This window comes from Streptomyces sp. NPDC005266 (genome assembly GCF_040607655.1).
In the GTDB taxonomy this organism is placed as follows: Bacteria; Actinomycetota; Actinomycetes; order Streptomycetales; family Streptomycetaceae; genus Streptomyces.
Genome location: NZ_JBEXHC010000014.1, coordinates 130,876 through 176,227 on the forward strand (window position 1 = coordinate 130,876; position 45,352 = coordinate 176,227).

At 71.3% G+C, this 45,352-nt stretch carries 40 protein-coding genes, 1 tRNA gene and 1 pseudogene; 18 read left to right on the forward strand and 24 right to left on the reverse strand.

What is annotated here, in order from left to right; genetic code table 11:
* The 3 genes from ABZU99_RS23645 to pdhA (ABZU99_RS23655) all read right to left on the reverse strand — a co-directional run.
* Positions 1–1,421: dihydrolipoamide acetyltransferase family protein (locus ABZU99_RS23645; RefSeq protein ID WP_356227975.1), on the reverse strand; the 1,421-nt coding region annotated here is incomplete at its 3' end.
* A 23-nt stretch (positions 1,422–1,444) separates the two neighbouring features.
* Positions 1,445–2,425 (reverse strand): alpha-ketoacid dehydrogenase subunit beta, encoded by a 981-nt coding sequence (locus ABZU99_RS23650; RefSeq protein ID WP_355942636.1) that lies wholly within the window; start codon positions 2,423–2,425, stop codon positions 1,445–1,447.
* A gap of 1 nt (position 2,426) precedes the next feature.
* Positions 2,427–3,593, reverse strand: a complete 1,167-nt coding sequence (pdhA, locus tag ABZU99_RS23655) for a pyruvate dehydrogenase (acetyl-transferring) E1 component subunit alpha (RefSeq protein ID WP_355942639.1) — start codon at positions 3,591–3,593, stop codon at positions 2,427–2,429.
* 323 nt (positions 3,594–3,916) lie between these two features.
* Between pdhA (ABZU99_RS23655) and ABZU99_RS23660 the strand changes: the two genes are divergently transcribed.
* Positions 3,917–4,576 (forward strand): response regulator transcription factor, encoded by a 660-nt coding sequence (locus ABZU99_RS23660; RefSeq protein ID WP_356045988.1) that lies wholly within the window; start codon positions 3,917–3,919, stop codon positions 4,574–4,576.
* A gap of 74 nt (positions 4,577–4,650) precedes the next feature.
* Entirely contained in the window at positions 4,651–5,688 is a 1,038-nt protein-coding gene (locus ABZU99_RS23665; protein ID WP_355942645.1) for a phosphotransferase, read from the forward strand.
* A 41-nt stretch (positions 5,689–5,729) separates the two neighbouring features.
* Here ABZU99_RS23665 and ABZU99_RS23670 read toward each other — a convergent pair whose 3' ends face one another.
* On the reverse strand, positions 5,730–7,325 hold the full coding sequence (locus ABZU99_RS23670) for a protein kinase (protein ID WP_356045990.1): 1,596 nt from the start codon (positions 7,323–7,325) through the stop codon (positions 5,730–5,732).
* A gap of 307 nt (positions 7,326–7,632) precedes the next feature.
* Between ABZU99_RS23670 and ABZU99_RS23675 the strand changes: the two genes are divergently transcribed.
* Complete coding sequence (locus ABZU99_RS23675; RefSeq protein ID WP_355942651.1) at positions 7,633–9,276, forward strand: protein kinase; 1,644 nt, start codon at positions 7,633–7,635, stop codon at positions 9,274–9,276.
* Positions 9,277–9,307: 31 nt separating this feature from the next.
* On the opposite strand, the gene ABZU99_RS23680 is transcribed toward ABZU99_RS23675, so the two are convergent.
* The 10 genes from ABZU99_RS23680 to pdhA (ABZU99_RS23725) all read right to left on the reverse strand — a co-directional run bounded on the left by ABZU99_RS23680 (position 9,308) and on the right by pdhA (ABZU99_RS23725) (position 20,101).
* Positions 9,308–10,198, reverse strand: coding sequence for an NAD(P)-dependent oxidoreductase (locus tag ABZU99_RS23680; RefSeq protein WP_356045993.1), 891 nt, complete (start codon positions 10,196–10,198; stop codon positions 9,308–9,310).
* Between the two features lie 330 nt (positions 10,199–10,528).
* Complete coding sequence (locus ABZU99_RS23685) at positions 10,529–11,092, reverse strand: bacterial proteasome activator family protein (RefSeq protein WP_355942657.1); 564 nt, start codon at positions 11,090–11,092, stop codon at positions 10,529–10,531.
* A gap of 64 nt (positions 11,093–11,156) precedes the next feature.
* Positions 11,157–11,600, reverse strand: a complete 444-nt coding sequence (locus ABZU99_RS23690; protein ID WP_356045995.1) for a hypothetical protein — start codon at positions 11,598–11,600, stop codon at positions 11,157–11,159.
* 119 nt (positions 11,601–11,719) lie between these two features.
* A complete protein-coding gene (locus tag ABZU99_RS23695; protein ID WP_355942661.1) occupies positions 11,720–12,697 on the reverse strand; it encodes an NAD(P)H-quinone oxidoreductase in 978 nt (325 codons plus the stop codon).
* Between the two features lie 10 nt (positions 12,698–12,707).
* Entirely contained in the window at positions 12,708–13,763 is a 1,056-nt protein-coding gene (locus ABZU99_RS23700) for a potassium channel family protein (RefSeq protein WP_355942663.1), read from the reverse strand.
* Positions 13,760–15,526 carry a molybdopterin molybdotransferase MoeA gene (locus ABZU99_RS23705; RefSeq protein WP_356045997.1) on the reverse strand — a complete coding sequence of 589 codons (1,767 nt, stop codon included), beginning with the start codon at positions 15,524–15,526 and terminating at the stop codon, positions 13,760–13,762. Before ABZU99_RS23705 ends, ABZU99_RS23700 begins: the two co-directional genes overlap by 4 nt.
* Positions 15,523–16,374, reverse strand: coding sequence for an NTP transferase domain-containing protein (locus ABZU99_RS23710; protein ID WP_355942667.1), 852 nt, complete (start codon positions 16,372–16,374; stop codon positions 15,523–15,525). Before ABZU99_RS23710 ends, ABZU99_RS23705 begins: the two co-directional genes overlap by 4 nt.
* A 142-nt stretch (positions 16,375–16,516) precedes the next feature.
* Positions 16,517–17,869, reverse strand: a complete 1,353-nt coding sequence (locus tag ABZU99_RS23715; RefSeq protein WP_356045999.1) for a dihydrolipoamide acetyltransferase family protein — start codon at positions 17,867–17,869, stop codon at positions 16,517–16,519.
* Positions 17,869–18,930, reverse strand: coding sequence for an alpha-ketoacid dehydrogenase subunit beta (locus ABZU99_RS23720; protein WP_355942674.1), 1,062 nt, complete (start codon positions 18,928–18,930; stop codon positions 17,869–17,871). Before ABZU99_RS23720 ends, ABZU99_RS23715 begins: the two co-directional genes overlap by 1 nt.
* Before the next feature lie 16 nt (positions 18,931–18,946).
* Complete coding sequence (gene pdhA / locus ABZU99_RS23725; RefSeq protein ID WP_356046002.1) at positions 18,947–20,101, reverse strand: pyruvate dehydrogenase (acetyl-transferring) E1 component subunit alpha; 1,155 nt, start codon at positions 20,099–20,101, stop codon at positions 18,947–18,949.
* A 183-nt stretch (positions 20,102–20,284) separates the two neighbouring features.
* Between pdhA (ABZU99_RS23725) and ABZU99_RS23730 the strand changes: the two genes are divergently transcribed.
* Positions 20,285–20,773 (forward strand): Lrp/AsnC family transcriptional regulator, encoded by a 489-nt coding sequence (locus tag ABZU99_RS23730; RefSeq protein ID WP_355942679.1) that lies wholly within the window; start codon positions 20,285–20,287, stop codon positions 20,771–20,773.
* A 273-nt stretch (positions 20,774–21,046) separates the two neighbouring features.
* On the opposite strand, the gene ABZU99_RS23735 is transcribed toward ABZU99_RS23730, so the two are convergent.
* Positions 21,047–21,652: a TetR/AcrR family transcriptional regulator gene (locus ABZU99_RS23735; protein WP_355942681.1), complete on the reverse strand. Its 606-nt coding sequence runs from the start codon at positions 21,650–21,652 to the stop codon at positions 21,047–21,049.
* A gap of 2 nt (positions 21,653–21,654) precedes the next feature.
* Entirely contained in the window at positions 21,655–23,199 is a 1,545-nt protein-coding gene (locus tag ABZU99_RS23740) for a 3-hydroxyacyl-CoA dehydrogenase (RefSeq protein ID WP_356046005.1), read from the reverse strand.
* Between the two features lie 130 nt (positions 23,200–23,329).
* On the opposite strand from ABZU99_RS23740, the gene paaN reads away from it, so the two are divergent.
* A complete protein-coding gene (paaN, locus tag ABZU99_RS23745; protein WP_356046007.1) occupies positions 23,330–25,054 on the forward strand; it encodes a phenylacetic acid degradation protein PaaN in 1,725 nt (574 codons plus the stop codon).
* Between the two features lie 21 nt (positions 25,055–25,075).
* Here paaN and ABZU99_RS23750 read toward each other — a convergent pair whose 3' ends face one another.
* The 3 genes from ABZU99_RS23750 to ABZU99_RS23760 are packed head-to-tail and all read right to left on the reverse strand — an operon-like array spanning position 25,076 to position 27,772.
* Positions 25,076–25,840 (reverse strand): TrmH family RNA methyltransferase, encoded by a 765-nt coding sequence (locus ABZU99_RS23750; protein ID WP_356046009.1) that lies wholly within the window; start codon positions 25,838–25,840, stop codon positions 25,076–25,078.
* Between the two features lie 4 nt (positions 25,841–25,844).
* Complete coding sequence (locus ABZU99_RS23755) at positions 25,845–27,104, reverse strand: HTTM domain-containing protein (RefSeq protein WP_356046011.1); 1,260 nt, start codon at positions 27,102–27,104, stop codon at positions 25,845–25,847.
* On the reverse strand, positions 27,101–27,772 hold the full coding sequence (locus tag ABZU99_RS23760) for a DUF5819 family protein (protein WP_355942692.1): 672 nt from the start codon (positions 27,770–27,772) through the stop codon (positions 27,101–27,103). The genes ABZU99_RS23755 and ABZU99_RS23760 overlap by 4 nt, the downstream gene beginning before the upstream one ends.
* Positions 27,773–27,997: 225 nt before the next feature.
* Here ABZU99_RS23760 and paaA point away from each other — a divergent pair, with 225 nt between their 5' ends.
* The 6 genes and pseudogenes from paaA to ABZU99_RS23790 form a co-directional block, all read left to right on the forward strand.
* The gene (gene paaA / locus ABZU99_RS23765; RefSeq protein WP_356046013.1) at positions 27,998–28,948 is read left to right on the forward strand and encodes a 1,2-phenylacetyl-CoA epoxidase subunit PaaA; all 951 of its coding nucleotides are present in this window, start codon (positions 27,998–28,000) and stop codon (positions 28,946–28,948) included.
* Positions 28,945–29,241 carry a 1,2-phenylacetyl-CoA epoxidase subunit PaaB gene (gene paaB / locus ABZU99_RS23770; RefSeq protein ID WP_355942698.1) on the forward strand — a complete coding sequence of 99 codons (297 nt, stop codon included), beginning with the start codon at positions 28,945–28,947 and terminating at the stop codon, positions 29,239–29,241. The genes paaA and paaB overlap by 4 nt, the downstream gene beginning before the upstream one ends.
* On the forward strand, positions 29,238–29,939 hold the full coding sequence (gene paaC / locus ABZU99_RS23775) for a 1,2-phenylacetyl-CoA epoxidase subunit PaaC (RefSeq protein WP_355942701.1): 702 nt from the start codon (positions 29,238–29,240) through the stop codon (positions 29,937–29,939). Before paaB ends, paaC begins: the two co-directional genes overlap by 4 nt.
* Complete coding sequence (gene paaD, locus ABZU99_RS23780) at positions 29,933–30,454, forward strand: 1,2-phenylacetyl-CoA epoxidase subunit PaaD (RefSeq protein WP_356046016.1); 522 nt, start codon at positions 29,933–29,935, stop codon at positions 30,452–30,454. The genes paaC and paaD overlap by 7 nt, the downstream gene beginning before the upstream one ends.
* Positions 30,454–31,563, forward strand: coding sequence for a 2Fe-2S iron-sulfur cluster-binding protein (locus tag ABZU99_RS23785; protein WP_356046018.1), 1,110 nt, complete (start codon positions 30,454–30,456; stop codon positions 31,561–31,563). Before paaD ends, ABZU99_RS23785 begins: the two co-directional genes overlap by 1 nt.
* Positions 31,564–31,756: 193 nt before the next feature.
* A pseudogene (locus ABZU99_RS23790) lies at positions 31,757–32,116 on the forward strand (acyl-CoA dehydrogenase family protein); the annotation flags it as partial.
* Between the two features lie 34 nt (positions 32,117–32,150).
* On the opposite strand, the gene ABZU99_RS23795 reads toward ABZU99_RS23790, so the two are convergent.
* The 4 genes from ABZU99_RS23795 to ABZU99_RS23810 form a co-directional block, all read right to left on the reverse strand.
* Positions 32,151–32,501: a rhodanese-like domain-containing protein gene (locus tag ABZU99_RS23795; protein ID WP_356046020.1), complete on the reverse strand. Its 351-nt coding sequence runs from the start codon at positions 32,499–32,501 to the stop codon at positions 32,151–32,153.
* Between the two features lie 41 nt (positions 32,502–32,542).
* Positions 32,543–33,346, reverse strand: coding sequence for a hypothetical protein (locus tag ABZU99_RS23800; protein WP_356046045.1), 804 nt, complete (start codon positions 33,344–33,346; stop codon positions 32,543–32,545).
* Between the two features lie 189 nt (positions 33,347–33,535).
* Entirely contained in the window at positions 33,536–35,020 is a 1,485-nt protein-coding gene (locus ABZU99_RS23805) for a DUF2252 domain-containing protein (RefSeq protein ID WP_356046022.1), read from the reverse strand.
* Positions 35,021–35,185: 165 nt separating this feature from the next.
* A complete protein-coding gene (locus ABZU99_RS23810; protein WP_355942716.1) occupies positions 35,186–35,566 on the reverse strand; it encodes a helix-turn-helix domain-containing protein in 381 nt (126 codons plus the stop codon).
* Between the two features lie 119 nt (positions 35,567–35,685).
* On the opposite strand from ABZU99_RS23810, the gene ABZU99_RS23815 reads away from it, so the two are divergent.
* Complete coding sequence (locus ABZU99_RS23815; protein WP_355942719.1) at positions 35,686–36,339, forward strand: NAD(P)H-dependent oxidoreductase; 654 nt, start codon at positions 35,686–35,688, stop codon at positions 36,337–36,339.
* A 186-nt stretch (positions 36,340–36,525) separates the two neighbouring features.
* Here ABZU99_RS23815 and ABZU99_RS23820 read toward each other — a convergent pair.
* Positions 36,526–36,612 (reverse strand) — tRNA-Leu (locus ABZU99_RS23820).
* Between the two features lie 320 nt (positions 36,613–36,932).
* On the opposite strand from ABZU99_RS23820, the gene ABZU99_RS23825 reads away from it, so the two are divergent.
* The 6 genes from ABZU99_RS23825 (at position 36,933) to pknB (ending at position 45,059) form a co-directional block, all read left to right on the forward strand.
* Positions 36,933–37,775: a DUF3662 and FHA domain-containing protein gene (locus ABZU99_RS23825; RefSeq protein ID WP_355942722.1), complete on the forward strand. Its 843-nt coding sequence runs from the start codon at positions 36,933–36,935 to the stop codon at positions 37,773–37,775.
* 10 nt (positions 37,776–37,785) lie between these two features.
* The gene (locus ABZU99_RS23830) at positions 37,786–38,310 is read left to right on the forward strand and encodes an FHA domain-containing protein (RefSeq protein ID WP_356046025.1); all 525 of its coding nucleotides are present in this window, start codon (positions 37,786–37,788) and stop codon (positions 38,308–38,310) included.
* A gap of 75 nt (positions 38,311–38,385) precedes the next feature.
* Positions 38,386–39,972, forward strand: a complete 1,587-nt coding sequence (locus tag ABZU99_RS23835) for a protein phosphatase 2C domain-containing protein (RefSeq protein WP_356046047.1) — start codon at positions 38,386–38,388, stop codon at positions 39,970–39,972.
* 22 nt (positions 39,973–39,994) lie between these two features.
* Positions 39,995–41,407 (forward strand): FtsW/RodA/SpoVE family cell cycle protein, encoded by a 1,413-nt coding sequence (locus ABZU99_RS23840; protein ID WP_355942731.1) that lies wholly within the window; start codon positions 39,995–39,997, stop codon positions 41,405–41,407.
* Positions 41,404–42,876: a penicillin-binding protein 2 gene (locus tag ABZU99_RS23845; protein WP_356046027.1), complete on the forward strand. Its 1,473-nt coding sequence runs from the start codon at positions 41,404–41,406 to the stop codon at positions 42,874–42,876. The genes ABZU99_RS23840 and ABZU99_RS23845 overlap by 4 nt, the downstream gene beginning before the upstream one ends.
* A 167-nt stretch (positions 42,877–43,043) precedes the next feature.
* Complete coding sequence (pknB, locus tag ABZU99_RS23850) at positions 43,044–45,059, forward strand: Stk1 family PASTA domain-containing Ser/Thr kinase (RefSeq protein ID WP_355942737.1); 2,016 nt, start codon at positions 43,044–43,046, stop codon at positions 45,057–45,059.
* Positions 45,060–45,352 lie beyond the last annotated feature (293 nt).

The following is a 45,352-nucleotide window of genomic DNA, read 5'->3' on the forward strand; positions in this document are numbered from 1 at the left end:
GCGACGTCCGCGAGCACCTTGGACCCCAACTCGCCGTCGACCAGCCGGTGGTCGAAGGAGAGCGCCAGGGTGGTCACCTGACGCGGCTTGACCTCGCCCTTGTGGACCCACGGCTGGAGCTTGACGGCGCCGAGGGCGAGGATCGCGGACTCCCCGGGGTTGAGGATCGGGGTGCCTGTGTCGACGCCGAAGACGCCGACGTTGGTGATGGTCACCGTGCCGCCGGACATCGCCGCCGGGCTGGTCTTGCCCTCACGGGCGGTGGAGACCAGCTCGCCCAGGGCGGCGGCCAGTTCCGGCAGGGTCTTGGCGTCCGCGTCCTTGATGTTCGGGACGATCAGACCGCGCGGGGTTGCCGCCGCGATCCCCAGGTTGACGTAGTCCTTGTAGACGATCTCCTGGTTGTCCTCGTCCCAGGTCGCGTTGATGTCCGGGTTGCGCTTGATGGCCACCAGCAGCGCCTTGGCGACCAGCAGCAGCGGGTTCACCCGCAGCCCGGCCATGTCCGGGTCCTGCTTGAGGTCGGCGACCAGCTTCATGGTCCGCGTGATGTCGACCGTCACGAACTCGGTCACATGCGGGGCCGTGAAGGCACTGCCGACCATCGCCTGCGCGGTGGCCTTCCGGACGCCCTTGACGGGCACCCGGCGCTCCCGGGCGGCGGACGGGGCCGTGGGGGCCACGGGGGCCGCGGTGGGTGCCTCGGCCACCGGCGCGACGGCCTCGGCCGCCGCGTGCACGTCCTCGCGGGTGATGATCCCGTCCGGGCCGCTCGGGGCGACCGTCTCCAGATCCACGCCCAGATCCTTGGCGAGCTTGCGGACCGGGGGCTTGGCCAGCGGGCGGGCGGCCCGAGCCTGACCGGCGTGGCCGTTCAGCTCGGGGCCGGGCTCCGGTCGCGCCGGGGCGGGCTCCGGTCGCGCCGGGGCGGGCTCCGGTCGCGCCGGGGCGGGCTCCGGTCGCGCGGACTCGGCGGCCGGGGCGGCGGCCTCGGGGGGCTGCCCGCCCGGGACCGGCTTGCGCGGGCGGCGCTTGGTGGAGGAGGGCGCCGCGCCGTAGCCGACCAGGTTGGCCTGGCGGCCCTCCTGCTGCTTGGCGGGCTCGAGCCCGGCGACGGGCCCGGCGGCGGCCTCGGGGGCGGGCGCGGGCGCCTCGCCCGCGCCCGGCTGGGTGTCCACCGAGATGATCACGGTGCCCACGTCCACGGTCTCGCCCTCGCCGAAGCGCAGCTCGTGCACCACCCCGTTGAACGGGATGGGCAGCTCGACGGCGGCCTTGGCGGTCTCGACCTCGCACACCACCTGGCCGTCGGTCACGGTGTCACCCGGCGCCACGAACCACTTGAGGATCTCGGCCTCGGTCAGTCCCTCGCCCACGTCGGGCATCTTGAACTCACGGAAGCGCTGCTCGACTGCGGTCATCGTCACGATCTCCTCAAAGCCCTTCAGTACGCCAACGCACGGTCTACGGCGTCGAGCACCCGGTCAAGCCCCGGAAGGTACTCATCCTCCAGCCGCGACGGCGGATACGGCGCGTGAAAGCCGCCGACCCGCAACACCGGAGCCTCAAGGTGATAGAAGCACCTCTCGGTGATGCGTGCGGCGATCTCCGCTCCAGTGCCCAGAAAGACCGGCGCCTCGTGCACGACGACCAGCCGGCCCGTCCGCTCGACGGACCGCTGCACGGTGTCGAAGTCGATCGGCGACATCGACCGCAGATCCACGACCTCGATCGACTTGCCCTCTTCCTCGGCCGCCGCGGCGGCGTCCAGACAGACCTTCACCATCGGGCCGTAGGCGGCCAGCGTGAGGTCCGTCCCCGGCCGCGCCACCCGGGCGGCGTGCAGGGGGCCCGGGATCGCCGAGGTGTCGACCTCGGACTTGTCGTGGTAACGGCGCTTGGGCTCGAAGTAGATGACCGGGTCGTCGCTGCCGATGGCCTGCTGGAGCATCCAGTAGGCGTCGGAGGCGTTGGACGGCGAGATCACCTTCAGGCCCGCCACATGGGCGAACAGCGCCTCGGGCGACTCGCTGTGGTGCTCGACCGCGCCGATGCCGCCGCCGTACGGGATACGGATGACGACCGGCATCTTGACCTTGCCCAGCGAGCGTGCGTGCATCTTGGCGAGCTGGGTGACGATCTGGTCGTAGGCGGGGAAGACGAAACCGTCGAACTGGATCTCCACCACCGGGCGGTAGCCGCGCAGCGCCAGCCCGATCGCGGTGCCGACAATGCCGGACTCGGCGAGCGGGGTGTCGATGACCCGGTCCTCGCCGAAGTCCTTCTGCAGCCCGTCGGTGACCCGGAAGACGCCTCCGAGCTTGCCGACGTCCTCGCCCATGATGAGGACCTTGGGGTCGTTCTCGAGCGCCGTGCGCAGCGACGCGTTGATCGCCTTGGAGAGCGACATCTTCTCGGCGGCCATGTCAGATGCCTTCCTCGGAGACGAACGAAGCCTGGTAGGCGGCGAACTGAGCCCGCTCCTCGTCGACGAGCGCGTGCCCGTCGGCGTAGGTGTGCTCGAACATCGCCATGTCGTCGGGGTCGGGCATGGCGCGTACCGCCTCCCGCACCCGCTTGGCGAGCGCGTCGCTCTCCTCCTCCAGGCCGGCGAAGTACGCGTCGTCGGCCAGTCCCTCGTTGGTCAGCAGGGTGCGCAGCCGCAGGATCGGGTCCTTGGTCTCCCACAGCTCGCGCTCCTCGGACGACCGGTAGCGGGTGGGGTCGTCGGAGGTGGTGTGGGCGCCCATCCGGTAGGTGAACGCCTCGATGAGCATGGGGCCCTGGCCGGTGCGCGCCCGCTCCAGTGCCGCCTTGGTGACCGCGAGGCAGGCGAGCACGTCATTGCCGTCGACCCGCACGCCCGGGAAGCCGAAGCCCTGGGCCCGCTGGTAGAGCGGCACCCGGGTCTGGCGCTCGGTGGGCTCGGAAATGGCCCACTGGTTGTTCTGGCAGAAGAAGACCACCGGGGCGTTGTAGACCGCGGAGAAGGTGAAGGATTCGGCGACATCGCCCTGGCTGGAGGCGCCGTCCCCGAAGTAGGCCAGCACCGCGGCGTCCGCGCCGTCCTTGGCGATGCCCATCGCGTAGCCGGTCGCGTGCAGCGTCTGCGAGCCGATGACGATGGTGTAGAGGTGGAAGTTGTTGCTGTTGGGATCCCAGCCGCCGTGGTTCACCCCGCGGAACATCCCCAGCAGATTGGTCGGGTCCACCCCCCGGCACCAGGCCACACCGTGCTCGCGGTAGGTGGGGAAGACGTAGTCGGAGTCATGGAGCGCCCGGCCGGAGCCGATCTGTGCCGCCTCCTGGCCCAGCAGCGAGGCCCACAGGCCCAGCTCGCCCTGGCGCTGCAGGGTGGTCGCCTCGGCGTCGAACCGCCGTGTCAGCACCATGTCCCGGTACAGGCCACGCAGCTCGTCGGGGGTCAGGTCGATGGAGTAGTCGGGGTGCTCGACCCGCTCGCCCTCGGGGGTCAGCAGTTGTACGAGCTCGGGGCGATCCGCCGACTGCTTCTTGGCGTTCCGCGCGCTCGTGGTGCGCTTGGCTCCGCTGCTGCGGCGCGGCTTGCGCGCGGCAGTGCTCTCCACGGTCACGTGTGCTCCTCCGTCTGTCCGGCCCCCGGGATCCGCCGGCGGCCAGTTGCGGCTCGCCCGTACGACACCGGCGCACGGGGTGGGTGCGCCGAAGCCCGACCGGGCGTGACAGGTTTCCCGGCGGCTGGCCCTGCAAAAGGCACGTTACCCAGTGCGTCGCATCTCTGCGAAACCCCACTTGACCTGCAATTTTGCTTGGATTTCCAAGTAAATCGCGCTGATGGGGATACATCCACTGGTCACAGCCCCGCAGGCCGCCGGACAAGCGCACGTTATCCCGCGGGACAAAGGCACGGGAAGACGTCGTGTGTGAGACTGGATCCGTGCGGGAAGAAGGAAAAATCAGGATTTTCCTGCTCGACGACCATGAAGTCGTACGACGCGGCGTGCGCGACCTGCTGGCCGGCGAGCCGGACATGGAGGTGGTCGGCGAGGCGGGCACCGCGGCCGAGGCGCTGGCCCGGATCACCGCCACCCGCCCCGATGTCGCCGTGCTCGACATCCGGCTGCCCGACCGCAGCGGCGTCGAGGTCTGCCGGGAGATCCGCTCGCGCGACGAGAACATCCACTGCATGATGCTGACCTCCTTCGCCGACGACGAGGCGCTCTTCGACGCGATCATGGCAGGCGCCTCCGGTTATGTCCTCAAGGACATCCGCGGCAGCGAACTGCTGGCCGCCGTGCGGGACGTGGCCGCCGGCCGGTCACTGCTCGACCAGGCGGCCACCGCCCGGGTGCTGGAGCGGCTGCGCGGTGGCGCGACCGCCAAGCCCGACGACCGGCTGGCCGCCCTCACCGAGCAGGAGCGGCGGATCCTGCTGCTGATCGGGGAGGGGCTGACCAACCGGGCGATCGGCGAGCGGCTGCATCTCGCCGAGAAGACGATCAAGAACTATGTCTCCAGCCTCCTCTCCAAGCTGGGTATGGAGCGCCGCTCGCAGGCCGCGGCCTATGTCGCCCGGATGCAGGCCGAGAAGCACTGAGCGCATAGCACCGACCCACCCCCCGCGTCACACCGCGCCCGGCCGGTGATCCCCGGTGATCTAACATCTGGCAAGTGCCGCGCTCACATGTCCACCTCGCCGAGGCCGCTCCCGACGGGGAAACCCTGAGCGCCCTGCTCCGCCGCTACGACAGCGCCGGTGAGGCGGTGTCCTGCGAGCCGCTCACCCAGGGGCTGCTCAACCGCGGCTACCACCTCGCCACCACCCGCGGCCGGTTCTTCCTCAAACACCACCTCGACGGCGACCGCACCGCCATCGCCCGCCAGCACCGGGTGACGCAGCGGCTGGGCGCGCTCGGCGTGCCGGTCGCCCCACCCGTCCCCGACGCCCACGGCCGCACGGTCGCGGTCATCGGCGGCCGCTGCTACGCCCTGCACCCGTGGATCGACGGGCGGCACCGCGACGGCGGTGAGCTGACCGCCCCCCAGTGCTGGCGGCTCGGCGGGCTGCTCGGGGTCGTGCACACCTGTCTGGAGCAGGTCATGCGGGCCCGTACGAGCGACCGGCAGCCGCCCGGGGCGGCGGCCGACCCCGAGGACACCTTCGCCGTCATCGACGAGTTGCTCACGATCGTCCGGGCCCACCGGCCGCGGGACACCTTCGACGAACTCGCCGAGCACCGCCTGGTCGAGCGGCGCGCGTTAGTGGAGCGGCACGCGCACCGCCGCCCGGAGGCCGACGCCGTGCCGGCGACCGGCTGGGTCCACGGCGACTTCCACCCACTGAATCTGCTCTACCGCGATACGGAACCGGCCGCCATCGTCGACTGGGACCGGCTGGGGGTGCAGCCGCGCGCCGAGGAGGCGGTACGGGCCGCCGCGATCTTCTTCGTACGCCCCGGGGGCACCCTGGAGCTCACCAAGGTGCGGTCCTACGCGCGGGCGTACCGCTGCACGGCGGGCGCCGGGAGCGCCGAGATGGCCGCGGCCGTGCACCGGGTGTGGTGGGAGCGGCTCAATGACTTCTGGATGCTGCGCTGGCGCTACCAGCGCGGGGACCGGCGCGCCGATCACCAGTTCCCGGCGGCCGCCGCGCTGGTGGTGTGGTGGACGCGCGAGTACGAAGCGGTCCGCGACGCCTTCTGCGGCTGACGGGCGCGAGCCCGGCAGCCGCAGCCGGTGGCTGGTGCGGGTCAGGGGGTGAGGCCGCCGTCGGTGGGGTCGGTGGCCGGCGCGGAAGGGGTCCCGCCGCCCGGCGTCGTCTGCTCGCCCGTCGGCTCGTCGGTCGGCTCGTCGGTGGGCTCGCCCGTCGGCTCGGTGGGCTCGTCCGTCGGCCGGTCCGTCGGCTGATCCGTGGGGTACTGGTTGTCGTACGAGGGCGACGGCTCGGAGCTCGGCGTGTACGGGCCGTCTCCGCCCGTGTCCCCGGAGGTGTCCTGGTCGGACGGGGTCGGCTCCGACGTCTCCTTGCTCGGCTTGTCGCTCGGCTCGGAGGTCTTGTGCTCCTTCGAGGTCGACGTCGGCGACTTGCCCGGGTCCTTGTTGTCGCTCTTCTGGCCGGCGTGCAGCGCGAACGCGACTCCGGCCACCACGGCCACCACGGCGAGCGCCGCGATGAGCCACAGCTTGCCCCGGCCGCGCCGGCGGCCGCCGGAGCCGTCGCCGTAACCGCCGTCATAGCCGCCGTCGTCGCCCCCGCGGCTGGGGATGATCGCCTGCTGGGAGGTATCGCCGTGGCCCGGGTGCGGCATCGCGCTCGTACCGGCCACGCCGGCCATGCCCATGCCCATGGCCGGCGTGGAGCCGCCCAGGTGCTGGGTGACCGGGCCGGTGTTCCACACACCGGTGTGGCCGCCCGCCTCCTGCAGCATCTGCAGGGCGTACTGCACCAGCCCGCGCATCTCCTCCGCGCTCTGGAACCGGTCGTCCGGGTCCTTGGCGAGCGAGCGCATGACCAGGCCGTCCAGCTCCGGCGGGACCGTGCCGCCGGAGATCTCGGACGGGGGCACCGGGGTGTCCTGAACGTGCTGGTAGACGACCGAGAGCGGGGTCTCACCGGTGAACGGCGGGCGCAGCGCCAGCAGTTCGTACAGCAGACAGCCGGTGGCGTACAGGTCGGAGCGGTGGTCCACCGCCTTGCCGAGGGCCTGCTCGGGGGAGAGGTACTGCGGGGTGCCCATGACCATGCCGGTCTGGGTCATCGTGGACTGCGCGCCGTGCAGGGCGCGGGCGATGCCGAAGTCCATCACCTTGACGGCGCCGCTGTGGGTGATGATCACGTTCGCGGGCTTGATGTCACGGTGCACGATGCCGTGCTGATGGCTGTAGGCGAGCGCCTCCAGCACCCCCGAGACGATGATCAGCGCCTGCTCGGGCGGCGGGGCCTCGGCATTGAGCAGCAGATCGCGGATCGTCCGGCCCTCGACCAGCTCCATGACGATGTACGGGACGGTGTTCGGGCCGACGACGTCCTCGCCGGAGTCGTAGACCGCCACGACCGCGTGGTGGTTGAGCCCGGCGACGGACTGTGCCTCGCGGGTGAAGCGGGCCTTGGACACGGGGTCCTCGGCCAAATCGGCGCGGAGCAGCTTCACCGCGACCGTCCGGCCGAGCCGGAGGTCCTCGGCGGCGAACACCTCCGCCATGCCTCCACGGCCGAGGCGGCCGGTAAGGCGATATCGCCCATCACCGACAAGCCCACCGTTACCCCACGCATCTGGCGAGTCCGACATTCCGGACCCACTGGCGTCAGGTTCGGAGGGCCCCTGGGCGCTCTGGGTCTGTGCCATCGGTCCTCGCCGTCTCGTTCTAGGTGGGGGTCTGGTGATCGCCCCGCCCGCGGGCGGTACGGTTCCTACTGGGCACGCTACAGCCTTCGCGCCGCGCATCGGTTGGTGATGGACCGGCCATCAAACCCGCTGACGGTGAAGTGATGCAAATCGCGTGATGGGTTCTTGCGCATCCGGTCACGGAACGGGCACGCGGCTTGACGTGTCCGTGGCCTGGGGCAGACTTGGCCACGATATCCAGATCTCAAGATCAATGCGTCGAAACGTGCGCGTCAGAACAGTGAGTGCGCCGAGGGGGAAGTACGAAATGAGCCAGCACGGCGCACCGGGCCGGTACCAGGGCCAATCCCTGGCCGGCGGCCGCTACCAACTGCGCGACCTGCTCGGTGAAGGCGGCATGGCCTCCGTGCACCTGGCCTACGACTCCGTGCTGGACCGTCAGGTCGCCGTCAAGACGCTGCACACGGAGCTGGGACGCGAGCAGTCCTTCCGCGAGCGCTTCCGCCGCGAGGCCCAGTCTGTTGCGAAGCTCACGCACACCAACATCGTCTCGGTATTCGATACGGGCGAGGACACCGTAGACGGCTCGCTCATGCCGTACATCGTCATGGAGTACGTCGAGGGGCAGCCGCTTCGTTCCGTTCTGGACGCCGATGTCCGGCAATACGGTGCCATGCCCACCGAAAAGGCACTGAAAATCACCGGCGATGTGCTGGCCGCGCTGGAAATCAGCCATGAGATGGGGCTGGTTCACCGCGATATCAAGCCCGGCAACGTGATGATGACCAAGCGTAATGTGGTCAAAGTCATGGACTTCGGCATCGCCCGCGCCATGCAGTCCGGGGTCACCTCCATGACCCAGACCGGGATGGTCGTCGGCACCCCGCAGTACCTCTCCCCCGAACAGGCGCTCGGCCGCGGCGTCGACGCGCGCAGCGACCTCTACTCCGTCGGCATCATGCTCTTCGAGCTGCTGACCGGCCGGCTGCCCTTCGACGCCGACTCCCCGCTCGCCATCGCGTACGCGCACGTCCAGGAGGAGCCGGTCGCGCCCTCCTCCATCAACCAGTCCATCCCCCCGGCGGTGGACGCGCTGGTCGCCCGTGCGCTGAAGAAGAACCCGAACGAGCGCTTCCCCACCGCCGAGGCCATGCGCGACGAATGCGCGCGGGTGACCCGGACCGGCCAGACCGGCGCCTCCCCGATCATCATCAGCGGTGGCCCCCCGGCCCGCAGCGGCTCCGGCGTCGGCTCGGCGGTCTTCCCGCCCATCGACCAGCAGACGCCCACCCCGGGCCCCGGCAGCGTCCAGACCCCGTACCAGCCGCAGCAGCCCGCCCCGGGCCAGTACGGCGCCTTCGGCCCGTCCACCCCGCCGCCGACCGGCCAGCCGGGCTACCACACCCCGGCCCCGTCGTACCCGGGCGGCCCCAGCACCCCGCCGCCCTACAACGTCGCGCCCAGCCCGGCTCCGGTGCCCGCGGGCGGCGGCGGCAACAGCAACAAGCGCGTGATCATAGGCTCGGCCGTCGTCGCGGCGGTCGCGGTCCTCGCCGTGGTCCTGGTCGTCGCCCTCAGCGGCGGCGGCGGTTCGAAGGACAACGAGAGCAAGGGGACCGGCGGCGACAAGAAGACCTCGGCCTCACCGTCCGCGACCGCCTCGGGCTTCCGCATGGGCGACAAGACGAAGACGATCGAGACCGAGAAGTGCACCGACGCCTACGAGGGCGACGATAAGGGCACCTACTCCGTGCCCGACTTCCAGAACCTCTACATCGACTCGGTCAAGAAGTGCATCCGGGCGGCGGGCTGGAAGTACCGCGTCGTGCCCGAGGACGAGAATCTGTGGGGCAAGGGCACCGTCCTCAATTACACGTACCGGAACTACGAGCCGTACAACCCCGACACGGACACCATCGAGCTGACCGTCTCCACCGGCAACCCGGGGTAAGCCCCGTACGCTCACCGCGTGATGGGCAGCCTCACAGCGTGGTGAAGCCGGTCCGCCAGCTTGCGTGGACCGGCCGCCAACCCAGGCGGCGGGCCCGGGTGTTGTCGGCTCCCCGCTCCCAGCCTTCCCGCCCGGCGCCGGGCCCCTCGACGGGCGCGGGCGCGGGGGCGCCCACGGCGGCGGCGAAGGCGGGCAGCCACTCGCGGGCGGGCGCCGGCTCGTCATCGACCACATTCACCGCTCCGCTCGGCCAGCCCAGCGCGGCGACGGCCGCGAGGGCGGCGTCCTCGACATGGACGAACGAGCTGACCGCGTCCCCCGGCACCGCCCCGCCGACGAGCGCCGCCCCCGGATCGTCCGTGGCCCGGCCGCGCAGTACGGCGTCCAGCGCCCCGCCGCGCGCATGCCAGGTCCCCGGCCCGTAGAACGTCCCGTAGCGCAGCACGACATGCGCCTCGACCCCGGCGACCGCCTCCTCCAGCGCCCGCAGACTGCCGACCATCGCCGCGCGTGGCTGCGGCGCCCCCACATCCAGCGCGGTGGTCTCGTCTGCCGGGGCGGCACCGGGCTCATAGGCCCAGGCGATGGACTGGGCGACGATGCGCCGGACCCCGGCGCGGTGGGCGGCGTCGACCAGATGGCGGGTGCCCTCCCTGCGGATCCGCCCGTTCTCGTCCCCCCGCCCGCCCGCCAGGGCGGTCAGCTGGTGGACGACGGCGTCCGGGGCGGCGTCCGCGACCGCGCGGTGCACGCCGGCGGCGTCGAAGGCATCGACCCCCACGGCCGACGCGCCCTGCGCGCGCAGCCGCTCAGCGCCCTCGGGGGTGCGAGCGGCCCCGGTGACCTGGTGCCCCGCCGCGACGAGAAGCGGAACGAGGCGACGGCCGATGACGCCGGTGGCACCGGCGACATAGATGCGCATGACGGTGGCTCTCTCTGCTGCGGGCTCTGCTGCGGGCCCTGCGGCGGGATCTGCTGCGGGGCATCGATCACCGTCAGCCTGGGAACCGGGCGACCCCCTGTCATGGGCCGGTGCCGGGCCCGGATCATGGGCCACTGGGCCCGGTCGGCCTGCGAAAACAGTCCGGCGGGCCGCCTCCGGGTTTCCCGGACGCGGCCCGCCGAACAGGGACAGGCAGGCGCGTCGAGCGCTAAGCGGATGCGGTGAAGTTCGCCGCTGATCCCTCGCCGTTCGGCCTGGCCGAGGGCTTGGACACCGAGAAGGATCAGCACGTGACTTCGCCGTAACCACTTAGAGGTACGGACCCGAGCGGGCGTCGCCCTTGGGCCCCGCCACCTCGCCCTCTTCACCCAGGCCGACGCCCGGCGGCAGCGCCCGGCGCATCTGCTCCAGCTGGGCGCGCGCCGCCATCTGCTGGGCGAACAGGGTCGTCTGAATGCCGTGGAACAGGCCCTCGAGCCAGCCGACCAACTGGGCCTGCGCGATACGCAGCTCCGCCTCGGTCGGAACCGCCTCGTCCGTGAAGGGCAGCGACAGCCGCTCCAGCTCCCCGATCAGCTCGGGCGCGAGCCCGTCCTCCAGCTCCTTCACCGAGCTGGAGTGGATCTCCTTGAGCCGGACCCGGCTGGCCTCGTCGAGAGGTGCCGCGCGGACTTCCTCCAGAAGCTGCTTGATCATGCTGCCGATCCGCATGACCTTCGCCGGCTGTTCGACCATGTCCGTCACGGGAACCTCGCGCGACTCGTCGTCACCGCTGCCCTCGCCAGGAATGGCACCGCCCAGTGCCATGCCGTCCGGACCGACGACCAGGACGTGCGGGCTCTCCTGCGCTCGTTCGTTCATCGGCTGGTTCATACCCCCATTGTTCCGTACGGGCACCTCGTACGGCGGGTGAGGGGGCATGCCGATCGGCGCGATCTCAGCGACGGCGCAGCCGCAGCCCCAAAAACGCCAGGCCGAGCCCCAGTCCGGTGAGCGCGAGACCGGTGCCCAGCGGCAGCACCCGCATCGCCCGGTCGCTGGGTCCGGTGCCGGTCCGCTGCGAGCCGTACACCTGTTCGGATCGGGGCAGCCGCTGCGCCTGCTGCCGATCCGGCTTCCCGGGGACGGGGAGGGAGGACGGCGTCCAGCCGGGTATCAGCGGCAGCCGTCCCGCCCCCTCGTCCTGGTCGTGCCCCCCGCCGGGCGGGTCGTCGTCCGACGGCGAGGGGCTGGGCGTATCGGCACGGCCGGGGTGCGCACGGCCCTCCCCCGCGCGGGTGCCCGCCAGACCGCCGTCGTCCGCGTGGTCGCCGGGCCCGGCCAGCAGCGCGGGACCCACCAGCAGGGCGGTGGCGGGCAGTGTGCGGAGTGCGGGGTTCACGGTCGTCACCCTCCCGGGCCGAACCACGTCTGACGCGCTCAGCGTCACACGCCGGTACGTACCGGGCATTCCGGGCGCGTCCTTTCGGACCGGTCAGCCCGCCCACACGACGCCCGGGCTCAGACCGTCAGCAGGATCTTCCCCACATGCCCGCTGGACTCGAGCCGCCGGTGCGCTTCGGCCGCCTCCCGCATAGGAAACGTCCGGTCCACGATCGGACGGACCCGCCCACTGGCGATCAGCGGCCAGACATGCTCCCGTACCGCCGCCACGATCGCCGCCTTCTGCTTGAGCGAGCGGCCCCGCAGCCCGGTGGCCATCACGGCGCAGTTCTTGGACAGCAGCGTGGCGAGGTTCAGCTCGGCCTTCGCACCGCCCTGCAGACCGATGATCACCAGCCGTCCGTTGACGGCGAGCGCGTCCACGTTCCGGGCCAGGTACTTGGCACCGATGATGTCCAGGATGACGTCCGCGCCCGCGCCGTCCGTGGCCCGGCGGACCTCCTCCACGAAGTCCTGCTCGCGGTAGTCGATCAGAACGTCGGCCCCCAGCTCACGGCAGGCCGCCAGCTTCTCCGGCCCCCCGGCGGTCACCGCCACCCGCGCCCCGACCGCCTTCGCGAGCTGGATCGCCATGGTGCCGATACCGCTCGACCCGCCATGCGCCAACAGCGTCTCGCCCGGCCGCAGATGGGCGATCATAAAGACGTTCGACCATACGGTCGCCGTCACCTCGGGCAGCGCGGCGGCCGCCACCAGGTCCACGCCCTCGGGGACCGGCAGCAACTGCCCCGACGGCACCACCACCTTCTCCGCGTACCCGCCGCCCGACAGCAGCGCGCACACCTCGTCGCCCACCGCCCAGCCGGTCACGCCGGGCCCCAGCGCCGCGATCCGGCCCGAGCACTCCAGACCGGGGTAGGGCGGCGCGCCGGGCGGCGGCGGATAGACGCCCTGACGCTGCAGCACATCGGCGCGGTTCACGCCGGCGGCCACCACGTCGACCAGGACCTCCCCCTCTCCGGGCACGGGATCGGGGACCTCGGCCCACTGAAGCGCTTCGGGGCCGCCGGGTTCGGGAATCGTGATCGCATGCATGGGCGCGAGGCTACTCCTGGACCATCGGTGCGCGAACGATCGTGATCAGCCGGTCGGCCGCCTGCAGCGGGCTCGCGTCCGGATCGTCGTACGCCAGCAGCCGATGGCCGCGCAACACGGACACCACCAGATCGTCCGTCTCCCGCACCGACTTGCCCACCTCCGACTTCACCACCGTGCGCTCCACCAGATCCAGCCCGGTGCCCTGCTGGATCAGATCCTCGATCACCGCGCCCGCCGTCGGACTCTGCACGCTCATGCCCAGCAGCCGGCCGGCCGCGCTCGCGCTCGTGATCACCGCGTCGGCCCCCGACTGGCGCAGCAGCGGCGCGTTCTCCTCCTCGCGCACCGCCGCCACGATATTCGCCCCCCGGTTGAGCTGGCGGGCCGTCAGCGTCACCAGAACGGCGGTGTCATCGCGCTGCGTCGCGATCACGAACTGACGCGCACGCTGCGCCTCCGCCCGCAACAGCACATCGCTGCGCGTGGCATCCCCGACCACGCCCGCGAACCCCTCCGCGTTCGCCGCCTCGATCACCTTGTGATTCGGGTCGACCACCACCACCCTCTCCTTGGGCAGGCCCGTCGCGCACAGCGTCTGCACCGCCGACCGCCCCTTCGTACCGAACCCGATGACGACGGTGTGATCGCGCAAGGCGGACCTCCAGCGGTTCAAGCGGTACTGCTCGCGGGTGCGCTCGGCGAGGACCTCGAGGGTGGTCCCGACCAGGATGATCAGAAAGATCACGCGCAACGGCGTGACCAGGGCGATGTTGCTGAGCCGCGCACTGTCGCTGTACGGGACGATGTCCCCGTAGCCCGTCGTCGACAGTGTGACGGTCGAGTAGTACACCGAGTCGAGGAAATCGACCTCGCCATCGGAATTGTCGTGGTAGCCGGAGCGGTCCATGTAGACGATCAGGACCGTCAGCACCAGCACCAACAGCGCCAGCACCAGTCGGCGAGCCACCTGCCACAGCGGCCCCGCCCGAAAATGCGGCAGATGAACGCGGTGGCTGGTGTCCTCGGGGGCACGAGCCGCCGCGTCATGACTGGGCAGCTTCACGCGGGCCCCTCCAGATGGGATATGCCGTCACCGTCTCCCGCGCCCGCGCAGCCCGGCACCTCGCCCCCGCGGCTCACCCCGCCGCCCGACCAGGGCAGATCCAGCACCTCCACCTCGACGCCCCGCACCGCCCCGCCCGGCGGAATCACCGCCAGGCCATCGGCCACCGCGATACCGCGCAGCATCGCCGGACCACTGAAGCGCAACGGAAGCGCCTCGTCCTGCCGGAAGACCACCGGAACGAGACGGGTGTCATGCGGATGCCCATGCACCGGCTCCGCCAGCGGAGCGGGCCACGACACGGGCGCCGGGCGCGCCGTCAACGTCCTGATCAGCGGCTCCGCCAGAGTCAGCAGCCCCGACACGGCCGCCAGCGGATTGCCCGGCAGACCGACCAGATGCCTCCCCGGCCCCAGGCGCGCCAGCAGCATCGGATGACCGGGGCGGACCTCCACCCCGTCCACCAGCGGCTCCGCGCCCAGGCGGCGCAAGGTCGGGTGCACATGGTCCACCGGCCCCGACGCCGTGCCACCCGTCGTCACCACCACATCCGCCGACGACTCGGCCACCGCCGCGTACACCGCGTCGGCCTCGTCCGCCAGCCGCCGCGTCCCCACCACCTCCGCCCCGAGCGCCCGCAGCCACGGGCCCAGCATCGGCCCCAGCGCATCCCGGATCCGGCCGTCGTGCGGCAGCCCCTCGTGCAGCAGCTCATCGCCGAGCACGAACACCTCCACCCGCGGCCTGCGCACCGTCGCCAGCTCGTCATACCCGGCGGCCGCGGCCAGCCCCAGCACGGCCGGGGTGACCAGAGTCCCGGCCGGAAGCAGCTGATCGCCACTGCGGCACTCCTGACCGCGGTTCCGGATGTCCTGGCCGAGGACGACGGGATGCGCGGCATCCGCGTACAACCAGCCGTCGCCCCTGTCCGTCCCGTACTCGCTGCGCAGCACGGCCGTGACGCCCGGTGGAACGCGGGCGCCGGTCGCGATACGCACCGCGTGCCCGTCCGGCAGCGGGGGCGCTCCGTCGTGACCGGCCAGAATGCCGTGCCCGCCGCCGTCCTCGGCGGCGGGCAGCCGCCAGGGCCCGGGCCCGGCCAGGGCCCAGCCGTCCATGGCGGAGGTGTCGAACGGCGGCAGATCGGTGAGCGCGGCAAGGGGCGCGGCGAGCACATGCCCGAGCGCCTCCGGAAGAGGCCGCGGTACGGGCGCGGCGTGCGCGGCCTCCTTGACGGCGGCGCGGGCGGCGATGGCGCGGGCGTCGGGCCAGGTGGTCGCGGCGGGTGCGCCTTGGGTGCGTTTCGGGTGCGGATGCGCGTGCGGGTGCGAGTGCCCGGGGGTGCGCTGTCCGTGGGTGCCTGGGTGCGGGTGCGGGTGCGGGTGCGGGGCCTGCGGGCCGGGAGGCATGGACCGCATATTTACGGCGCCGTCGGCCGGAGGCGCTGAGTCGCCCGGAGATTGGCGCCACATATACACGTCAGCGTCCAGGCCCCCCGTCCCCGCACCCCCGCCCCTTCCCGTCACGTCGGCGGCACCCGGCCCGGTGGCCCGATCCCCGGTTCGGCCGTCCGGTTCCGCGTGGCGAGGGCCCCGGCCGGAGGCCAGATCCAGGGCGGGGTCGGCCCAATCTTCTTCGGCGGTCACCGAGCGGCGTTCCGGCGAGGAAGGGGACTCGCGGTGGGCGCGCTCGTTGGCCAGCGCCAACGCCTCATCGACCTCGCGGTCGAGCGCGTCGGCGTCCCTGGGGTCCCGGTGCGTCATCCGGCCGACTGCTCCGGCGTCTCGTCCTCGGCGGCCCAACGAGCGGCCAGCGCGGCGGCCTTGGCGGTCGCGTCCGCCAGCACCTCCGGGCCGCCGCCCCGCTGGGCCGCGGCATAGCCGACGAGGAAGGTGGTCAGCGGGGCAGCGGGCCTGGTGACACCGTGCGCGGCGTCCCGGGCGAGGTCGAGGAGTGCGGTGGTGTCGACGTCGAGGTCGATACCGAGCTCCGCCTTGACTGCGGCAATCCATTCGTCCAACACGCTTCCATGCTCCCTGATCCGCGTACGAGCTGTGGTGATGTCCTCCCAGGTGTCGCAGTCGAACGACGCACTGGGGTGATGGAGCCGGCCGAGGGTCAGCTCCGCGGTGAGCAGCCGAAGCGGCAGCCCGCCGAGACCGCCGTGCTCGGTGGCGAGAAGGGCGATCTCCCGCCGCAGCGGCTCGGCGCGGTAGGCGGCGACGAGGGGCTGCTCACGACCGTCGGAGTCGGTGAGCACGACCCCCTCGGCCTCACCCAGGCCGGTGAGGAGAGCGTGGAGGGTCTCCTCGGTGAGGAAGGGCAGATCTGCGGAGAGCACGAGAAGAACGGGAGCGGTGGTGTGCCGTACGCCCGCGGCGACGGCCGCGACGGGCCCCCCGCCGGGCGGCTCCTCCCGCGCCCACCGCACGGGCCGCACGGTGGGCCTGCGCGGCCCGACGACAACGGTCTCCCCGGCACCGCGGCAGGCACCCAGCACCCGATCGAGCAAGGCCCGCCCGCCCACCCGCAACGCGGGCTTGTCCACCCCACCGAGCCGCCGAGCGGCGCCCCCGGCCAGGATCACAGCGTCATACGCACCTTGAGTCACCCCACGAGTATGGCCCCCGCCGCCCCGGAGGCCCCGCACCCGCACCCAGGCACCCACGGACAGCGCACCCCCGGGCACCCGCACCCGCACGCGCCCCCGCACCCGAAACGCACCCCCGGCGCCCCACACCCACCCGCACCCGCTACAGCCCTCGCAACAACACCGCCGGCCGCTCCACACAGTCGGCCACGTACCGCAAGAACCCCCCAGCCGTCCCCCCGTCGCACACCCGGTGGTCGAACGTGAACGACAGCTGCACCACCTGCCGCACCGCCAGCTCCCCCTCCCACACCCACGGCTTCGGGGCGATCCGCCCGACCCCGAGCATGGCCGCCTCGGGGTGGTTGATGATCGGGGTCGAGCCGTCGACCCCGAAGACCCCGTAGTTGTTCAGCGTGAACGTGCCCCCGGTCAGCTCCGCAGGCGCAAGCGACCCCATCCGGGCGGCCTCGGTCAGCCGGGCCATCTCCTCGGAGAGCCCCTCAACGCTACGGGCGTGCGCGTCGCGCACAACCGGCACGACCAGCCCCCGCTCCGTCTGCGCGGCGAACCCCAGATGGACATTGGAGAGCCGCACGATCTCACGGCTGTCCATGTCCACGGTGGAGTTGAGCTCGGGGTACCGCGCAAGGGCGGCGGTGCAGATGCGGGCCAGCAGGGCGAGGAGGGACACCTTGGGGCCACCGGCGGCGTTCATCGCCGCACGTGCGGCGAGCAGCTCGGTCGCGTCGGCGTCCACCCAGCACGTGGCGTCGGGGATCTCCCGCCGGCTGCGCGCGAGCTTGTCGGCGACCAGGCCCCGCACCCCGCGCAGCGGAACCCGCTTCTCACCGGCCCCGCCACCCGCACGGCCCGCGCTCCCGTTGGAGCCGACCCCCACAACAACAGGCGGCGCAACAACGGAGCCCACACGCGCGGACCCCACGGCACGCTCGACATCCGCCCGCACGATCAGCCCCTCGGGCCCGGAACCGGTCAGCTCACGCAGATCGACACCGTGCTCTCGGGCCAGCCGCCGCACCAGGGGTGAGATCACGGGGATGGGCCCGGCGGGGGACTTGGTCACCGCGCGGGACGGCGAAGGGCGAACGCGCCGACGACGCGCGGCAGGTGCCGTGGTCCCGTAGCCGACCAGCACGTTCCCGGATGCCCCGTCAGTGGAGGAGGCGGCGCCATCGGCGGAGGAGGCGGCGGGGCCGGAGGAGACAGCCGCCCGAGACCCTCCGCCCTCGTCGGACGATTCGGCTTCCTCCGCCAGCGCAACCGTGATCAGCGGCGCCCCCACCGGCAGCTCCGTGCCCTCCTCGCCGAAGCGGGCGGTCACCACCCCGCCGTAGGGGCAGGGCACCTCCACCATGGCCTTGGCGGTCTCGACCTCCACCACCGGCTGGTCGACGGCGACGATATCGCCGACTTGGACGAGCCACCGGACGATCTCGGCCTCGGTGAGCCCCTCACCCAGATCGGGCAGCGTGAACTCCCGCACGACAGCCATCAGACCGCGCTCCCCTCGGTCCACTCCGACTCCCACTGGAGCCGGGCGACTGCGTCGAGCACCCGGTCGACACCCGGCAGATGGTGCCGTTCGAGCATGGGCGGCGGATAGGGGATGTCGAATCCGGCGACCCGCAGTACCGGGGCCTCCAGGTGGTGGAAGCAGCGCTCGGTGATCCGGGCGGCGATCTCGCCGCCGGGTCCGCCGAAGCCGGTGGCCTCGTGGACGACGACCGCGCGGCCGGTGCGGCGCACGGAGGCGCAGACCGTGTCGTCGTCGAAGGGGACGAGCGAGCGCAGGTCGACGACCTCGAGGTCCCAGCCGTCGGCCTCGGCGGCCTCGGCGGCTTCGAGGCAGACGGGGACGGAGGGTCCGTAGGAGATGAGGGTGGCGCTCCGGCCGCCGGAACCGCTTCCGGCCGATCGCCGTACGAGGGCGCGCCCGATGGGCGGGACCTCCTCCGGCCGGTCGGCCGACCAGTCGGCCCTGGACCAGTAGAGCCGCTTGGGTTCGAGGAAGACGACGGGGTCGTCGGAGGCGATGGCGGCGCGCAGCAGCCCGTAGGCGTCGGCGACGGTCGCGGGGGTGACGACATGGAGGCCGGGGGTGGCCATGTAGTAGATCTCGGAGGAGTCGCTGTGGTGCTCGACGCCGCCGATGCCGCCTCCGAACGGCACCCGCACGGTGATGGGCAGCGGCATCGCGCCGCGCGTGCGGTTGCGCATGCGCGAGACATGGCTGATGAGCTGCTCGAAGGACGGGTAGGCGAAGGCGTCGAACTGCATCTCGACGATGGGCCGCAGCCCGTACATGGCCATGCCGACGGCGGTGCCGAGGATGCCCGCCTCCGCGAGGGGCGTGTCCGTGCAGCGGTCGTCGCCGAACTTCTCGGCGAGCCCGTCGGTGATCCGGAAGACGCCGCCGAGGGTGCCGACGTCCTCGCCGAGGACGTGGACGGACGGATCGGCGGCCATGGCGTCGTGCAGCGCCCGGCCGAGGGCCTGGGCCATGGTGGCGGGCTTGCGGGCGGTGCCGGTCCCGGCGGTTGCGGCGGTGGTCATCATTCCCCCTTGCTCGTCATTCACCGATGCCGGGCCCGCCGGAGCCGGTCTCGGCCTCGGCCTCGAGCTCCGCGCGCAAGAAGGCCGCCTGCTCGCGCAGTTGGCCGGTCTTGTCGGCGTAGACGTGCTCGAAGAGTTCCATGGGGTCGATGACCGGGTCCTGGTTCATGCGGTCTCGCAGGTCGGCGGCGAGCCGCTCCGCGGCGTCGCGCGCGGCCAGGGCGTGCTCCTCGTCGAGGAGATGGCGCTCCCGCATGGCCTCCTCCAGGAGGGCGATGGGGTCGTGGGCCCGCCATGCCTCGACCTCGGACTCGGAGCGGTAGCGGGTGGCGTCGTCGGCGTTGGTGTGAGCGTCGATGCGGTAGGTGACGGCTTCGACGAGGGTGGGGCCGCCGCCGGCGCGCGCCCGGCCCACGGCCTCGTCGAGGACCTGGTGCACGGCGGGCGCGTCATTGCCGTCGACGAGGCGGCCGGGCATGCCATAGCCGACCGCCTTGTGGGCGAGGGAGGGAGCGGCGGTCTGCTTGGAGAGGGGCACGGAGATCGCGAAGCCGTTGTTCTGGACCAGGAAGACGACCGGGGCGTTGAGGACGGCGGCGAAGTTGAGGGCCTCGTGGAAGTCGCCTTCGCTGGTGCCGCCGTCGCCGACGAGGGCGATGGCGACGACGTCGTCACCCTTCAGCCGCGCGGCGTGGGCGAGGCCGACAGCGTGCGGCAGCTGGGTGGCGAGCGGGGTGCACAGGGGGGCGACGCGGTGGATGTGGGGGTCGTATCCCGAGTGCCAGTCGCCACGCAGCAGCGTGAGGGCCTGGACGGGGTCGAGCCCGCGGACGACGGCGGCCAGGGTGTCGCGGTAGCTGGGGAAGAGCCAGTCCTGGTCCTGGAGCACCAGGCCGGCGGCGACCTGGCAGGCCTCCTGCCCGGTGGAGGAGGGGTAGACGGCCAGCCGGCCCTGCCGGGTGAGGGCGGTGGCCTGGGTGTTGTAGCGGCGGCCGCGCACCAGCTCGCGGTGGAGCCGGGTCAGCAGGCCGGGTGGGATGTCGGCGGCAGCGGCGGTGCCCAGCAGGCGGTACGGCTCCGCGCCGGGCAGCAGCGGCGCCGCATCGGCTCGGGGCTGCCAGGCGGGCGGGGGAGCGGGCCGGTAGCCACCGGGCTGCTCTAGGACCGTCATGACGCGACCTCCAGGCGGGCAGACAGCTGGAAGGGGGGCGGGCGCGCCGGGCGGCGCCCCCTCTCCCTACCGATTGTTCGGTCGCTCACGCATTTTGGCTACAGGGGACCCAAGCCTGTGGACAAACGGTTCTGCACAGCATGAGATGAAGACAGGTCGTCCACCAAGGGGAGGCGTAGCGCCATGCAGGGCGAACAGATGGCCAATCCGGACGGCAGGCCACCCGCGCGCGAGCTGGACTCGATCGACCGCGACATCCTGCGTCTGCTCCAGACGGACGGCCGCGCCTCCATACGCTCCGTGGCCGACCAGGTACATGTCTCACGGGCCAATGCCTACGCCCGGATCAACCGGCTCATCGACGACGGTGTGATCCGCGGCTTCAGCGCCCGCGTGGACCAGGAGCGGGCCGGACAGGGAGCGTCCGCGTACATCACGCTGAAGATCGTCCAGAACTCCTGGCGCACCGTCCGCGACCAGCTCAAAGCGCTTCCCGGCGCGGCGCACATCGCCTTGGTCAGCGGGGACTTCGACGTGCTGCTGCTGGTGCACACCGAGGACAACCGCTCGCTGCGCGAGCTGGTCCTCACCCGGATCCAGGCCATTCCGGAGGTGCTGAGCACCCGGACGCTGCTGGTCTTCGAGGAGACGGAGCTCGATACGGAGCGATAGCCGGGCCCGGGGCCGGGGCGGCCCTAAGCGGATGCGGTGAAGTTCGCCGCTGATCCCTCGCCGTTCGGCCTGGCCGAGGGACACCGCCCACGACCCACCCGAACCTGCCTGACAACCCCTGCCCATCCCGCCCGCTAGGGCCCGACCGGAAGCGAACTGTGGAAAAGCTGGGCAAACCAGCGGCTACCACCTGCCCATCCCCAACGACCGACCCAAAACCGGCTCGGAAGCCCATCAGAAGATCACTTCAAACCGCCACCGGTGGATCAAGGCTTAGGGGGTGCCCCCGCCCGGCGGGCGCAGGCCCGCGAAGGCCGTCCGCACCACGGCGTCGGCCACCTCGTCGGAGGTCGCGGACCCGCCACGGCCCGGGCGGTACCACTCCACAATGGAGTTGATCATGCCGAAGAGCAGCCGGGTGGCCAGCCGGGCGTCCACATCGGCGCGCAGGTCGCCGTCGGCGGCCGCCTGCTTGAGCAGCTCGGCGACCTCGTGGTCGAACTCCCGCCGCCGCTCCATGGCCCAGCGCTCGGTGTCGGTGTTGCCCCGGACGCGCAGCAGCAAGGTGACGTAGGGCAACTCAGCCACCAGGACCTCGACGGTGCGCCGGGCCACGTACTCCAGTCGTTCGACGGCCCGGCCTTCGTTCGCGGCGGGTTCCTCAAGGACGGCGAACAACTCGTCCAGGGCGCGGCTGAGAGCCAGCCGGAGCAGCTCTTCCTTGCCCTTCACATGGTGATAGATGGACGACTTGGAGATGCCGGCGGCATGGGAGAGATGCTCCATCGAAGTGCCGTCGTAGCCGCGCTCGTTGAACACCTTCACGGCAACCGCGAGCAGCGATTCAGGGGTATAGGTGTCGCGCTTGGCCATGGTCATGATTAGAGCAGCTTTTCTTCGGCGGCGGCACGCCGCATCAGGGCCTGGGAGGGTGCGTAGCGGCCGGTCGGCCAGGCCTCATGGAGGTTCCTCAGGGTGTCGCGCACCCAGGAGGCGCCGAGGTCGCGTCCCCACCGCAGCGGGCCGCGCGGGTAGCTCACCCCGGAGCGCATGGCGGTGTCGATGTCGTCAGGGCTCGCCACGCCCCGGGCGACGGCGTCCTCGGCGAAGTCCACGAGCATGGCGACCGTACGTGCCACGATCATGCCGGGGAGGTCCGGGACGACGCTGACCCGCTTCCCCAGCGCCTGGAAGAGGCCGATCGCGGACCGTACGGACTCCGGGGCGGCGGTCCCGGAGGGCGCGAGGGCGACGCGGGCGGCGGTCCGGTAGTCCAGCGCCAGATCGAAGCGGATACAGCGGGCGTTGGGGTCCGCGCCGGCGGGCGAACCGTCGGTCAGGGAGAGCCGGGTGCCGTCCGGCAGGGCGAGATATCCCCCGGCGCGGCCCTCGGGTCCCGGCGCTTCGACGGGTTCGCGGATCAGCGTGATGCCCGCCTCGGCGATGAGCTCGGCGAGCACGTCGGCGGGCCCGAGATGACCGCGGAGTGCGACTTTCTCGGGGGCCTCGCACGGCTCGGCCGTGTGCGGGGCGGGGCGCTCGGCGTCCTCGGCGTAGTCGAACCATCCGTGGCCCGCCTTGCGCCCGTGCCGTCCGGAGGCGACGAGCTGCCGCTGGGCGAGAGACGGGGTGAATTTCGGATCGTGGAACAGCGCTTCCCACACGGAGCGGGTGACGGCCTCATTGACGTCCTGGCCGATCAGGTCGGTCAGCTCGAAGGGGCCCATCCTGAAGCCGCCGGACTCGCGCAGCACGGCATCGACGGTGGCCGGGTCGGCTCCGCCCTCCTCACGGATCCGGAAGGCTTCGGCGTAGAAGGGGCGGGCGATGCGGTTGACGATGAATCCGGGGCTGTCGGCGCAGCGCACCGGGGTCTTCCCCCAGGCGGCGACGGTGTCGTACGCACGGTCGGCGGCGGCCTCGTCCGTGAGGGAGCCCCGGACGACCTCGACCAGCGGCAGCAGCGGTGCCGGGTTGAAGAAGTGCAGACCCACGAGGCGGCCGGGATGGCGCAGGGCGCCCGCGACGGCCGTGACGGAGAGGGAAGAGGTGTTGGTGGCCAGCAGACAGCGCTCGGAGACGACGGATTCGAGGGCGGTGAACAGCTGCTGTTTCGCGCCGAGTTCCTCCAGGATCGCCTCGATGACCAGCTCCGCGTCGGCCAGGTCGGCGAGACCGGCGACGGGGGCGAGCCGGCCGAGGGCCGCGTCGCGGTCGGCGGCCGGGAGGCTGCCCTTGGCGACCAGCCGGCCGAGGCGGTCGGCGATGGCGTCCGCGGCGCGGGCGGCCCGGCCGGGCGCGGCGTCGTAGAGCCGCACGGGGTGGCCGGCGACCAGCGCCACCTGGGCGATTCCCTGCCCCATGGTGCCGGTGCCGATGACGGCCACGGTGCCGGTACGCGCCGGGCCCCGGTCGGTCTCAGTCATGCCGCTCATCCTCTCGGACGAAGTTGTCCACAGGTTCGCCAGGCCCTCTTGTCCCGACCGATCGTTCGGTTAATCTAACTCTGTCGGCCCTTCCCAGCCCAGCCCCAGCTCGACGAGGAGTTGGTCAGTCGTGACCACGGCACTCACCACAGCGCAGTTGACCGAGACGCACCGCCCCACCCTCGACCAGGCCCTGGAGGCTATCCGTACCCGGGCGTACTGGTCCCCGCACCCGGAGCACCCGAAGGCCTACGGCGGCGACGAGCGGGCCGGGCGCGCGAGCCTCGGCATCGCCGAGGGCCAAACCGCGTTCGAGGCGCTGCGCGGCAAGCGCCTCGATCTCGACCAGCCGGGCACCGACGGCTGGACGGGCTCAGAGGTCTCGCCGTACGGCATCGAGATGGGCATGGAGTATCCCCACCCCGATATCGATGTGCTCCTCGCGGCGATGCGGGCGGGGATGCCCGGCTGGCGGAATGCCGGGCCCGAGGCGCGGGCCATGGTGTGCCTGGAGATCCTGGCCCGGATCAGCGCCCGCTCGCACGAGTTCGCCCAGGCCGTGATGCACACGAGCGGGCAGGCGTACATGATGGCCTTCCAGGCGGGCGGCCCGCACGCACAGGACCGCGGCCTGGAGGCGGTGGCGTATGCGTTCGCCGAGCAGACCCGCACCCCGGGCGCCGCGGACTGGTCCAAGCCCCAGGGCAAGCGCGATCCGCTGCGGCTGCACAAGACGTTCACGGCCGTCCCGCGCGGTATCGCGCTGCTGATCGGCTGCAACACCTTCCCGACCTGGAACGGGTATCCCGGGCTCTTCGCCTCGCTCGCCACCGGCAATCCGGTGCTGGTCAAGCCGCATCCGCAGGCCGTGCTGCCGCTCGCGCTGACCGTCCAGGTCGCGCGGGAGGTGCTCGTGGAGGCGGGCTTCGACCCCAACCTGGTGGCGCTCGCCGCCGAGCGGCCGGACGAGGGGATCGCCAAGGTCCTCGCCGTGCGCCCCGAGATCCGCATCATCGACTACACGGGCTCGACCGCCTTCGGCGACTGGCTGGAGACCCACGCCCGCCAGGCCCAGGTCTTCACGGAGAAGGCCGGGGTCAACACGGTCGTGATCGACTCCACCGACGACTACCAGGGCATGCTGGCCAATCTGTCCTTCTCCCTGTCCCTGTACAGCGGCCAGATGTGCACCACCCCGCAGAATCTGCTGATCCCCCGTGACGGCATCACCACGGACGCCGGCCCGAAGTCGTACGACGAGGTGGTGGCCGATCTGGCGGCGGCGGTCGACGGGCTGCTCGGCGACGATGTGCGGGCGGGCGCGCTGCTGGGCGCCATCGTGGGCCCGAGGGTGAAGGAGCGCCTGGAGGCCGCGCCGGGGCTCGGCGGGGTCGCCCTCGCCTCCCGCGCGGTGACCCACCCCGACTTCCCGGGCGCCACGGTCCGCACGCCGCTGATCGTGAAGGCGGACGGCGCCCGGAAGTTCTGGGAGGGGGCCGACGCGGACGCGCCGTATCTCGCCGAGTGCTTCGGCCCGGTGTCCTTCGCCGTCGCCGTCGACTCCGCGGCGGACGCGGTCGGGCTGCTGCGCCGGACCACCCGGGACAAGGGCGCGATGACGGTCGGCGCGTACACCACCTCGCCGGAGGTGGAGCGGCTGATCGAGGATGCGTGTCTGGAGGAGTGCGCCCAGCTGTCGCTCAATCTGACCGGCGGGGTCTATGTGAACCAGACCGCGGCCTTCTCCGACTTCCATGGTTCGGGCGGGAATCCGTCGGCCAATGCGGCGCTGTGTGACGGCGCGTTCGTGGCGAGCCGCTTCCGGATGATCGAGATCCGGCGCCCCGCCCCGTAACGGATCGGGCCCGAAGGCCCCTCACTCGTCGGAGCGGGCGGGTCCTCCCCAGTGGAACAGGGTCATGGCCACGCTGGTGGCCAGGTTGTAGCTGGACACCTGAGGCCGCATGGGGAGGGCCACCAGCCTGGTGGCCTGCTTCCGCAGCTCCGGCGAGATCCCATGCCGCTCGGACCCGAAGGCAAGCAGCGCGTCATCGGGGATGACCACGGACCGGATGTCCTCCCCTTCCGGGTCCAGGACATACAGCGGACCCTCCGGAAGAGCGTCGGCCGGCAGCCGCTCGACCGCGGTGGCGTAGTGCAGCCCCGCGCCCGAGCGCACGGCGTTGGGATGCCAGGGATCGATGTCGCCGGTGGTCACCACCCCCGACGCCCCGAACCCGGCGGCGAGCCGCACCACGGCCCCGACGTTCCCGAGGTTGCGGGGGTTGTCCAGCACGACGACCGGGGCCGGGCGCGGCCGCCGCGACAGCTCGTCCAGGTTCTCCCTGCGGCCGCGACGGACCGCCAGAGCGGCGACCCGGGTGGGATGAACCCTGGGCACGAGATCGGACAGGGTCGCCGCCTCCACCTCCACCAGGAGATCCCTGACCACCTCGGTGAGGTCATCGGCCAGGCCGGCGGCGAGTTCCACGGCGGCGGCCTTGTCGCTGGTGACCGCGACCCGCACGTCCGCCCCGAAACGCAGCGCGTGCTTCAGCGCGTGGAAGCCGTCGAGCAGCACGGTCTCAGGAGCGGTCGCGCGCCACCGCCGTACGGCCTGGGCGGCCTCGTCCTCGATCATGTCCTCAGCCTACGGGGGCACCGGCCGGGGACTCCTCCTCGCTCTCCCGCTCCCGCCGGCCCGGCAGCCGGACGGCGCGCGCCACCGCCCGGGCCCGGGCCCGGCCCACCCGCGCACCGGCCCAGAGCAGGAAGTTCGTCGGCAGGAACACCGAGTCGGCCGCGATCGCGGCGAGCGAGAAGAAGGGCAGCCCCAGCATCACGGCGATGCCGAGGTGCTCCAGCATCAGCAGGACGAGCATCACGTTCTTCACCCGCCGGTTCAGCAGGGTGAAGGGAAAGGCGACCTGCATGATGACCGTGGCGTAGGTCAGCACCATGACCAGCGTGCCGCTGGCGGCCATGGCCGAGGCGAGGCCGGGCCAGGGCGAGAAGTAGTCCAGGTGCAGCGGGTAGTAGAGCGCGGTGCCGTCCTGCCAGCGCGAGCCCTGGATCTTGTACCAGCCGGCCGAGGCGTAGAGCAGACAGACCTCGGCCATGATCACCAGCAGTGCGCCGTTGTGCGCGAGATGGCCGAGCACCTCCATGACGGTGCGCGGCTCCCCCGGTGCGTAGCGCCGTACGAGCCACCAGCCGGCGTGCACGAGCCACAGCCCCCACAGGATCGTCGCCCAGCCCAGTCCGGGGAGGAGGCCATCGGCCGTCCAGGAGAGCCGGGCGCCGGTGAACAGCTGCGCCCACAGCAGTGCGGAGCCGGTGACGGCCCACAGCGCGATCCCGGCCGTATCGCGCGACGGCCGCTCCTGGCCGGCCAGGCTCTCCCACTCCGCGCGGGCCGCGTGGCGCGCCGCCCGGCGGGCGTCCAGGGACCACACCTGCCCGCACCGGGTGAGCACCAGATAGAGCGCCATCAGATGGACGAGGTTGTCGCCGCCGTCCCCCACGAAGATGCTGCGGTTCTGCAGGGACAGCACCCCGAGCATGAACAGCACCGACATGGTGCGGGTGCGCCAGCCGAGCAGAAGCAGCGCGCTCGAGACGAGGGCGAGGGTGTAGACGATCTCGAACCATACGGCGCCGTCCGACCACATGAGCGCGCTGAAGGCGTGATTGCCGTCGATCAGCCGGTCGGCCATGTCCCAGTTCCAGGGGCCGTCGGGGCCGTACAGCTCCCGGCGGTGGGGCCATTCGCGCACCAGGAAGAGCAGCCAGGTGAAGGAGAAGCCGATGCGCACGACGGCGCTCTGGTGGAGGCCGAGCGCGGAGCCGGTGACGCGGGCGTGGCCACGGGCAACGGCGGTCTGAAGGCGGGCGAAGAGAGTCACCGCCGCTCCGCCTCCGGCAGGTCGTCGGGGGTCACCGTCCACCACGGCAGATTCCGGTACACCGTCTTGGTGTCGGTCTTCTCCGTGCTCCAGGGCGGCGCGGCCAGCGGTGTGGTCGCGGACCGAACCTGTATTCGTTCCACGGTCCCGCCGTCCTCCTCGCGGCCGAAGCGGAGCATCACGATCCGGCGGATGTACCGCTCGGAGAGGGTGCCGCGCATGCCGTTGGGCCGCTCCTGTGGGTCATGCGAACTGAGGTAGAACTCCCAGGCGCGGCGCAGTTCGTTCTGCTGGGTGTGGCTGGGCAGCAGATTGTGGTGGATGGCCGCCCCGTCCTGCGCGGAGAGGTTTCGCCAGCCGGTGGTCGCGGTGCCGCCCTCGGGGGTGCGGATCTCGGCGCGTGCCTGTACGGCGATGTTCTGCTGGAGCGGATTGGGGGCGAAGAGCTTCCAGTTCCGCTCGAACTCGGGATAGACGTAGTCATCTATCGCGGCGCCGTGCCGCTCGCTGAGGGTGTTGGGCGGCGCGACGTTCAAAAAGGCCATCGCGAGGTGTAGGGCCGCCGCGACCCCGACGGCGGCGATCGCCACCCCGACGATCAGCTGTGACGGCAGCGAGAGCGCGGCGACCCGTCCCGCCGCCTCGCCGTCCGGCTCCGTCTGCGCCATTCCCCGCCCCGCTCCCGATGGTCCCGGTCTTCGCGCACGCCGGACGGCTGCGCGCCCCCGCGGCCCTACGCCCCGGAACGGTACCCATGGGAACCGCCCGGCACAGCGTCCTCAGCGTTATCCACAGGCTTGACACCCTACGTGCCCCCAGCACACCATTGGACCGAACGATCGGTCGGTCGGTCGACTGGCCGGTCGGTGGCGACGGAGGCGAAGGGGCTTCGCATGACGACCATGGCGGCGGAGGCGGGGGCATACGAGGCGGAGTTCGACGCCACCCTGGCCGCGGACGAGCGCATCGAGCCGCGCGACTGGATGCCCGATGACTACCGGGCGTCACTGATCCGGCAGATGGCCCAGCACGCCCACTCCGAGATCATCGGCATGCAGCCGGAGGCCAACTGGATCACCCGCGCCCCCTCGCTGCGCCGCAAGGCGATCCTGATGGCGAAGGTGCAGGACGAGGCGGGTCACGGCCTGTATCTCTACAGCGCGGCCGAGACCCTGGGCACCAGCCGGGACGAGCTGCTCGACAAGCTCCACTCGGGCCGCCAGAAGTACTCTTCGATCTTCAACTACCCCACGCTGACCTGGGCCGACGTCGGCGCCATCGGCTGGCTGGTGGACGGCGCCGCGATCACCAACCAGGTCCCGCTCTGCCGCTGCTCCTACGGTCCTTACGCCCGGGCGATGATCAGGATCTGCAAGGAGGAGTCCTTCCACCAGCGCCAGGGGTATGAGCTGCTGCTGGCCCTGAGCCAGGGCACCGAGGCACAGCACGCCATGGCGCAGGACGCGGTGGACCGCTGGTGGTGGCCGTCGCTCATGATGTTCGGCCCGCCGGACGAGGCGTCGGCCCACTCCGCACGGTCGATGGCCTGGAAGATCAAGCGCCATTCGAACGACGAGCTGCGCCAGCGCTTCGTCGACATCTGTGTCCCGCAGGCCGAGTCGCTCGGCCTCACCCTCCCCGACCCCGAGCTGCGGTGGAACGAGGAGCGGGGCCATTACGACTTCGGCCCGATCGACTGGGAGGAGTTCCAGGAGGTGCTGCGGGGCAACGGGCCGTGCAACGCCGAGCGGATGTCCCAGCGGCGCCGGGCCCATGAGGAAGGCGCCTGGGTGCGCGAAGCCGCCGCCGCGTTCGCGGCCAAGCACGGGAAGGCACAGGCATGAGCGACAGGCCGAGCGGTGAGTGGCCGCTGTGGGAGGTGTTCGTGCGCAGCAAGCGCGGGCTGTCGCACACCCACGCCGGATCCCTGCACGCGCCGGATGCCGAAATGGCCCTGCGCAGCGCCCGCGATCTGTACACCCGGCGCTCGGAAGGGGTGTCGATCTGGGTGATGCCGTCCGCGGAGATCACCGCCTCCTCGCCGGACGAGAAGGCCCCGTTCTTCGATCCGGCCGCCGACAAGCCCTATCGCCATCCCACCTTCTACGAGATCCCGGAAGGGGTGCGGCATCTGTGACCGCGGCCCTCGCCCTCGGCGACGACGCTCTGGTGCTCTCCCACCGGCTGGGGGAGTGGGCCGGCCACGGCCCCGTGCTGGAGGAGGAGGTCGCGCTCGCCAATATCGCCCTCGACCTGCTCGGCCAGGCCCGGGTACTGCTCTCCCTCGTCGGCGACGAGGACGAGCTGGCGTATCTGCGTGAGGAGCGGGCGTTTCGCAACGTCCAGCTCGTCGAGCGGCCCAACGGCGACTTCGCCCACACCATCGCCCGCCAGCTCTACTTCTCCACCTACCAGGAGCTGCTGTACGAGGAGTTGGCGCGAGGCACCGGCCCCTTCGCCCCGCTCGCCGCCAAGGCGGTCAAGGAGGTGGCCTACCACCGCGACCACGCCGAGCACTGGACACTGCGGCTCGGCGACGGCACGGCCGAGAGCCATGAGCGGATGCGGCGCGGGCTGGACGCTCTGTGGCGGTTCACCGGCGAGCTGTTCGAACCGGTCAAGGGGTGCGAGGTGGAGTGGGACGCACTGCGTACACAGTGGCTGGACCGTGTCGCCTCCGTCCTGGGCCGCGCCACCCTGGCTCTGCCCGAGGGGCCGCAGCGAAGCTCCTGGGCGGCCGGCGCCGGGCGCCAGGGCATCCACACCGAGCCGTTCGGCCCGATGCTCGCGCAGATGCAGCATCTGCGCCGCAGCCACCCGGGGGCGACATGGTGACGCCCACGCCCCGTGCCCCCAGCGCAACGCCGCTCGAAGAGGAGCTGCGGCGGCTGGCCGGATCCGTCCCCGACCCCGAGCTGCCGATGGTGTCCCTGGCCGAGCTGGGCGTGGTGCGCGAGCTGCGGATCCTGGCGCCGGGCCGGGTCGAGGTCGAGCTGACCCCCACCTACACCGGCTGTCCCGCGCTGGAGTCGATGGCCGCCGATATCGAGGCGGTGCTGCATGAGCGGGGCATCCCCGAGGTGGCGGTCCGCACCGTTCTCTCCCCGCCGTGGACCACGGACGCGATCAGCGCCGAGGGCCGCCGCAAGCTCGCGGAGGCCGGCATAGCGCCGCCCTCGCCGGGCCGCGCGTCGGCGGGCGGCCCGGTCCCCGTCGCCCTCACGGTGCGCTGCCCGCACTGCGGCTCGACGGAGACCACCTTGCTGAGCCGCTTCTCCTCCACCGCCTGCAAGGCGCTGCGCCGCTGTGAGGCGTGCCGCGAACCGTTCGACCACTTCAAGGAGTTGTGATGGCCGCGGAAGCGGTGGTGCGGGCCACGCCCCGTCATGGCGCGTTCCACCCGCTGCGGGTGGCGGCGGTCGACCGGCTGACCGATGACGCGGTGGCCGTCACCCTGCGGGTGCCGCCCGAGCTGCGCGAGACCTTCCGTTTCGCCCCGGGGCAGCACATCGCGGTGCGGCGGTTCACCAACGGCGCCGAGATCCGACGTACGTATTCGATCTGCACACCGGACCCGGGCGCCGAGGGCCCGGAGTTCCTGCGGGTCGGGGTGCGGCTGGTGGAGGGCGGCGCGTTCTCCACGTACGCCCTCAAAGAGCTGGCGGTCGGCGAGGTCGTGGAGGTGATGGCCCCGGCCGGCCGGTTCGTCCTCGACCCCAGGCCCGGCCACTTCGCGGCGGTCGTCGGCGGCAGTGGCATCACCCCCGTGCTGTCCATCGCCACGACGCTGCTGGAGCAGCAACCCGGGGCCCGCTTCTGTCTGATCCGCAGCGACCGCACCGCCGCCTCGACGATGTTCCTGGAGGAGGTCGCCGACCTCAAGGACCGCTGGCCCGACCGGTTCCAGCTGGTGACCGCTCTCTCCCGGGAGGAGCAGCAGACCGGGCTGGTGTCCGGGCGGCTCGACGAGGAGCGGCTGACCGGGCTGCTGCCCGCCCTGCTGCCGGTGCGCTCGGTGGACGGCTGGTTCCTGTGCGGGCCCTATGGGCTGGTGCGCTCCGCCGAGCGGGCGCTGCGTGGTCTCGGCGTCGCCCGCGGCCGCATCCATCAGGAGATCTTCCATGTGCAGACGGGCTCCGGGGAGGACGTCTCCCCCACACCGGCACCGGCCGCCGCCGCGTCGCACAGCTCGGTGACCGCGACCCTGGACGGGCGGTCGGGCACCTGGCCGGTGCGGGACGGGGAGCCGCTGCTGGAGACCGTGCTGCGCAATCGCGCGGACGCCCCGTATGCCTGCAAGGGCGGGGTGTGCGGGACCTGCCGGGCGTTCCTGGTCTCCGGCGAGGTGCGGATGGACCGTAACTTCGCGCTGGAGCCGGACGAGGTGGAGGCGGGCTATGTGCTGGCCTGTCAGTCCCATCCGGTCGGCGAGCGGGTGGAGTTGGACTTCGACCGCTGAAGGCCGGGCCGTTCCGGGCGTTCCCTTCTTGTAGAACCTGTTCCATCTTGACCGGCCGTCGGACACAGCCGCGGCGCGGGAGGAAGAGCAGTGCACTTCACCTTCACGAGGGAGCAGCAGGCGGCCGTCGAGGCGGCGAAGGCCGTCTTCTCCTCCGTCGCCCCGGACGGCGTGCCCAGCCCCGCGATGACCCCCGCTCGCCACCTTCCAGGCGGTCGCCGTCCAGGCCGCCGACCGCTATATCGATCCACGGGCGATGGAGGCCACGCTCTGGCAGGCCGCCTGGCGGCTGACCGTGGAGGGCACACGGCCGGCGGCGAGCGGCGCGCTTCCCGCCGCCGGGGATGTCGCCGTCGCCAAGATCTGGGCCGCCGAGGGCGTACGCCGCGTCGTCCAGACCGCACAGCCTCTGCACGGCGGCTTCGGCGCGGTCACCGACTGTCCGCTGCACCGCTGTCACGCCTGGGCCAAGCAGCTGGAGCTCTCGCTGGGGCCCGCCGCCGCCCACGAGGAGTCCCTGGGCGAGCTTCTCGCCGCCCATCCCCTCGGCTGACCGCCATCCGCTCGGCTGACGCGGACAGGCTCCCTCAGAGCACGAAGGCCCCTTCGGCGGTGTCGTCGGGGCCGGCCACCATCGGGCGGCCCGCCGCGTCCCAAGCGATCATCCCGCCGTCCACATTCACCGCGTCCAGGCCCTGGGCGACCAGATACTGGGTCACCTGCGCGGACCGCCCGCCGACCCGGCACACCACATGCACCCGCCGCTCACCGACCGCCTCGGTCAGCTCGGCGTACCGGGCGACGACCTGCCCCATGGGGATGTGCAGCGCGTCCTCGGCATGCCCGGCCGCCCACTCGTCGTCCTCCCGGACGTCCAGCAGAAAGCCGTCGGCCGGCACCGCCGCGGCCTCCACCTGGGGAAGCTGGGCAAAACGCATCACACACACCTCTCACGCGACATCAAGTCAGAGAAAACCTACTACCGCGCGAGCTCCGCCAGCCGGGCCTCCTTCTCGGCTGCCTGGGCCAGCAGCTGCTCGGCGATCTCGTCCAGCAGCCGGTCCGGGTCCTCGGGGGCCATTTTGATCATGGCGCCGATCGCGCTCGACTCCAGCTCGGCGGCGACCGCGGCCAGCATCTCCTTGCGCTCGGCCAGCCACTCCAGCCGGGCGTACAGCTCCTCGCTGCGGCTCGCCCGCCGCTCCGGCGGCGGCGGACCGGCCGCCCACTCCTCGGCCAGCGCCCGCAGCGTCTCCACGTCCCCGGCCGCGTAGGCGGCATTGACCCGCACGATGAACGCACCGCGCCGCTCCCGCTCTGACTCCTCCTCGGCCAGGTCCGGATGGGCCTTACGGGCCAGCTCCCGGTAGATCCGGCGGGCCTCCTCGCTCGGCCGCACCCGCGGCGGCGGCTGCACCGGCCGCTCGGTGAGCATGGCCGCCGCTTCCGGGGACAGGCCCTCCGAGTCGATCCAGCCGTTGAAGAGCTCTTCCACGCCCGGCATGGGCAGGACCAGCCCCCGCGCCTCACTGGCCTTCCGGATGTCCTCGGGGTCGCCGGTACGGGCCGCGACCGCCTCGGCGATCAGCGCGTCCAGCTCGTCGAGGCGCGAGTACATCGGCCCGAGCCGCTGATGGTGGAGCCGGGAGAAGTTCTCCACCTCCACCCGGAAGGTCTCCACCGCGATCTCGAACTCGATCAGCGCCTGCTCGGCCGCCCGCACCGCCCGCTCAAGACGCTCGGCGGCCCGCGCCTCCTCCTCGGACCGGGACTCCTCGGAGATCTCCTCGGACTCGGTCTCCTCGGGCCGGGCCTCCTGCGACCGGGCCTCCTCCCACCGGTCGTGCGACTCCGCCCGGGGCTCCGCCCCGGACGCCGACTGCTGTGCCTGCTGCTGCGCTTCCGGGTTCGTCACCCGCTCAGCCTACGTCCGGTGGCCGGCGGCGACGGAGCCCCGCACCCCCGGTGCGGCTCAGACCCCCGGCTCGGCCGCTATCCGCCCGGCACGCACCGCCGCGACCAGCTCGGAGTGGTCCGCCTCCGTACGGTCCGCGTAGGCCACCGCGAAGGCGGCCACGGCCTCGTCCAGCTCCTCGTTCTTACCGCAGTACCCGGCCAGCAGCCGCGGATCGGCGCTGTGCGCATGCGCCCGCGCAAGCAGCGCTCCGGTCATCCGGCCGTAGTCGTCCATCTGGTCGGCGGCCAGCGCCGCCGGGTCCACGCTCCCCTTGCGGTTGCGGAACTGCCGCACCTGGTACTGCCGCCCCCGCACCGTGGTCCAGCCCAGCAGGATGTCGCTGACCACCTGCATCCGCTTCTGCCCCAGCACCACCCGGCGCCCCTCGTGTGCGACCTCCGGCACCTTGAAACCGGCCTTCGCCGCATACGGCAGCAGGGCGGAGGGACGGGCCTCCTTGACCTGGAGCACCATCGGCTCGCCTCGGTGGTCGAGCAGCAGCACCACATACGAGCGGGTCCCCACGCTGCCCGTGCCGACCACCCGGAACGCCACGTCGTGCACCTCGTACCGGGCGAGCAGCGGCAGCCGGTCCTCGGGCAGCGTCCCCAGATACTCGCCGAGCGCCGAGGCCACCGCCGCCGCCTCGTCGTCCGGCACCCGGCGCAGCACCGGAGGGGCGTCCACGAAGCGCCGGGCCCCGGGCCGCGCGGAGGAGCCCTCGTCGCCGGGCACGGCCTCCGTGGCCCGGGCGGCGAACCGGGCGCTGGTGTTCCGCCGGGCCTTCTCGGAGACCCGCTCCAGCGTCCCGGCCAGATCCTTCGCGTCCGTGTGGGAGACCAGTTCCTCGTCCGCGATCGCGTTCCACGCGTCGGCCGCGGGGAGCTTGGACAGCAGCCGGACCGTGCGCCGGTAGGCACCGACCGCGTCATGGGCCGCCGCCCGGCAGGTGTCCTCGTCCGCCCCCGCCTCCCGGCCGGCCAGCACCAGCGAGGTGGCGAGCCGCTTCACATCCCACTCCCACGGACCGTGGATGGTCTCGTCGAAGTCGTTGAGATCGATGACCAGACCGCCGCGCGCGTCCCCGTAGAGACCGAAGTTGGCGGCGTGCGCATCACCGCACAACTGCGCGCCGATGCCGGTCACCGGTGTGGTCGCCAGGTCATGGGCCATCAGCCCGGCCGCCCCGCGCAGAAAGGAGAAGGGGGTGGCGGCCATCCGCCCGACCCGTATCGGCGTCAGCTCCGCCAACCGCCCGGCGTTCGACCGCTCGACCGCCGCCACCGCGTCCGGCCGGTCCGCGCCCGACGGCGGCCCGGCGTGCGCCGAGCGCGGCACCCGCTCGCGCAGCGCCTTGCCCTGCCGCCGAGGAGACGGCCCGTCATGCCACGAGGCGAAGCCGGGCACCGACGGCAGCCGCCGAGCCGCCCCGGCCGTAACCCCGTCGCTCACCTGGGACCCCTCGCCCGGCTCGCTGCCACCGCTTTGGCCGTCCGTCATCGCGCCCCCGCCTTCCTCACGCGTCGTCAGCGGCTTTGAACAGGGCCGACAAGCCCGAAACCGCCGACCACGCCATTGACTGAGCAGACCGTACCGCTCACCGGGAAAAGCCGTCAGAGCCTGTGGATAAGCTCTCCGTCTCTCCGGCGCTCCCCGCGCGCCTGCTCAGCGCCGGAACCGCTCCGGGCAGCCGCCGCCCTCCGGCAGATGGTCCTCAGCCCAGCGCGCCAGTTCCTTCAGCGCGGGCTCCAGCGCCCTCCCCGCGTCCGTCAGCCGGTAGGCGACCCGCAGCGGCGGCCCCGCGTCGACCTCCCGCACCACCAGCCCCGCCGCCGCCAGCTCGGTCAGCCGGTCCGACAGCATGCGCTCGCTGATGCCCGGGATGGCCCGCCGGAGCTCGGCGAAGTACGCCCCCTGCTCCGTCAGCACCGCCACGATCAGCCCGGTCCATCGCTTGCCGAACAACTCGAAGAACCGCGTCATCTTGCCGTCGACCTGCTTACACGCCTGCTCGCCGCGCTCCTCGTGCCCGCCACCGTCCGCCATGGAATACACACTACTGCCCTCTCGTTGGGGACTGTGAAAAAGTAAGCTACTGTGCCATCCATAGGTACGTAGGAATTTCTGGCTCCTTCCCGGAACCCTGATCACAACGGAGGCATCCCATGCCGACCCTTCTGCACATCGACACCGCGATCTTCCCCGGCGAAGCCTCCGCTTCCCGCTCCGTGGCCGCCAGCTTCCGCAAGGAATGGGAGGCCCAGCATCCGAACGGCACGGTGATCTACCGCGACCTGGCCGCCGAGCCCATTCCGCACCTGGACGGCCTCGCCGCGCACGCCGGATTCATCCCCGCCGACGCCCGCACCCCCGAGCAGCAGGCCGCCTTCGCCCTGAGGGAGACCCTGGCCGGCGAGCTGGAGCAGGCCGACGCCGTCCTCATCGGCGCCCCGATGTACAACTTCACGATCCCCTCCACCCTCAAGGCGTGGCTGGACCACGTGATCATCATGGGCCGCACCGCGGGCGCGGAGAAGACCACCACTTCGGGCACCCCGGCGGTCGTCGTCGCCAGCCGTGGCGGCGGTTACGGCCCCGGCACCCCGCGGGAGAGCTTCGAGTTCGTCACGACCTACCTGGAGAAGGCGCTGAACGGGGCGCTCGGCCTTGAGGTCGAGTTCGTTGTGCCAGAGCTCACGCTGGCCCGCACCAACCCGGCGATGGCCGACCTGATCGAGCTCTCCGACGCCTCCAAGGCCAAGGCCCACGAGGACGCCACCGCGAAGGCCAAGGCGCTCGCCGCCGGCTTCGCCGCCTGATCCGGACCGGCACACAGCCCCGCACCGGACCGGTGCCGGCACCGGCACCGGCACCGGCAGCAGGGGCTCCCGCAGCGGCCCCGGGCCTCCCCGCATGGGGAGGCCCTCTGCCGTCCCACCGTCGGACAAACGCGAAGCGGGCCTCTCCAGAGCGACTTTTGTCACTCCGGAGAGGCCCGCTCCGACTGGTGCGCGAGGGGGGAGTTGAACCCCCACGCCCTTTCGGGCACTGGAACCTGAATCCAGCGCGTCTGCCTATTCCGCCACCCGCGCATGGGTGCTGTCGTTTGACTGCTTGCCCCTCCGGTCTGATCCTCGGATCGGTCCGGTTCGTGTGGGGCGCCTTCCGACATCCAGAACACTAGCACGCTGCGGAGGATGGATTCACACCCGTATCCGATGCCTCCACCCCCGCCCGCCCGGAGTCGGTCACGGTTGCGGGACACTGTCGTCAGGGCACCTCTACGATCCCTGTGAGAGGTGACACTGCTCCACAGGGCCAGGAAGGGGAACCACCCGATTTCCCGACGCGTGGATACGATCAGTAAGCAGTACGAGGACGACACTGAGCACGACTAGGAAGGAGGTGCCCCGTGGGAGTACTGAAGCGCTTCGAGCAGCGTCTCGAGGGTCTCGTGAACGGCACCTTCGCCAAGGTGTTCAAGTCCGAGGTCCAGCCCGTCGAGATCGCGGGCGCGCTCCAGCGTGAGTGCGACAACAACGCAACGATCTGGAACCGCGACCGGACCGTCGTCCCCAACGACTTCATCGTCGAGCTGAGCACGGGCGACTACGAGCGGCTGGCCCCGTACTCCGGGCAGCTCGGCGACGAGCTGTCCGGCATGGTGCGCGACTACGCCAAGCAGCAGCGTTACACCTTCATGGGCTCCATCAAGGTCCATCTGGAGAAGGCCGAAGATCTCGACACCGGCCTCTACCGGGTGCGGAGCCGGACCCTGGCCTCCAGCGAGTCCCAGAGTCCGCAGCAGGCCCCGGGCCGCGGTGGCGCCGGCGCGCCCCAGCAGCGCCCCGGCGGCTACGGCTACCCCGCCCAGCCCTCGGGCGCGCCTCCGATGCCCCCAGCGCCTCCCGGCGCCCGTCCGGTGCCCCGCACCGGCGGGGCGGGAGTCGGCGTCGGCCCGCAGCCGCAGGGCCAGACCCGCCGCTGGATCGAGATCAACGGCACTCGCCACCAGATCTCCCGGCCCACGCTCGTCCTGGGCCGTTCCACCGACGCTGACGTGCGGATTGACGACCCCGGTGTCTCCCGCAGACACTGCGAGATCCGGGTCGGAACACCACCGACCATCCAGGACCTCGGGTCGACGAACGGCATCGTGGTGGACGGACAGCACACCACGCGCGCTACGCTCCGCGACGGCTCACGCATCGTCGTGGGCAACACCACCATCGTTTACCGGCAAGCCGAAGGGTGAAGCGGGGGCAATGTCAGAGCTGACCCTCACGGTCATGCGGTTGGGTTTCCTCGCCGTACTGTGGCTGTTCGTCATCGTGGCCGTTCAGGTCATCCGTAGCGACCTGTTCGGGACCCGCGTGACCCAGCGCGGTTCGGCGCGCCGCGGCGCCCCCGACCGGCCGCAGCCGCAGCGGCGGCAGCAGCAGCAGGCCGCACCGCCGCAGCAGCGCCAGCAGTCGGGCGGCCGCGGCCGCCGTGGGGCCCCCACCAAGCTGGTGGTCTCCGAAGGCACGCTGACCGGCACCACGGTCGCCCTGCAGGGGCAGACCATCTCTCTCGGCCGTGCGCACGATTCAACAATCGTGCTGGACGACGACTACGCCTCCAGCCGGCATGCCAGGATCTACCCGGACCGCGACGGCCAGTGGATCGTCGAGGACCTAGGGTCCACCAACGGCACCTACCTGGACCGGACCCGACTCACCACACCGACACCGATTCCGCTCGGCGCGCCGATCCGCATCGGCAAGACCGTCATCGAGCTGCGGAAGTAGTAGGACCATGACGACCGGAGGGTGGGCAGCGTGGTTGGCAAGGGGCTGTACCCGGAGCCGACGGGCGAGGTGCGCATGAGTCTGTCACTGCGTTTCGCGGCCGGATCGCACAAGGGCATGATCCGGGAGGGCAACGAGGACTCCGGTTACGCCGGCCCCCGGCTGCTCGCCATCGCCGACGGCATGGGTGGCCAGGCCGCCGGCGAGGTCGCCAGCTCCGAGGTGATCTCCACTCTCGTCCAGCTCGACGACGACGTCCCGGGGTCGGACATCCTGACCTCGCTGGGCAGCGCCGTGCAGCGCGCCAACGAGCAGCTGCGCGTCATGGTCGAGGAGGACCCCCAGCTGGAGGGCATGGGCACCACGCTCACCGCCCTGTTGTGGACCGGCCGACGGCTCGGTCTCGTGCACGTCGGCGACTCGCGCGCGTATCTGCTGCGTGACGGTGTGCTCACCCAGATCACCCAGGACCACACGTGGGTCCAGCGCCTCGTCGACGAGGGCCGGATCACCGAGGAGGAGGCGGGCACCCACCCGCAGCGCTCCCTGCTGATGCGCGCCCTGGGCAGCGGCGACCATGTCGAGCCCGATCTGTCCATCCGTGAGGTCCGGGCCGGGGACCGCTATCTGATCTGCTCGGACGGCCTGTCCGGCGTCGTCAGCCAGCAGACCCTGGAGGACACCCTCGCCAACTACCAGGGCCCGCACGAGACGGTGCAAGAGCTCATCCAGCTCGCGCTGCGCGGCGGCGGCCCCGACAACATCACCTGCATCGTCGCCGACGTCCTCGACGTCGACGGCGGCGACACCCTGGCCGGGCAGCTCAACGACACCCCCGTCATCGTGGGCGCGGTCGCCGAGAACCAGGTCCCCCTCGGGGACGGCGGCGCCGCGCACACCCCCGCGGGCCGCGCCGCCGAGCTCGGCCGCTCCGTACCGCAGCAGGGCGACCCACAGGGCGGCTTCGGTCCGCCCGGCAGTGGCGGTCCGGCCGTCGGCGGACCGCCCGAGGGAAGCTTCGGGGCGTATGCGGACGGGGACTTCAGCAAGAAGAGCGGTCGCAAGACATGGGCCAAGCGGTCGCTCTTCATGGTGCTGGGTCTCGCCGTGATCGGCGGCGGGCTGTACGGCGGCTACCGCTGGACGCAGACGCAGTACTACGTGGGCGCCAACGGCGATCATGTCGCGATCTACCAGGGCATCAGCCAGGATCTCGCCTGGATCAAGCTCAACAAGGTCCATGAGGACCACCGCGAGATCGAACTCAAGTACCTCCCGACCGACCAGCGCGGCCGGGTCGAGGACACCATCGCGGTCAGCGGGCTGGGCCAGGCCCAGGACAAGACCAAGGACCTCGCCACCCTGGCCAGCGCCTGCAGAAAGGCCGACGCGCAGCGGAAGGCCGAGGAGAGCCAGAAGGACCTCACCGGCGACAAGGGCCAGGCCGGCGGTGCGTCCGGCAAGGCCACCCCGAGCGCCGGCAAGACCCAGGGGAGCGGCGCCAAGCCCCCGACCGGCGAGAGCGAGACGGGAACGCGCGCCGCCGAGGCCACGTCCAAGCCCACGACGAAGCCGACGGCTTCTCCCACTCCAAAGCCCGGCCCCACGCTCTCGGAGGATGAGAAGAAGTTGGTCCCGCAGTGCAGCAGCACCCAGCAGTGAAGCCGTAAGGGGCCGTCCACCCATGAGCAGTAGTACGACCAACACGACGACCATCAGCACGGCCGGTCCGCCGAGCAGGCGCAACACCGAGCTGGCCATGCTGGTCTTCGCGGTGATCATTCCGGTCTTCGCCTACGCCAACGCGGGTCTGGCGCTCAGCGACGAGATGCCGTCGGGCATGCTCAGCTACGGCATCGGGCTCGGACTGCTCGCCGGCGTCGGCCATCTCGTGGTGCGGAAGTTCGCGCCGTACGCCGATCCGCTGCTGCTGCCGATCGCCACGCTGCTCAACGGGCTGGGCCTCGTGCTGATCTGGCGCCTGGACCAGTCCCGGCGGCTGGCGCAGCGGGCGGAGAGCATCGGTCAGGTCTTCTCGCCCTCGGCGCCCAACCAGCTGATGTACTCGGCGATGGGCGTGGCCCTGTTCGTGGCCGTACTGATCTTCCTCAAGGACCACCGGATCCTTCAGCGCTACACCTATGTCTCGATGATCGGGGCACTGATCCTGCTGATCCTGCCGGTGTTCTTCCCGCCGGTCTTCGGCGCCCGGATCTGGGTCAGGATCGGGAGCTTCTCCATTCAGCCCGGCGAGTTCGCCAAGATCATCATCGCGGTGTTCTTCTCCGGCTATCTCATGGTGAAGAGAGACGCACTGGCGCTCGCAAGCCGCCGCTTCATGGGCCTGTACCTGCCCCGCGGCCGTGACCTCGGACCGATCCTCGTGGTGTGGGCGATGAGTATCCTCATCCTCGTCTTCGAGACCGACCTGGGCACCTCGCTGCTGTTCTTCGGCCTGTTCGTCGTGATGCTGTACGTCGCCACCGAGCGCACCAGCTGGATCGTCTTCGGTCTGCTGATGTCGGCGGTCGGTGCCGTGGGTGTGGCCACCTTCGAGCCGCATGTCCAGCAGCGCGTGGACGCCTGGCTCGACCCCTTCGCGGCCTTCAAGACCGGCGGCAGCGACCAGATCGCCCAGGCCCTGATGTCCTTCGGCTCCGGCGGCGTCTTCGGCACCGGCCTCGGCCAGGGCAACTCCGACCTCATCGGCTTCGCCGCCAACTCCGACTTCATCCTGGCCACCGTCGGCGAGGAACTGGGGCTGGCGGGCACCATGGCGTTCCTGCTGCTGTACGGCCTGATCGTGGAGCGCGGCGTGCGCACCGCCCTCGCCGCCCGCGACCCGTTCGGCAAGCTGCTCGCGATCGGCCTGTCGGCCGCCTTCGCCATCCAGGTCTTCGTGGTCGCCGGCGGTGTGATGGGTCTCATTCCGCTGACCGGTATGACGATGCCGTTCCTCGCCTACGGCGGCTCGTCGGTGCTCGCCAACTGGGCGCTGGTCGCCGTCCTCATCAAGATCAGCGACACTGCCCGCCGGCCGGCCCCGACGCCCGCTCCGTCCACAGACGCCGAGATGACTCAGGTGGTCCGCCCGTGAACAAGCCGCTGCGCCGAATCGCGATCTTCTGCGGCCTCCTCGTCCTCGCCCTGCTGATCCGGGACAACTGGATCCAGTACGTCCAGGCGGACGAGCTCAAGAACAACAAGAACAACCGCCGCGTGCTGATCGCCCGTTACAGCCAGCCGCGCGGCAACATCATCGTCGACGGCCGGCCGATCACCGGTTCCGTCGAGACCAACGGGACCGACTTCAAGTACAAGCGCACGTACAAGAACGGTCCGATGTGGGCGCCGGTCACCGGCTACGCCTCCCAGGTCTTCGACGCCAACCAGATCGAGAAGCTCGAAGACGGCATCCTGACGGGCAACGACGACCGTCTCTTCTTCAACCGGACGATCGACATGATCACCGGCAAGGAGCAGAAGGGCGGCGACGTCATCACCACCCTGAACGGCAAGGCCCAGGAGGCCGCCTACAAGGGGCTCGGTGACAACAAGGGCGCCGTCGCCGCCCTCGACCCGCGCACCGGCAAGATCCTCGCGCTGGCCTCCACCCCGAGCTACGACCCCTCGAAGGTCGCGGGCGGTTCGAAGAGCGACGAGAAGGCATGGAAGGCGCTGCAGCCGCAGAACAACGAGGACGACCCGATGCTCAACCGGGCGCTGCGGCAGACCTATCCGCCCGGCTCCACCTTCAAGGTGGTCACCGCCGCGGCCGCGCTGGAGAACGGCAAGTACACGGACGTCGACGCGCCCACTGAGTCGCCGCTGCCCTGGAGACTGCCGCTGTCCACCAAGAACCTGGAGAACGAGGGGAACATCCCCTGCGAGAACGCCTCGCTCCGGCAGGCGCTCCGCTACTCCTGCAACACGGTCTTCGGCAAGCTCGGCGACGACCTCGGCAGGAAGAAGATGCTGGAGGAGGCCAAGAAGTTCGGCTTCAACGACGAGGTCCTCACGCCGGTCCGCACCAACGCGAGTTTCTACCCCGAGGACATGGACCGGCCGTCCAACGCGATGTCCTCCATCGGTCAGTTCGACACCCGCGCCACCCCGCTGCAGATGGCCATGGTCGCCGCCGCGGTCGCCAATGACGGCAAGCTGATGAAGCCGTACATGATCGACTCGCTGCGCGCTCCCAATCTGAACACGATCGAGCAGAACGAGCCCGAGCAGATGAGCCAGCCGCTCAGCCCGGACAACGCCCGCAAGCTCCAGGACATCATGGAGACCGTGGTCAAGGAGGGCACCGGAACCAACGCCCAGATCCCGGGCGTCACGGTCGGTGGCAAGACGGGTACCGCCCAGCATGGCGTCGCCAACAGCAAGAACCCGTACGCGTGGTTCTTGTCCTACGCCAAGGACGACGACGGCTCCCCCGTCGCCGTCGCGGTCGTCATCGAGAGCTCCAACACCCTCCGCGACGACATCGCCGGCGGCAAGCTGGCCGCACCGGTCGCCAAGAGTGTGATGAAGGCGGTACTCGACAGCCAGGGCGACAAGTGACGCCGGTCACGCCCCGATACCAATCCCGCACGTCGCCGTACCGGTCCGGTATCAAGTAACGGCTGAGGCCGGGTCCCGTAAGTCGTGCCGGGTACGGTATGCGCGAGCAGCACTTCGCCGGCCCCCACAGGTGCGGCCGGGAACCACGGAAGAGGGCTGGAGTAGCTATGGAAGAGCCGCGTCGCCTCGGCGGCCGGTATGAGCTGGGCTCAGTGCTCGGCCGCGGTGGCATGGCGGAGGTCTACCTCGCGCACGACACCCGCCTCGGCCGTACTGTCGCTGTGAAGACGCTCCGGGTGGACCTCGCCCGCGATCCGTCCTTCCAGGCCCGGTTCCGCCGAGAGGCCCAGTCGGCCGCCTCGCTCAACCATCCCGCGATCGTCGCGGTCTACGACACCGGCGAGGACTACGTCGACGGTGTCTCGATCCCGTACATCGTGATGGAGTACGTCGACGGTTCCACACTGCGTGAGCTGCTTCACTCGGGCAGAAAGCTGCTCCCCGAGCGCTCGCTGGAGATGACCGTCGGGATCCTCCAGGCCCTGGAGTACTCGCACCGGAACAACATCGTCCACCGGGACATCAAGCCGGCGAACGTCATGCTCACGCGGACCGGCCAGGTCAAGGTGATGGACTTTGGCATCGCCCGGGCCATGGGCGATGCCGGTATGACCATGACGCAGACGGCCGCCGTGATCGGCACCGCCCAGTACCTCTCCCCCGAGCAGGCCAAGGGCGAGACCGTCGACGCGCGCAGCGACCTCTACTCCACCGGCTGTCTGCTCTACGAGCTGCTGACCGTGCGGCCGCCCTTCGTCGGCGACTCCCCGGTGGCCGTGGCCTACCAGCACGTGCGGGAGGAGCCGCAGCCGCCGAGCACGTACGACCCCGAGATCACCCCGGAGATGGACGCCATCGTCCTGCGGGCCCTGGTCAAGGATCCGGACTACCGCTACCAGTCGGCCGACGAGATGCGCGCCGACATCGAGGCGGCCCTGGAGGGCCAGCCGGTCGCCGCCACCGCCGCGCTGGGCGCGGTCGGCTACGGCTCCGACGACCAGGCCACCACGATGCTGCGGTCGCACGACTCCGGCGGCGCCGCGCCGACCTCGATGCTGCCGCCACTGCGCGAGGACGACGGCGGCTTCGGATACGACGAGCGGCCGGACCGCGGACGCGGGCGCGGCGTGCCCCCCGCGCGGAAGGGCAAGCTCTCCACGATCCTGCTGATCCTCGCCGGGATACTGGTGCTGGTCGGCGCGATCTTCATCGGCAAGTCGCTGTTCAGCGGCGGCAAGAACGACGGCATGGTCCCGGTGCCCAATCTCGTCGGCAAGTCCTTCCCGGACGCCTCGGGCCAGGGGGAGAACGGCGACTTCAAGGTCAAGAAGGTCGGTTCCAAGTTCTGCGAGGACGCGGCGAAGAACACCGTCTGCGAGCAGAACCCCACGGGCGGCGGCGAGATCAAGCGGTTCGGGACGGTCGAGCTGACCATGTCCAAGGGCCCCAAGCCCGCGGCGAGGGTCGAGGTCCCTGACGTCCTGAACGTCCAGTTCGCATCCGCCAAGGCGCAGCTCGAGGCCAAGGGCTTCAAGGTCACCAGGGAGACGGAGGAGTCCGACCAGACCCCCAACAAGGTCATCCGCCAGGACCCGGAGGGCGGCAAGAAGGTCGCCAAGGGCTCCACGATCACCCTGACCGTCGCCCAGGCCCAGACAAAGGTCCTCGTCCCGGACGTGACCACGCAGAAGCTCGATGCCGCCAAGGCGGCCCTCCAGGCGAAGGGCCTTCAGGTCCAGACGCAGGAGGAGGAGAACGGCGACGTCGAGGCGGGCACGGTCATCAAGCAGGACCCCGAGGGCGGCCAGGAGGTCGCGCCCAACTCGACGGTCACCCTGACCGTCGCCAAGGCCCCGGCCCAGCAGGAGAACGTCCCGGTGCCCAACCTGGGCGGCCAGAAGCTCAAGGACGCCAAGAAGCAGCTCCAGGACCTGGGCCTCAACGTGGGCAACATCGCCGGCCCGCAGGATGACAACGCCACGGTGGTCGCCAGCCAGCCGGGCGCGGGCACCCAGGTGCCCAAGGGCCAGTCCGTGAACCTCATCACGGTCCAGGGCCAGGACAACGGCGGAGGCAATAACGGCGGCGGGGACAACGGCGGCATCTTCGGCGGCCTCGGCTGATCCATCGCCGGCCCCACCGGGGCCGCACCACGCACGGGGAAGCCCCCGGCGCCCGCGAGAAACGGGTGCCGGGGGCTTCCCCGTACCTTTCCGACCCAGCCTGCCTAAGCCTCGATCCACCGACGTGGTTTCGAAGTGCTCTCTGGGCGGGTTCTGGGCTGTCGGCTGGGGTGCGGGCATGGGGTATCCACTGGTCTTCCCAGTTTTTCCACGATTTCAGCTCCGGTCGGGCCCTGGCGGGCGGGGGCAGGGACGTCAGGCCAGTTCAGGCGGGCGGTGGACGGTGTCGAACA

What these genes read in the sequence shown, in the direction of transcription:
- ABZU99_RS23650 (WP_355942636.1), bottom strand. Translation starts at nt 2,425, where the DNA reads ATGGCCGCCGAGAAGATGTCGCTCTCCAAGGCGATCAACGCGTCGCTG.
- ABZU99_RS23670 (WP_356045990.1), bottom strand. Translation starts at nt 7,325, where the DNA reads ATGGCACAGACCCAGAGCGCCCAGGGGCCCTCCGAACCTGACGCCAGT.
- ABZU99_RS23675 (WP_355942651.1), top strand. Translation starts at nt 7,633, where the DNA reads ATGAGCCAGCACGGCGCACCGGGCCGGTACCAGGGCCAATCCCTGGCC.
- ABZU99_RS23680 (WP_356045993.1), bottom strand. Translation starts at nt 10,198, where the DNA reads ATGCGCATCTATGTCGCCGGTGCCACCGGCGTCATCGGCCGTCGCCTC.
- ABZU99_RS23685 (WP_355942657.1), bottom strand. Translation starts at nt 11,092, where the DNA reads ATGAACCAGCCGATGAACGAACGAGCGCAGGAGAGCCCGCACGTCCTG.
- ABZU99_RS23695 (WP_355942661.1), bottom strand. Translation starts at nt 12,697, where the DNA reads ATGCATGCGATCACGATTCCCGAACCCGGCGGCCCCGAAGCGCTTCAG.
- ABZU99_RS23705 (WP_356045997.1), bottom strand. Translation starts at nt 15,526, where the DNA reads ATGACGCACCGGGACCCCAGGGACGCCGACGCGCTCGACCGCGAGGTC.
- ABZU99_RS23715 (WP_356045999.1), bottom strand. Translation starts at nt 17,869, where the DNA reads ATGGCTGTCGTGCGGGAGTTCACGCTGCCCGATCTGGGTGAGGGGCTC.
- ABZU99_RS23720 (WP_355942674.1), bottom strand. Translation starts at nt 18,930, where the DNA reads ATGACCACCGCCGCAACCGCCGGGACCGGCACCGCCCGCAAGCCCGCC.
- pdhA (WP_356046002.1), bottom strand. Translation starts at nt 20,101, where the DNA reads ATGACGGTCCTAGAGCAGCCCGGTGGCTACCGGCCCGCTCCCCCGCCC.
- ABZU99_RS23730 (WP_355942679.1), top strand. Translation starts at nt 20,285, where the DNA reads ATGCAGGGCGAACAGATGGCCAATCCGGACGGCAGGCCACCCGCGCGC.
- ABZU99_RS23735 (WP_355942681.1), bottom strand. Translation starts at nt 21,652, where the DNA reads ATGACCATGGCCAAGCGCGACACCTATACCCCTGAATCGCTGCTCGCG.
- ABZU99_RS23740 (WP_356046005.1), bottom strand. Translation starts at nt 23,199, where the DNA reads ATGACTGAGACCGACCGGGGCCCGGCGCGTACCGGCACCGTGGCCGTC.
- ABZU99_RS23750 (WP_356046009.1), bottom strand. Translation starts at nt 25,840, where the DNA reads ATGATCGAGGACGAGGCCGCCCAGGCCGTACGGCGGTGGCGCGCGACC.
- ABZU99_RS23760 (WP_355942692.1), bottom strand. Translation starts at nt 27,772, where the DNA reads ATGGCGCAGACGGAGCCGGACGGCGAGGCGGCGGGACGGGTCGCCGCG.
- paaA (WP_356046013.1), top strand. Translation starts at nt 27,998, where the DNA reads ATGACGACCATGGCGGCGGAGGCGGGGGCATACGAGGCGGAGTTCGAC.
- paaB (WP_355942698.1), top strand. Translation starts at nt 28,945, where the DNA reads ATGAGCGACAGGCCGAGCGGTGAGTGGCCGCTGTGGGAGGTGTTCGTG.
- paaD (WP_356046016.1), top strand. Translation starts at nt 29,933, where the DNA reads ATGGTGACGCCCACGCCCCGTGCCCCCAGCGCAACGCCGCTCGAAGAG.
- ABZU99_RS23785 (WP_356046018.1), top strand. Translation starts at nt 30,454, where the DNA reads ATGGCCGCGGAAGCGGTGGTGCGGGCCACGCCCCGTCATGGCGCGTTC.
- ABZU99_RS23795 (WP_356046020.1), bottom strand. Translation starts at nt 32,501, where the DNA reads ATGCGTTTTGCCCAGCTTCCCCAGGTGGAGGCCGCGGCGGTGCCGGCC.
- ABZU99_RS23805 (WP_356046022.1), bottom strand. Translation starts at nt 35,020, where the DNA reads ATGACGGACGGCCAAAGCGGTGGCAGCGAGCCGGGCGAGGGGTCCCAG.
- ABZU99_RS23810 (WP_355942716.1), bottom strand. Translation starts at nt 35,566, where the DNA reads ATGGCGGACGGTGGCGGGCACGAGGAGCGCGGCGAGCAGGCGTGTAAG.
- ABZU99_RS23815 (WP_355942719.1), top strand. Translation starts at nt 35,686, where the DNA reads ATGCCGACCCTTCTGCACATCGACACCGCGATCTTCCCCGGCGAAGCC.
- ABZU99_RS23830 (WP_356046025.1), top strand. Translation starts at nt 37,786, where the DNA reads ATGTCAGAGCTGACCCTCACGGTCATGCGGTTGGGTTTCCTCGCCGTA.
- ABZU99_RS23835 (WP_356046047.1), top strand. Translation starts at nt 38,386, where the DNA reads ATGAGTCTGTCACTGCGTTTCGCGGCCGGATCGCACAAGGGCATGATC.
- ABZU99_RS23840 (WP_355942731.1), top strand. Translation starts at nt 39,995, where the DNA reads ATGAGCAGTAGTACGACCAACACGACGACCATCAGCACGGCCGGTCCG.
- pknB (WP_355942737.1), top strand. Translation starts at nt 43,044, where the DNA reads ATGGAAGAGCCGCGTCGCCTCGGCGGCCGGTATGAGCTGGGCTCAGTG.